The sequence below is a fragment of the Serratia quinivorans genome (assembly GCF_946227985.1).
Taxonomy (GTDB): domain Bacteria; phylum Pseudomonadota; class Gammaproteobacteria; order Enterobacterales; family Enterobacteriaceae; genus Serratia; species Serratia quinivorans_A.
The window spans coordinates 57,672-115,342 of the sequence record NZ_CAMKGL010000014.1 but is presented as its reverse complement, the minus strand read 5'-3'; the positions used below and the strand labels follow the sequence as shown (position 1 = coordinate 115,342).

At 57.0% G+C, this 57,671-nt stretch carries 49 protein-coding genes and 3 tRNA genes (1 of these 52 only partly in view); 33 read left to right on the top strand and 19 right to left on the bottom strand.

Annotation, left to right across the window (positions count from 1 at the left end):
- The 3 genes from OCH02_RS23555 to OCH02_RS23545 form a co-directional block, all read left to right on the top strand.
- Positions 1-1,142, top strand: partial view of a multidrug ABC transporter permease/ATP-binding protein gene (locus tag OCH02_RS23555; protein WP_261433221.1) — the 3' portion only. The gene continues 511 nt to the left of window position 1, outside the view; the window shows 1,142 of its 1,653 coding nt (coding positions 512-1,653); its start codon lies off the left edge, out of view; it ends in the stop codon at positions 1,140-1,142.
- A 402-nt stretch (positions 1,143-1,544) separates the two neighbouring features.
- Positions 1,545-1,658: a YmiA family putative membrane protein gene (locus tag OCH02_RS23550; protein ID WP_017893837.1), complete on the top strand. Its 114-nt coding sequence runs from the start codon at positions 1,545-1,547 to the stop codon at positions 1,656-1,658.
- Between the two features lie 11 nt (positions 1,659-1,669).
- Positions 1,670-1,843, top strand: a complete 174-nt coding sequence (locus OCH02_RS23545) for a hypothetical protein (protein WP_261433220.1) — start codon at positions 1,670-1,672, stop codon at positions 1,841-1,843.
- Here OCH02_RS23545 and OCH02_RS23540 read toward each other — a convergent pair.
- Positions 1,833-3,053 (bottom strand): CynX/NimT family MFS transporter, encoded by a 1,221-nt coding sequence (locus tag OCH02_RS23540; RefSeq protein WP_261433219.1) that lies wholly within the window; start codon positions 3,051-3,053, stop codon positions 1,833-1,835. The two genes, OCH02_RS23545 and OCH02_RS23540, sit on opposite strands and share 11 nt — an antisense overlap.
- A 514-nt stretch (positions 3,054-3,567) precedes the next feature.
- Between OCH02_RS23540 and agaR the strand changes: the two genes are divergently transcribed.
- Genes agaR through agaF form a run of 6 tightly spaced genes read left to right on the top strand, consistent with a single transcriptional unit; the run spans position 3,568 to position 8,248 of the window.
- Positions 3,568-4,341 (top strand): transcriptional repressor AgaR, encoded by a 774-nt coding sequence (gene agaR / locus OCH02_RS23535; RefSeq protein WP_261433218.1) that lies wholly within the window; start codon positions 3,568-3,570, stop codon positions 4,339-4,341.
- A gap of 23 nt (positions 4,342-4,364) precedes the next feature.
- The gene (locus OCH02_RS23530; RefSeq protein WP_261433217.1) at positions 4,365-5,648 is read left to right on the top strand and encodes a D-tagatose-bisphosphate aldolase, class II, non-catalytic subunit; all 1,284 of its coding nucleotides are present in this window, start codon (positions 4,365-4,367) and stop codon (positions 5,646-5,648) included.
- 1 nt (position 5,649) lies between these two features.
- Positions 5,650-6,126: a PTS N-acetylgalactosamine transporter subunit IIB gene (gene agaV, locus OCH02_RS23525; RefSeq protein WP_012146550.1), complete on the top strand. Its 477-nt coding sequence runs from the start codon at positions 5,650-5,652 to the stop codon at positions 6,124-6,126.
- Positions 6,127-6,140: 14 nt separating this feature from the next.
- Positions 6,141-6,920, top strand: a complete 780-nt coding sequence (agaW, locus tag OCH02_RS23520) for a PTS N-acetylgalactosamine transporter subunit IIC (protein WP_261093563.1) — start codon at positions 6,141-6,143, stop codon at positions 6,918-6,920.
- Positions 6,910-7,803 carry a PTS system mannose/fructose/sorbose family transporter subunit IID gene (locus OCH02_RS23515; protein WP_261433216.1) on the top strand — a complete coding sequence of 298 codons (894 nt, stop codon included), beginning with the start codon at positions 6,910-6,912 and terminating at the stop codon, positions 7,801-7,803. Before agaW ends, OCH02_RS23515 begins: the two co-directional genes overlap by 11 nt.
- A 10-nt stretch (positions 7,804-7,813) precedes the next feature.
- The gene (gene agaF, locus OCH02_RS23510; protein WP_261433213.1) at positions 7,814-8,248 is read left to right on the top strand and encodes a PTS galactosamine/N-acetylgalactosamine transporter subunit IIA; all 435 of its coding nucleotides are present in this window, start codon (positions 7,814-7,816) and stop codon (positions 8,246-8,248) included.
- 40 nt (positions 8,249-8,288) lie between these two features.
- Here the strand turns inward: agaF and OCH02_RS23505 are convergent, their stop codons facing one another.
- Entirely contained in the window at positions 8,289-10,025 is a 1,737-nt protein-coding gene (locus OCH02_RS23505) for an ABC transporter ATP-binding protein/permease (RefSeq protein ID WP_261433212.1), read from the bottom strand.
- A 190-nt stretch (positions 10,026-10,215) separates the two neighbouring features.
- Between OCH02_RS23505 and OCH02_RS23500 the strand changes: the two genes are divergently transcribed.
- Entirely contained in the window at positions 10,216-10,923 is a 708-nt protein-coding gene (locus OCH02_RS23500) for a tetratricopeptide repeat protein (RefSeq protein ID WP_261433211.1), read from the top strand.
- A 48-nt stretch (positions 10,924-10,971) separates the two neighbouring features.
- On the opposite strand, the gene OCH02_RS23495 is transcribed toward OCH02_RS23500, so the two are convergent.
- Together OCH02_RS23495 and OCH02_RS23490 are read right to left on the bottom strand one after the other, a co-directional pair.
- Positions 10,972-11,622: a DsbA family protein gene (locus tag OCH02_RS23495; protein ID WP_017893828.1), complete on the bottom strand. Its 651-nt coding sequence runs from the start codon at positions 11,620-11,622 to the stop codon at positions 10,972-10,974.
- Positions 11,623-11,697: 75 nt separating this feature from the next.
- Positions 11,698-12,582: an MBL fold metallo-hydrolase gene (locus OCH02_RS23490; RefSeq protein WP_261110431.1), complete on the bottom strand. Its 885-nt coding sequence runs from the start codon at positions 12,580-12,582 to the stop codon at positions 11,698-11,700.
- Between the two features lie 109 nt (positions 12,583-12,691).
- Between OCH02_RS23490 and OCH02_RS23485 the strand changes: the two genes are divergently transcribed.
- Together OCH02_RS23485 and OCH02_RS23480 are read left to right on the top strand one after the other, a co-directional pair.
- Positions 12,692-13,600, top strand: a complete 909-nt coding sequence (locus OCH02_RS23485) for a LysR family transcriptional regulator (protein WP_261433210.1) — start codon at positions 12,692-12,694, stop codon at positions 13,598-13,600.
- Between the two features lie 314 nt (positions 13,601-13,914).
- On the top strand, positions 13,915-15,069 hold the full coding sequence (locus OCH02_RS23480) for an MFS transporter (RefSeq protein WP_135317785.1): 1,155 nt from the start codon (positions 13,915-13,917) through the stop codon (positions 15,067-15,069).
- On the opposite strand, the gene OCH02_RS23475 is transcribed toward OCH02_RS23480, so the two are convergent.
- On the bottom strand, positions 15,059-15,982 hold the full coding sequence (locus OCH02_RS23475) for a LysR family transcriptional regulator (RefSeq protein ID WP_261433209.1): 924 nt from the start codon (positions 15,980-15,982) through the stop codon (positions 15,059-15,061). The two genes, OCH02_RS23480 and OCH02_RS23475, sit on opposite strands and share 11 nt — an antisense overlap.
- A 256-nt stretch (positions 15,983-16,238) precedes the next feature.
- On the opposite strand from OCH02_RS23475, the gene lysA reads away from it, so the two are divergent.
- Positions 16,239-17,501: a diaminopimelate decarboxylase gene (gene lysA / locus OCH02_RS23470; protein WP_261433208.1), complete on the top strand. Its 1,263-nt coding sequence runs from the start codon at positions 16,239-16,241 to the stop codon at positions 17,499-17,501.
- 32 nt (positions 17,502-17,533) lie between these two features.
- Here lysA and OCH02_RS23465 read toward each other — a convergent pair whose 3' ends face one another.
- The 3 genes from OCH02_RS23465 to OCH02_RS23455 form a co-directional block, all read right to left on the bottom strand.
- Positions 17,534-17,836, bottom strand: a complete 303-nt coding sequence (locus OCH02_RS23465) for a helix-turn-helix domain-containing protein (RefSeq protein ID WP_012146538.1) — start codon at positions 17,834-17,836, stop codon at positions 17,534-17,536.
- A gap of 5 nt (positions 17,837-17,841) precedes the next feature.
- Entirely contained in the window at positions 17,842-18,186 is a 345-nt protein-coding gene (locus tag OCH02_RS23460) for a type II toxin-antitoxin system RelE/ParE family toxin (RefSeq protein WP_115183925.1), read from the bottom strand.
- A 139-nt stretch (positions 18,187-18,325) separates the two neighbouring features.
- Positions 18,326-19,336 carry a LacI family DNA-binding transcriptional regulator gene (locus OCH02_RS23455; RefSeq protein ID WP_261433205.1) on the bottom strand — a complete coding sequence of 337 codons (1,011 nt, stop codon included), beginning with the start codon at positions 19,334-19,336 and terminating at the stop codon, positions 18,326-18,328.
- Positions 19,337-19,490: 154 nt separating this feature from the next.
- On the opposite strand from OCH02_RS23455, the gene OCH02_RS23450 reads away from it, so the two are divergent.
- Positions 19,491-19,946 (top strand): GNAT family N-acetyltransferase, encoded by a 456-nt coding sequence (locus OCH02_RS23450; RefSeq protein WP_261433204.1) that lies wholly within the window; start codon positions 19,491-19,493, stop codon positions 19,944-19,946.
- On the opposite strand, the gene galR is transcribed toward OCH02_RS23450, so the two are convergent.
- Complete coding sequence (gene galR, locus OCH02_RS23445; RefSeq protein WP_261433203.1) at positions 19,943-20,962, bottom strand: HTH-type transcriptional regulator GalR; 1,020 nt, start codon at positions 20,960-20,962, stop codon at positions 19,943-19,945. The two genes, OCH02_RS23450 and galR, sit on opposite strands and share 4 nt — an antisense overlap.
- A gap of 219 nt (positions 20,963-21,181) precedes the next feature.
- Between galR and OCH02_RS23440 the strand changes: the two genes are divergently transcribed.
- The 3 genes from OCH02_RS23440 (at position 21,182) to lplT (ending at position 27,434) form a co-directional block, all read left to right on the top strand.
- Positions 21,182-23,440 carry a molybdopterin guanine dinucleotide-containing S/N-oxide reductase gene (locus OCH02_RS23440; protein WP_261433201.1) on the top strand — a complete coding sequence of 753 codons (2,259 nt, stop codon included), beginning with the start codon at positions 21,182-21,184 and terminating at the stop codon, positions 23,438-23,440.
- Positions 23,441-24,084: 644 nt separating this feature from the next.
- Positions 24,085-26,238, top strand: coding sequence for a bifunctional acyl-ACP--phospholipid O-acyltransferase/long-chain-fatty-acid--ACP ligase (gene aas / locus OCH02_RS23435; RefSeq protein ID WP_261433200.1), 2,154 nt, complete (start codon positions 24,085-24,087; stop codon positions 26,236-26,238).
- Entirely contained in the window at positions 26,238-27,434 is a 1,197-nt protein-coding gene (lplT, locus tag OCH02_RS23430) for a lysophospholipid transporter LplT (protein ID WP_261433197.1), read from the top strand. Before aas ends, lplT begins: the two co-directional genes overlap by 1 nt.
- A 52-nt stretch (positions 27,435-27,486) precedes the next feature.
- Here the strand turns inward: lplT and OCH02_RS23425 are convergent, their stop codons facing one another.
- The 4 genes from OCH02_RS23425 to mutH all read right to left on the bottom strand — a co-directional run bounded on the left by OCH02_RS23425 (position 27,487) and on the right by mutH (position 30,611).
- Positions 27,487-28,527: an NADP(H)-dependent aldo-keto reductase gene (locus OCH02_RS23425; protein WP_261433195.1), complete on the bottom strand. Its 1,041-nt coding sequence runs from the start codon at positions 28,525-28,527 to the stop codon at positions 27,487-27,489.
- A 198-nt stretch (positions 28,528-28,725) separates the two neighbouring features.
- On the bottom strand, positions 28,726-28,944 hold the full coding sequence (locus OCH02_RS23420; protein WP_135317776.1) for a YgdI/YgdR family lipoprotein: 219 nt from the start codon (positions 28,942-28,944) through the stop codon (positions 28,726-28,728).
- Between the two features lie 168 nt (positions 28,945-29,112).
- On the bottom strand, positions 29,113-29,829 hold the full coding sequence (locus OCH02_RS23415) for a TerC family protein (protein WP_261433194.1): 717 nt from the start codon (positions 29,827-29,829) through the stop codon (positions 29,113-29,115).
- A 95-nt stretch (positions 29,830-29,924) separates the two neighbouring features.
- On the bottom strand, positions 29,925-30,611 hold the full coding sequence (gene mutH / locus OCH02_RS23410; protein ID WP_261433193.1) for a DNA mismatch repair endonuclease MutH: 687 nt from the start codon (positions 30,609-30,611) through the stop codon (positions 29,925-29,927).
- A 696-nt stretch (positions 30,612-31,307) separates the two neighbouring features.
- Between mutH and rppH the strand changes: the two genes are divergently transcribed.
- The 12 genes from rppH (at position 31,308) to recD (ending at position 49,963) form a co-directional block, all read left to right on the top strand.
- A complete protein-coding gene (gene rppH, locus OCH02_RS23405) occupies positions 31,308-31,835 on the top strand; it encodes an RNA pyrophosphohydrolase (RefSeq protein WP_012146527.1) in 528 nt (175 codons plus the stop codon).
- A 12-nt stretch (positions 31,836-31,847) separates the two neighbouring features.
- Positions 31,848-34,094 carry a phosphoenolpyruvate--protein phosphotransferase gene (ptsP, locus tag OCH02_RS23400; protein ID WP_153859254.1) on the top strand — a complete coding sequence of 749 codons (2,247 nt, stop codon included), beginning with the start codon at positions 31,848-31,850 and terminating at the stop codon, positions 34,092-34,094.
- 193 nt (positions 34,095-34,287) lie between these two features.
- On the top strand, positions 34,288-35,160 hold the full coding sequence (gene lgt / locus OCH02_RS23395) for a prolipoprotein diacylglyceryl transferase (protein WP_261100333.1): 873 nt from the start codon (positions 34,288-34,290) through the stop codon (positions 35,158-35,160).
- 7 nt (positions 35,161-35,167) lie between these two features.
- Entirely contained in the window at positions 35,168-35,962 is a 795-nt protein-coding gene (thyA, locus tag OCH02_RS23390; protein WP_261433192.1) for a thymidylate synthase, read from the top strand.
- A gap of 198 nt (positions 35,963-36,160) precedes the next feature.
- The gene (locus OCH02_RS23385; RefSeq protein WP_261433191.1) at positions 36,161-36,667 is read left to right on the top strand and encodes a prepilin peptidase-dependent protein; all 507 of its coding nucleotides are present in this window, start codon (positions 36,161-36,163) and stop codon (positions 36,665-36,667) included.
- A complete protein-coding gene (locus tag OCH02_RS23380) occupies positions 36,655-37,233 on the top strand; it encodes a prepilin peptidase-dependent protein (protein WP_261433187.1) in 579 nt (192 codons plus the stop codon). The genes OCH02_RS23385 and OCH02_RS23380 overlap by 13 nt, the downstream gene beginning before the upstream one ends.
- Positions 37,230-37,676: a YgdB family protein gene (locus OCH02_RS23375; protein WP_261433186.1), complete on the top strand. Its 447-nt coding sequence runs from the start codon at positions 37,230-37,232 to the stop codon at positions 37,674-37,676. Before OCH02_RS23380 ends, OCH02_RS23375 begins: the two co-directional genes overlap by 4 nt.
- Complete coding sequence (locus tag OCH02_RS23370; protein WP_261433184.1) at positions 37,666-38,031, top strand: prepilin-type N-terminal cleavage/methylation domain-containing protein; 366 nt, start codon at positions 37,666-37,668, stop codon at positions 38,029-38,031. Before OCH02_RS23375 ends, OCH02_RS23370 begins: the two co-directional genes overlap by 11 nt.
- A 33-nt stretch (positions 38,032-38,064) precedes the next feature.
- Positions 38,065-41,436, top strand: a complete 3,372-nt coding sequence (gene recC, locus OCH02_RS23365; protein ID WP_261433182.1) for an exodeoxyribonuclease V subunit gamma — start codon at positions 38,065-38,067, stop codon at positions 41,434-41,436.
- 228 nt (positions 41,437-41,664) lie between these two features.
- Positions 41,665-44,553: a pitrilysin gene (ptrA, locus tag OCH02_RS23360; protein WP_261433235.1), complete on the top strand. Its 2,889-nt coding sequence runs from the start codon at positions 41,665-41,667 to the stop codon at positions 44,551-44,553.
- Positions 44,550-48,101 carry an exodeoxyribonuclease V subunit beta gene (gene recB, locus OCH02_RS23355; RefSeq protein ID WP_261433181.1) on the top strand — a complete coding sequence of 1,184 codons (3,552 nt, stop codon included), beginning with the start codon at positions 44,550-44,552 and terminating at the stop codon, positions 48,099-48,101. Before ptrA ends, recB begins: the two co-directional genes overlap by 4 nt.
- Entirely contained in the window at positions 48,098-49,963 is a 1,866-nt protein-coding gene (gene recD / locus OCH02_RS23350) for an exodeoxyribonuclease V subunit alpha (RefSeq protein WP_261433180.1), read from the top strand. The genes recB and recD overlap by 4 nt, the downstream gene beginning before the upstream one ends.
- A 36-nt stretch (positions 49,964-49,999) precedes the next feature.
- Here recD and argA read toward each other — a convergent pair whose 3' ends face one another.
- Positions 50,000-51,325, bottom strand: coding sequence for an amino-acid N-acetyltransferase (argA, locus tag OCH02_RS23345; protein WP_135317763.1), 1,326 nt, complete (start codon positions 51,323-51,325; stop codon positions 50,000-50,002).
- Between the two features lie 239 nt (positions 51,326-51,564).
- Here argA and amiC point away from each other — a divergent pair, with 239 nt between their 5' ends.
- Positions 51,565-52,818: an N-acetylmuramoyl-L-alanine amidase AmiC gene (amiC, locus tag OCH02_RS23340; RefSeq protein ID WP_261433179.1), complete on the top strand. Its 1,254-nt coding sequence runs from the start codon at positions 51,565-51,567 to the stop codon at positions 52,816-52,818.
- A 100-nt stretch (positions 52,819-52,918) separates the two neighbouring features.
- Here the strand turns inward: amiC and OCH02_RS23335 are convergent.
- The 3 genes from OCH02_RS23335 to OCH02_RS23325 form a co-directional block, all read right to left on the bottom strand.
- A tRNA-Met gene (locus OCH02_RS23335) sits at positions 52,919-52,995 on the bottom strand.
- 64 nt (positions 52,996-53,059) lie between these two features.
- Positions 53,060-53,136 (bottom strand) — tRNA-Met (locus tag OCH02_RS23330).
- 68 nt (positions 53,137-53,204) lie between these two features.
- A tRNA-Met gene (locus OCH02_RS23325) sits at positions 53,205-53,281 on the bottom strand.
- Positions 53,282-53,494: 213 nt separating this feature from the next.
- Here OCH02_RS23325 and mltA point away from each other — a divergent pair.
- Together mltA and tcdA are read left to right on the top strand one after the other, a co-directional pair.
- On the top strand, positions 53,495-54,637 hold the full coding sequence (gene mltA / locus OCH02_RS23320; RefSeq protein WP_261433178.1) for a murein transglycosylase A: 1,143 nt from the start codon (positions 53,495-53,497) through the stop codon (positions 54,635-54,637).
- Positions 54,638-54,724: 87 nt separating this feature from the next.
- The gene (gene tcdA, locus OCH02_RS23315; protein ID WP_012146512.1) at positions 54,725-55,531 is read left to right on the top strand and encodes a tRNA cyclic N6-threonylcarbamoyladenosine(37) synthase TcdA; all 807 of its coding nucleotides are present in this window, start codon (positions 54,725-54,727) and stop codon (positions 55,529-55,531) included.
- Here the strand turns inward: tcdA and csdE are convergent.
- Both csdE and csdA read right to left on the bottom strand, forming a co-directional pair.
- Entirely contained in the window at positions 55,522-55,956 is a 435-nt protein-coding gene (csdE, locus tag OCH02_RS23310) for a cysteine desulfurase sulfur acceptor subunit CsdE (RefSeq protein ID WP_261433177.1), read from the bottom strand. The genes tcdA and csdE overlap by 10 nt on opposite strands.
- Before the next feature lie 18 nt (positions 55,957-55,974).
- On the bottom strand, positions 55,975-57,180 hold the full coding sequence (csdA, locus tag OCH02_RS23305; protein ID WP_261433234.1) for a cysteine desulfurase CsdA: 1,206 nt from the start codon (positions 57,178-57,180) through the stop codon (positions 55,975-55,977).
- A gap of 194 nt (positions 57,181-57,374) precedes the next feature.
- Between csdA and OCH02_RS23300 the strand changes: the two genes are divergently transcribed.
- The gene (locus OCH02_RS23300) at positions 57,375-57,599 is read left to right on the top strand and encodes a YgdI/YgdR family lipoprotein (RefSeq protein WP_261433176.1); all 225 of its coding nucleotides are present in this window, start codon (positions 57,375-57,377) and stop codon (positions 57,597-57,599) included.
- Positions 57,600-57,671: the final 72 nt, after the last annotated feature.

Here is a 57,671-nt window from a genome sequence, read left to right as displayed (position 1 = left end):
TATATCGTCATTTAACCAGCGTGCGTGAGGCCGAAGAGCGCCTCTATGAACACTATCAGTCTGCGATTGACGGCCGTAAAGAGTTGGCATTGAACCGCGATCGTGCAAAAGCGCTGTACCGGCAGGCCTATCAGCCGGATGCAGAAGATTATCGACGGCAGATTATCCGCGCCGATACCTACCATCTCAGTGCGGTGAACTGGTCGAATATCATGATGCTGGGTGCGATTGGTTTGGTGTTTTATATGGCCAACAGCCTGGGCTGGGCCGATACCACCGTCGCGGCAACCTACTCGCTGACGTTGCTGTTCCTGCGTACCCCGTTACTGCAGGCGGTGGGGGCATTCCCGACGCTGATCGGTGCCGAAGTTGCCTTCGGCAAGGTCAAAGCACTGCGGCTTGCCGATTATCAACCCGAGTTTCCTGCGGCAGCGGCCAAAGCCTGGCAAACCCTGGAGCTGCGCGATGTGATGTTCCACTATGGCGCGACGGAGCAAAAAACGGGGTTTGCCGTTGGGCCGATCGACCTGAGGTTGCAACGTGGTGAACTGGTCTTCCTGATTGGTGGTAACGGCAGTGGGAAGTCGACGCTGGCGATGCTGCTGACCGGGTTATATCAGCCGGTCAGTGGACAAATCTTGCTGGATGGCATTGTACAAACTGCGGCTGATATGCCCGACTATCGCCGCTTGTTTTCCGCCATTTTTACCGACTTTCACCCGTTCCACCATTTGCAGGGGCCTGAAGGTGAACAGCCGGATGCCGAACTGGTGGAAAGCTGGCTTAACCGATTGAACATGAAAAGCAAATTACAATTCGACGGCCTGCGGGTAACTAATCCGCAGCTGTCGCAGGGGCAGCGCAAGCGTCTGGCACTGTTGCTGGCGGTGGCAGAGCAGCGGGATATTTTGCTATTGGACGAATGGGCGGCGGATCAGGATCCGCAATTTCGCCGAATATTCTATCGTGAACTGCTACCGCAGTTACGCGCTTTGGGCAAAACGGTATTCGCTATCAGCCATGACGACCATTACTTCGAACATGCCGATCGGCTGCTGCAAATGCGTGACGGGCGACTCAGCGAGTTGACCGGCAGTGAGCGTGAACGTGCCAGCAAGGACTCGGTTTCGCAGATTGACTGATATTAATATCACCCGGCCTGCACTATTGGGCTGGGTGATCCATTCTTCCCACATGGCGCTATCCGCTAAAATCAGCATATCCCCGCACTTCAGGATCGCCCCCCAGCCTAAACCGTTGCCAATTTAACTTAAGTAATGTTGATTAATTGTGTTTTGATTTATTGAGTAGTGGTTTAATTTTGATCTATCCGCTTATGCCACACTGCTGCTTGTCGATTAATCCACCCCAAATCTGGCGCCAATGACCTGACTAATCCTGCTGTTTTTCTACCCTGCACCTGGCTTTAGGTACATGACTAGCAGATATTTTTTAAATATCCATAGGAATAAACCTCTTTATTGATCGTTTAAATAGATCAATAATTGAATTTTGATTAGTTTAATCTATTAGATGAGGCGGCTGTGATAAGCAAGGATGACGCGGATATCAAACGTAAAGCTTGGCTGTGCGTATTTATCGGCTGCGGGGTGTTTTGGCTGGCCGTCGCCGCCGTGATTTATTGGCTGCTTATTTAGGAAACAAATCGATGGACAAAAAACGCGTAAAGAAGAAAGGGGGCGCCCGGGATGACAGCCCGGTCAAGATCCCCCCTTCATGGCAGTTAACCCGACAACAACGGGATTTTATCAACGATCTCTGGCAGAACGATGCCACGGAACCCGTACCGAAACCGGCCACCCGGCCCGGCGTTAACGAATAACCCGATTGCGCCCGGCCAATATGCCGAACAGCATCTGCAGCAGCGTAAGGCCCAACAGAATGGTCAGCGGCAACTGCCAGCCCTGAGTCAGGTCATGTAACAGGCCGAACAGCGTTGGCCCCAGCGCGGCCAGCAAATAGCCTACCGATTGCGCCATGCCTGACAGTTGGGTGGCCTGGTGATGATGGCTGCTGCGCAGGCCAAAGAACGACAGCGCCAGTACCAACGAACTTCCCGCCCCCAGACCGGCAAAAATCAACCATATCAGAGAATAGGCCGGCAGCAGCAGCAGCCCGGCGACGCCGGTAAAAATCAGCAGTGAACTGCACAGCGCGATAGCTCGCTGATCGCGTGCGCGCGGCAGAATAAACACCATCACAAAGTTGGCGGCGATGGCCACTACCTGATAGATAAACAGCTCAAAACCCGCCTGCTGTGGCGAGGTGCCATGGCTGGCGGCGAAGGCGCTAAACCAGCCGATAATGGTATAGAAGGTAATGGACTGTAAGCCCATAAACAGCGCCACCTGCCAACCGAGCGCACTGCCCCAGGGGGAACGGGACGGCGCAGACTGAACTCCGGGGGCATCAGCGCTCGCTGAAGTGGCTGGGCGGCGCAACTGGGGCAGCCAGACCATCAGCGCCAGTAACGCAGGCAGGCTCCAGCACAGCAGGGAAAAACGCCAGCCGAGGCCATTTAGCGCTGCCAGCGGCACCGCCAGACCCGAGGCGGTAGCGGCCACCAGTGACATCACCGCCGCGTAACCGGCAATCATCGCGGCGGCCCGACCTGGAAAGTCGCGTTTCACCAGCGTCGGTAAGACCACGTTGGCAAAGGCGATGGCCGCGCCGATCAGGACAGTGCCCAGCCAAAGCATGCCGGGTTGCGGCAGGGAACGCAGCGCGATGCCAATCACCAGCAGCAGCAGCGCCATACCCAGCGTGCGTTCAATCCCCATGCGTTTGGCCAGGCCGGGCGTCATCGGCGACAGCACGGCAAACAGAATCAACGGCAGCGAGTTAAGCAGACCGGCCGAGGTGGCGGACAGCAACAACTGCTGCTGGATCTGTTCCAGTAACGGCCCGACGCTGGTTAGCGCGGCGCGCAGGTTGGCCGCGACCAGCATAATGCCGGTGACCAGTAATAATGGATGGCGTAAACGGCTGCGTTTTAGGGGAGCAGGCGTTGGGGGTAAGGCAGATTGGGGCATTGGTTCCTCGCACCAGGGCAGGCAGTCAATCAATACTGCATGGCATGATGCGTTGATTGACGTTAACGCTTACGTACCGGCAGGGGGCCGATATCTGCGCGCAAGTGTAGGGAAGAACCCCTGGCCTGACAAGGGGCAGGTTTTGCGACAAATGCGCCATTTCGGCGTCTGCGACACAATGCCGGGAGGGGATAATTGCTGTTATGTGATCCCGATCACCTGATGAACTAAAAGTCGGCCAGCCGGCCCGCAAAGTCACCGCTTTCGTTTGCTGCTGCGCTTTGGGAGCTGCATCCCGGCAACCGCGCCCGCCCTGAGATTTCACTTTGCCTTTCACTGCCGCTTAATATTTTCACTTCATTTCGATGCGAAAGGTTTTTAGCCCCTTTTTCTGCTAAAACAGCGCTGTAACCCTGATCACAATTTCATTGCTTTCGCTTTGCTGTAATGCCAGCGCAGTAGAGCGAAAGCCATCTTCTCCCCGGCCCGGCCGGAAACCTGAGGACCGCAGCTCATGCCAGTGAATACCGCAAAGCGACGTGAACACATTATCGACTTGTTATGCGAGCACGGTAGCGTGCGCGTGGAGCAGCTCAGCAAACAGTTTGCAGTATCCACGGTGACGATCCGCAACGATCTGCGCTTTCTGGAACGAAAAGGGTGTGCGCTGCGAGCTTATGGCGGCGCGATGCTCAATCAGCAATTTGCCTTTGATCGCCCGTTGCATGACAAAGGGCGGTTAAACCGCGACGTGAAGTCGCAGATCGCAAGCGTAGCGGCAAGCTATGTGCGTGATGGCGATGCGCTGATCCTCGATTCCGGTTCCACCACTACCCAGATAGTGCCGTTCCTCAAGGGACGACGCGATCTGGTGGTGATGACCAATGCGCTGAACATTGCCTATGAGCTTTCAGGTAACGATGGGGTGGAGGTGATGGTGTTGGGCGGCAGCGTGCGCCGTAACTCCTACTCGCTCTACGGTCCGGCTGCCGAGCAGCAATTGCGCCAGTACCGCTTCGACAAACTGTTTTTGGGCGTCGACGGTTTCGATCTGGTTGCCGGTATCACCACGCCTCACCCCGGTGAGGCCCACCTCAATCGCGTGATGTGTGAGGTGGCGCGCGAGATCATCGCCGTGGCGGATGCCAGCAAGTTTGGTCGCAAGAGCTTTTGCATGATTCGCGAAGCCGGACAAATTCATCGGCTGATTACCGACAGCCTTCTTCCGGACGATTACGAGTGGGCGTTAACCGAGTTGGGCGTGGAGGTTGTCATCGCCGATCGGTAGTACGGCGCCTGCGTGGGGGTTTCATGCAGCAGTTGTTACAGCTTGTTGAGCAGCACAAGGCCGGAAAACCGGTTGGGGTATTTTCCGTTTGTTCCGCTCACCCCTGGGTGCTGAAAGCGGCCCTGCGGCAGGCCAGAGCGCGTGGCACGCCGGTGCTGGTTGAGGCCACCTCGAATCAGGTCAATCAGTTTGGTGGTTACACCGGCCAGACGGCGCAGCAGTTCCGCGATGCGTTGTGGCAGCTGGCGGATGAAGTCGGGCTATCGCGTGACCGCCTGTGGCTGGGGGGCGATCATCTCGGCCCCAATGCCTGGCAGGATAGACCGGCAGAAGAAGCGATGCAGCTGGCCGAAACGCTGATCGACGATTATGTCCGCGCCGGCTTTCGCAAAATCCACCTCGATTGTTCCATGTCCTGCGTTGGCGATCCTTTCCCGCTGAATGATGAAACCGTGGCCGTGCGTGCGGCCCGGTTGTGCAGCGTCGCGGAGCGCGCCTGGCAGGAGAGCGGCGGCGAGCCACCGGTGTATGTCATAGGTACCGAAGTGCCGGTGCCGGGCGGCGCGCAGGAGGCGCTGGAAGGCATGCAGGTCACCACGCCGCAGGCGGTGCAGCAAACGCTTGAGGTACATCGCCTGGCCTGGCAGCGGGCGGAGCTGGTCGACGCCTGGAGGCGAACCATTGCGCTGGTGGTCCAGCCGGGCGTGGAGTTTGATCATCACAGCGTAGAACACTACCAACCTCAGCGGGCCCATGAACTTAGCCGCTTTATCGAACGGCAGCCGGGCATGGTCTACGAGGCACATTCAACGGACTACCAACCTCCGCAGGCCTACCGGCAACTGGTGGGCGACCATTTCGCCATCCTGAAAGTCGGCCCGGCGCTGACTTTTGCCCTGCGCGAAGCGCTGTTCGCCCTGGATCATATTGAACGTGAATGGCTGGGCGAGCATCAGTCGGCGCAGCTGTGCGCCACGCTGGAACAGGTGATGCGCGAACAGCCGCAGCAGTGGAGTCGCTACTACCACGGCAATCCGCATCAACAGTATCTCGACCGCCATTACAGCCTGAGCGACCGGGTGCGTTACTACTGGCCGCAGCCACAGGTTCAGCAGGCGGTAGAGGGGCTGATCGATAATCTGCGCCGTAATCCGGTACCGCTGGCGCTGCTAAGTCAGTATTTGCCCGATCAGGCCCGTGCGATGAATGCCGGCGAACTGAGCGACGATCCGCAGGACTGGGTGATGCACAAGGTGACGCAGGTGCTCGATGATTATCATGCCGCCTGCTACCCGGAGGTGCACTGAAATGCCAAATATCCTGATGACCCGCATTGATAACCGACTGGTACATGGCCAGGTTGGCGTTACCTGGACCAACACCCTGGGGGCCAATCTGGTGGTGGTGGCCAACGATGAAGCGGCAGCCGATCCGGTGCAGCAGAACCTGATGGACATGGTGGTGGCGGAGGGGGTGCAGACGCGTTACTTCACGCTGCAGAAAACCATCGACGTGATCCACAAGGCGGCAGATCGCCAGAAGATCTTTTTAGTGTGCAAAACGCCGCAGGATGTTTTGCGGCTGGTGCAGGGCGGGGTACCGATCCGTTTCGTCAACGTCGGCAACATGCATTTCGCCGAGGGCAAGCGGCAGGTGCATAAAACGGTCTCGCTGGATGAGGGTGACGTGGCCGCCTTTCGCGAACTGGCGGCGCTGGGCGTCGAGTGTGAGGTGCGCCGGGTGCCGGATGAAGCGGGTGAGCCCGTCGGCAAACTGCTGTTTTGAGTGTGGGGGAAATCATGTTGACTGATGCGTTATTGATTGCACTGCTGGCCGGATTGGCGGGGGTCGATCTGTTCGACGGCCTGACCCACTTCCACCGTCCAGTGGTTCTGGGGCCGCTGGTCGGCCTGATCCTGGGGGATGTCTATACTGGCCTGCTGGTCGGCGGCACGCTGGAGCTGGTGTGGATGGGCATGGTGCCGCTGGCGGGGGCTCAGCCGCCGAACGTGGTGATCGGCGGGGTGATTGGCACGGCATTCGCCATTCTTACCAAAGCCGATCCCAAGGTGGCGATTGGCGTTGCGGTACCGTTTTCAATTGCGGTACAGGGTTGCATCACACTGCTGTTCACCCTGTTTTCACCGATGATGCATCGCTGCGATCGCATGGTGAAAGAACTGAACTGGCGCGGCATTGAACGGGTGAACTACCTCGGTATCAGCATCCTGTTCGCGTTCTATTTTGTGGTGGCGTTCCTGCCGATTTATTTTGGTGCCGACGCGGCCAGTGCCATGGTGCAAAAGGCCCCGGTCTGGCTGTTGGACGGCCTGGCGGTGGCGGGTGGCATGATGCCGGCGATTGGTTTCTCATTGCTGATGAAAGTGATGATGAAAAAAACCTATGTGGCCTATTTTATCCTCGGTTTTATTTCCGTCACCTTCCTGAAATTGCCGATCCTGGCCGTGGCGCTGGGCGCGCTGGCGATCGCCCTGATCGACTTCTTTAACAGTCAACGGGCCGCTGCCGACCCGCTCAAACAACCTGTACCCCAGGAGGATGCTGAAGATGGCATTTAATGATTCTGACGATCTGCTGGCGCAAAAAGCGGAAAAACGCATGGCGCAGGCGCTGGCCACCAGCCAGGTGGAGCAGGACGACTACGTCGATAGCCAGCCCGCCGAGGCTCTGACCCGCGGTGATATCAATCGCATGGCCTGGCGCTCGTTGCTGTTGCAGGCGTCGTTCAACTATGAGCGCATGCAGGCCGGTGGCTGGCTGTATCAGTTGATCCCGGCGTTGCGCAAGATCCACAGCAATCCGCAGGATCTGTCTAACTCGATGAAAATGCACATGGAGTTTATCAATGTGCATCCGTTTGACGTCACCTTCCTTTCTGGGTTGGTGCTGGCGATGGAGCAAAACAAAGAGAAGATCTCCACCATTCGCGCGGTAAAAGTGGCGCTGATGGGGCCGCTGGGCGGGATTGGCGATGCGCTGTTTTGGCTGACGCTGCTGCCGATCTGCGCCGGGATTGGTGCCTCGCTGGCGCTGGAAGGTAGCCTGTTTGGGCCGATCGTCTTCCTGCTGCTGTTTAACGTGTTTCACTTCGGGCTGCGGTTCGGGCTGGCTCACTACGGTTATCAGGCCGGTACCAGCGCACTGGCGCTACTGAAAACCCATACCCGGCGAATATCCCACGCCGCCTCGATTGTCGGCATGACGGTGATCGGTGCGCTGGTGGCTTCGTATGTTCATCTTTCAACCCCGCTGGTGATGCATGCCGGCAAAGCCAGCGTGGCGCTACAGACCGATGTGCTGGACAAGCTGATGCCCAACCTGCTGCCACTGTGCTTTACGCTGCTGATTTTCTTCCTGATGAAGCGCGGCTTCTCACCGGTGAAGCTGATTGGCGTGACGGTGGTGATTGGCGTGGTGGGCAAGTTTATCGGTTTATTGTGAGGAGCGGTTTATGCCAGGCATTGTGATTACCGGCCACGGCGGCTTCGCCAGTGGGCTGTTGCAGGCGGTTGAACAGGTGGTGGGACCGCAGCCGTACTGCGTTGCGGTCAATTTTCCCGAGCAAATGAGTACCGCCGAGTTAAAAGCGGCGTTGATCTCGGCGTTGGCCGAAGTGGCCCAGCCGGACGGCGTGGTGTTTCTCACCGATATGCTCGGCGGTTCGCCATTTCGCTGTGCCAGCGAGCTGGCGGATACGCACGGGGATTGTGAGGTGCTGACCGGGGTGAATATGCAGTTAGCGGCGGAAATGATGCTGGAAAGGGACGGGCTGAGCCTGGACGAATTCCGCGAAGTGGCATTGGAGTGCGGTAAGCGTGGGTTGACCAGCCTGTGGCACGAAAGACGCCGGGTAAAATGTGAGGACGTACAGACCGACGGCATTTGAGGCAAGCCGGGTGACGCTGCGATGAGCACCACCCGGTTGATTAACCGGCGATAGGTAGGGGGCTTGGTGCTATTCGGGCCGGTTGGTTCTCTTCTGCACGGCTAAAGCGCCAGCAGCTCTGGTGGTATTTCGCCACGCTGTTGCGGTGCGCCACGCTGACCAATGTCACCTGCGGCAGCTCATCGACCAACAGGCAATACATCAACTGCTCGGTTTCATCGTCCAGCGCGCTGGTGGCCTCGTCGAGGAACAAAATGTCCGGGCGGGTCAGAATAGCGCGGGCGAACGCCAGCCGCTGTTGCTCGCCCGGCGACAGACGGTGGCTCCAGTTGGCACTGGTGTCCAGCCAGCGTTGCAGATGCTTCAGACGGCAATTTTCCAGCACTCTCAGCAGTTGCTCATCACTGTATTCGGCTGAGAGATGCGGATAACTGAGCGCCTCGCGCAGCGTGCCGATGGGAATATAGCTGCGTTGTGGCAGGAATAAGGCGCTGCTGGCCGCGTCGCGGCCAATGGTGCCGGAGCCGTAGGGCCAGATCCCGGCGATAGCACGCAGCAGCGTTGATTTACCGCAGCCCGAAGGGCCGACGACCAGCACTTTATCACCGCGTTTCAGCGTCATCGACGTTGAGCTCAGCAAGCTTTGACCGTCCGGCAGTTGCAGGCTGAGACGGTCGAGGATCAGCGGTTGGTGGTTCTCCGGTTGCTGTTGAATGCCGCGTTGCTGATGGTGTACCTGCTCCACGGCGGCGTTAAAACCGGCCAAACGGTTAACGCAGGCTTTCCAGGTTGCCAGATCGCTAAAGGCATCGATAAACCATGACAGTGCGCCCTGGACCTGGCCAAAGGCGGAGGCGATCTGCATCATGCCGCCCATCTGGATAGCGCCGGAGAAGTAACGCGGTGCCGCCACCAACAGCGGGAAAACAATGGCAAACTGGCTGTAAAAGTTAGAGGCGATGTTAAGCCGACGGGTGATGCGCATGATGGACCACCAGTTGGTGCGGATGCTGTCAAAGCGGTCACCCAACTGTTGCGCTTCGCGCGGTTCGCCGTGATAAAGCGCGATGGCATCGTTGTTTTCCCGGATACGGATCAGCCCAAAACGGAAGTTTGCCTCATAGCGCTCCTGATTAAAGCCGAGCTGGACCAGTGGTTTGCCGACCCACCAAATCAGCAGTGACCCCAGCACCGCGTACAGCAGGGCGAACCACACCATGTAGCCGGGCAGGGTGACGGCATGCTGATGGATAACAAAAGTCATTGGCCCGCTGACGTGCCAGAGAATGGTGATAAAGGAAAACAGCGTCACCAGACTGGAAAGCAGCCCAAGCGACAGCGACAGCGTGTACTGGGTCAGAACATTGAGATCTTCGGCAATACGCTGGTCCGGGTTATCGACGATCTGTTGCTGTTCGGTATGGTAATAGGCCTGATGCGCCAGCCATTTGCCCATAAATTTTTCGGTCATCCAGCGCCGCCAGCGCATCTGCAGGCCCTGCGTCAGGTAAATTTTGTATACCGCCAGCACGATGAAGATCAGCGCCAGATAGGTAAAGCGCCACAGCTGTGCCTTGAATACCGGATAGTTTTTGTTTTGCAGCGCGTCGTAAAACACCTGGTTCCACTGATTGATCAGCACGCTGATGTACACCAGCCCGAGCGACAAAGCGACAATGGCGATCAGCATCGACCAGGCTCGCAGTTTCTCTTCCGAGACCCAAAAGGGCTTAATCAATTGCCAGACGGCGTGTTTGGGGAGTGGGGTCGTGTTCATGAGTTCTCGTCGATTCTGTATTTTCTTCAGCATGGGCCGCGGACAAGTAACAAACAAACCTGGACTGTAAGCAGTTCTAACGCAGCTAACCGTTTGAAATATTAAGGCTGGATCGTCAGAGGTGTCGCCGGGAGCAATGGCGGTTATACTGGCGCCGAATTTGGGGTATTTACTGCGGAAAGGAAAAGTAATGAAGGCGTTGGTTCCCTTGCTGTTGACCTGTGGTGCGTTTGCCAGCGCTCAGGCCAGGGCACATATTGATGAGCCGGATATTGATGCCGATTGCCATAAGGTGGCGAGCTATGCCGAGCTGGGGAAAAGTGCTTACCAGCGCGGTGATTACCCACGCGCAGCCGACGTTTTCCGCGATCAGGCCGCCTGGAGCGAGTTCTGTGGTCTGGACAGTCAGGCGACCGCCACCGCTTACAACAACGTGGCGCTGGCGCTGATGCATGCCGGTGAACTGCTCAAGGCACGCGCCTATCTGGAATTGGCACCGCAGGACAGTAAATCCCAACATAATTTAAAACTGCTGCAGCAACGCCTGGCGAAGCAACCGCCGTCGAACGGGCCGGGCGGCGTCTACTGGCAGTATGCCGGGCGCGGCGTATGGAGCGAAGTGGAGGTCAAGCCGCAGGACGGTCGCTGGCTGATCGACTATTCCGGTTATTACATGCCGCAAATGGGGTTGTATTACGGCCCGAATATGGGCGAATTCGCCGAGGTGTTGCCGATTGAACAGGGCAAGGCGCTGTATCGTCAGCGGGAGCCGGAGGACGCGATAGCCTGTGATGTGGCGATGCACTTCACTGCGGATGCGCTGCAAATGCATACCCAAGGCGACTGCGGTTTTGGTTTTAACGTACGGGCAGAAGGGCGCTTTGTGCGGGTCGAATAAATAGCCCAGGCACCCAACTGAGTGGATGTCTGGGCAGGGTAACCCGGTTTATGCCCAGGTAGCGGCACCGCTCAGCAATTCTTTCCAGGCTTCAACATTCCCCAGATAGTTGCCCGCCGGGATCTGGCGCAGCTGGCCTTCACTGTCTTCGAGCGCAAAGGTCGGGAACCCTTGTCCCTGAACTTTGGCCAGCAGTGCCCGACTTTGCGCTATGTGTTGCGCGGTCGGGGCACCGGCGTTAAAGCGCATCTCGGCGATGAACGGGGCAGAAGCCAGGCCCAGCTCTTTTGCCAGGGCTTCCAGCACCGGCGTATCGGCGATGCGTCGACCTTCCTGATAATGCGCTTCCTGAATGCGATGCAGCATATCCAGCCCGCGTCCCGCCAGCGCTTGCGCCGCCAGTATCGCGGTAATCGGCGGCTCTGAGTCCATCACTGCGCTGGTATCACGCAGCAAGCCATTGAAATAGGCTTCGCCAAAGGTTTGTCCGGTTAACTCCGCAATACGCTTGTCGTGCGGGATAACATAATTACGCCATTCGTCCGTGATTTGGCGGCGATTGTTGCCGGTCATCATGCCTCCGGCATGCAGGGCGATGTTCAGCCCTGGAATGGTTTTGGCCGCCTTCACCAGCGGGGCTGCGCCATAACACCAGCCACACAGCGGATCGAAAATGTAATGCAGAGTCGTGCCGGTCATATTTATTCCTCGTTATCCCCGCCCCCTTTCAAGGGCGGGTTGCAGTAACGCCGTAGCCTGTTTATTAAGGCGGGCTTATTGCGGCCACTTCATTTCGCCTTTCAGCACCTTGGCGCTCAGTTCCAGGCTGGATTCATCTTTCAGGTTCGGGTAATGCTTTTTCATTGCCGCCACCAGTGCAGCAGAATCTTTGGCTTTTGGCAGTTCAGCTTCCAGCGTGGTCAGGTAGTTCTGGGTAAAGGTAACGGATTTCAGCGTCTGGTCGGCACCCGGCAGGAAATGGCCAGGAACAACGACTTTCGGTTTCAATGCCTTGATGCCTTCCAGCGTCTGCTGCCAGTGTGCGCGGGATTCAACGGTCTGGTTATCGGCGATCCACGGATGGATGTTGTCGCCCGCGACCGGAACACCGCCCACTACCGCTTTCAGCGCCGGGATCCACACGTAGGTGCGCTCCGGCGTTGGGCCGGTCAGGCCTTTCACTTCAACTTTCTGGCCGTCAACGGTGAAGCTGTCACCCTGCAACGCCTGTGGAACCACCACCGCTTTCGGCGCGTTGTCTTTCAGGATCGGGCCCCAATAGGCCACTTTGCCGTCTTTGGTGGCGTTGATTTCTTCAATGGTGCCCGGTGAGGCGATGATTTTTGCCTGTGGGAACGCGGCTTTAATCACGTCCAGACCAAAGTAGAAATCCGGATCTGAATGGCTGATGTACACGGTGGTCAGCTTCTTGCCGGTTGCCTTGATCTTTTTCACCAGTTCTTCTGCGTCATTGCGCTGGAACTGGGCGTCGATCAGCGCCACTTCGTGTTTGCCGCTGATGATCTCAGAGGACACCGGGAATACGCTTTTCTCACCCGGGTTGTACACTTCCATGGTCAGAGTGTCGGCGGCGGTGGCATAGGCGCTAAAGGTGGTGATGCCGGCGAAGGCCAGGGTCAGTAATGATTTGTTAAACATGGTCAGAGGTCCTTGGGTAACGATTAAATGTTGTATAGATGTTAGGTTGCATAAAGCGATAGAAAAACCGGATAATGAGCAATTATTCATTGCGTAAATCGGACGAATCATGGATCGCATTACCGCCGCTGAGGTTTTTATCACCATCGTTGACCGTGGCAGCATGATTGCAGCGGCGGAAACGCTGGAAATGTCGCGAGCCATGGTGACGCGTTATCTGGCCCAGATGGAGCAATGGGCCGGGGCACGTTTGCTGCACCGTACTACCCGTAAGCTTAGTCTGACTGATGCCGGAGAGCGTACATTAGAGCGTTGCCGACAGATGCTGGCGCTGGCGGGGGAAATAGACCTGGTCGAAGGGGAACAGAACGATGAACTACGCGGCCTGCTGCGGATCACCTGCTCGCAGTCGCTGGGGCAGACGGCGTTGGTGGGCGCGGTAGCGCAATACCTGAAGCGTCATCCGCAGGTGGCGGTGGATCTGCAAATGAATAATCGCACGGTGAATCTGGTCGAAGAGCGTATCGATTTGGCGCTGCGAATTACCAATGAGCTGGATCCCAATCTGATCGCCCGACCGCTGTCTTCCTGCGCCTCGGTGGTTTGCGCTGCTCCGGCCTACCTGGCGGCGCATGGCACGCCGCGTCATCCGCAGGATCTGGCGCTGCACAACTGCCTGACTTACTCCTACTTCGGTAAAAGCCTGTGGCATTTTGACCACCAGGGAGTGAAGTCGGCAGTCGCGGTCAGCGGTAATCTGAGCGCCAACGAGTCGGTGGTATTGATGGCGGGAACGGTGCAGGGGGCGGGGATTTCCATGCAGCCGTACTATTCGGCGGCACCGCTGCTGGCCAGCGGCGAACTGGTTGAGCTGATGCCGGATTATCGGCCCCAGTCGATGGGCATTTATGGCATTTATACTTCCCGTCGACAGATGCCGGCGACGCTGAGGACCATGCTGGACTTTTTAGTGGAGTGGTTTGCCACCGATGTCGGCTGGCGAGCGACGCTGCGCTGATATCGTTAACGCCGCGGTAACATTTTCACACATTTTTCATCATCAGCGCATTCAAGCGGTTAGCGTGTTTATCGGGGCATTTTGTGCGCTGTCGCGGCTGGGTCACTGGTTAACTGGTGGGGCGACGTGTAGTTTTTGTCGCGTGAGAAGAGTGAATAAGACTTAATAATTATAGGGTTAAATAGATATCCCGGCTCTTTGAACATCCTCTCTGACCTTTCCACGGACAGCCTGTCGGGCTGGCCGATAATTTTGTGTTTTTTACCAGCCTCGCGCGCCTGACGCCGGGGCTTTGTTGATTGGGAGCGTTACGCATGCCTGTTTCTCTGCTCGCACTGGCATTAAGTGCATTTGCTATCGGCACCACCGAGTTCGTTATTATGGGGTTGCTGCCGGAGGTCGCGAGGGATCTGCAGGTCTCTATTCCTTCCGCCGGCTGGTTGATCAGCGGCTATGCCCTTGGCGTGGCTATCGGCGCCCCGATCATGGCGCTGCTAACGGCGAAGCTGCCGCGCAAAAAGACGCTGCTACTGCTGATGGTGATTTTCATCTTCGGCAATATTATGTGCGCGCTGAGTTACAGCTACGATTTCCTGATGCTGGCGCGCATTATCACCGCCTTGTGCCATGGGGCATTCTTCGGCATTGGCGCTGTAGTGGCGGCTAACCTGGTGGCACCCAACCGTCGGGCTTCCGCCGTAGCGTTGATGTTCACCGGTCTGACATTGGCCAACGTGTTGGGGGTGCCGCTCGGCACTGCGCTGGGGCAGGCATTGGGCTGGCGCTCAACCTTCTGGGCGGTGACGGTGATCGGCGTATTATCCCTGTTGGCGCTGTATAGCAAGCTGCCGACGGTCAAGGATGAACAACCGACCGACCTGAAAAAAGAGCTGACGGCACTGCGTGGCGGCGGCATCTGGCTTTCGCTGCTGATGACCGTGGCCTTTGCCGCATCCATGTTCGCGCTGTTTACCTATATTGCCCCGTTGCTGACCGAAGTGACCGGGGTTTCCTCACATGGCGTGAGTTGGACGCTGCTGTTGATGGGGGTTGGCCTGACGCTGGGCAATATCCTTGGCGGCCGTCTGGCCGACTGGCGTTTGCCGCTGACCCTGACCTGTACTTTCCTGGTTATCGCCTGTTTCGCGGCGCTGTTCAGTTGGACCAGCCATTCGATGGTCCCGGCAGAGATCACCCTGTTCCTGTGGGCCGCCGCCGCGTTTGCCGCCGTACCGGCGCTGCAGATCAACGTGGTCACCTACGGTAAAAAAGCCCCCAACCTGGTCTCTACGCTGAATATTGCCGCGTTCAACGTCGGTAATGCCATCGGTGCCTGGGTCGGCGGCGTGGTGATTGCGCAGGGGCTGGGCCTGACCAGCGTACCGCTGGCGGCCGCGGGGATTGCGCTGCTGGGACTGGTACTTTGTCTGGTGACCTTCAGCCGCGCCAAGCGCCCGGCTAGCGTGTAATTACCGCTGCCAGACGGGCGGGGAGTGTCTCCGCCTGCTGTTGCAAATGCTGAGTAAAGGCCGTGACCAGCGCCGACGATGGGCGGTGCAGCGGCCGGATCAGACTGACGGTAAAGGGAACCTCAACGCTGAATGGCCGCACGTGGACGCCGCTGCCGGCGTAATCGAGCGCCGTCAGCGGGTTAACGATCGACACTCCCACTCCCGCTTTAACCATGGCGCAGACCGATGCGGCGCTATGGGTTTCCATCACCAGACGGCGGTTGACCCCTTCCTCACTGAACAACGAATCCAGTAGCTGGCGATAGCTGTCGGTGTTCGACAGGCTGATAAAGTTGTGTCCGGCAAAATCCTGCGGCGTCAACACCGTTTTCGCCAGCAGGGGATGCCCGGCCGGTAGCACGCACACCTCGTTCAGAGTCATCAGCGTCATGCGCTCGGTCCCCGCCGGGGTCAGGGTATTTTCCGTGAGTCCCAAATCGTGGCGCTGTGCCGACAGCCACTCTTCCAGCAGCGGTGACTCCTGCGGTATTACGCTGAAACTGACATCCGGATAGCGATCGATAAAAGGTTTGCACACCGCGGGCAGCAGTGATTGCGAGAACACCGGCAGGCAGGCAATCGACAGCTGTGCCTGCCGGAACTGGCGGATACCGGCGGCGGCGGCGGTGATACGATCCAGACCATAGTAGGAGCGCTGCACCTCCTCTAATAGCCGCAGGCCTTGCACCGTTGGGGATAAGCGGCCGCGTACCCGTTCGAACAATTGCAGCTGGATGAGCTTCTCAAAGCGTGCCAGCTCACGGCTGACGGTGGGCTGCGAGGTTTGCAGCAGCGCAGCGGCTTCGGTCAGGTTGCCGGTGGTCATCACCGCATAGAAGATTTCAATCTGGCGTAGCGTTATTGCGTGCATCGGCAGCTCCCGTAATCAGCAAAGCCATATCATAATTGAATAGACTCTGGCTAAATAGATATTTTCCACCCAAGAACGAGTGCGGCAATATTGGGGTATTCAACCATACCCTATGGATTTCAAGTTGCAGCTAGGCGACCAGCTCGCTCATCCCCAGGCGCTTACTTTAGTAAGTATCTGGGGTGAGCGAGTGCACTTAACAACGCTGCGACTTGAAATACGACGGGTAAGCAAATTTTGATTCGGGAACACTACTATGCCACGTACTTTACAGGATACGACGACTGCCCTTAATGCTGCTAACCTGTTGGCCCTGCCTGAGCGTTTTGGTTGCCCGGTATGGGCCTATGACGCCGCTATCATTAGCGAGCGCATCAGCCAGCTGCGTCATTTTGATGTGATTCGTTTTGCCCAAAAGGCCTGCTCGAATATCCATATTCTGCGCCTGATGCGTGAGCAGGGCGTCAAGGTGGACTCGGTGTCGTTGGGGGAGATTGAGCGCGCGCTGCAGGCTGGTTTTCAGCCGGGTGGTGAGCCAAGTGAGATCGTGTTTACCGCCGATGTACTGGATCACGCGACCCTGGCACGCGTCAGCGAATTGAAAATTCCGGTTAATGTCGGTTCGATCGACATGCTGGAGCAACTGGGCCAGGTTTCTGCTGAGCACCCGGTATGGCTGCGTATCAACCCAGGCTTTGGCCACGGGCACAGTCAAAAAACCAATACCGGCGGCGAGAACAGCAAGCACGGTATTTGGTATGCCGATTTACCGCAGGCGGTGGCGAAAATTCAGCAGTACGGCCTGAAACTGATTGGCGTCCATATGCATATCGGCTCGGGCGTGGATTACCAGCATCTGGAGCGGGTATGTGATGCCATGGTGCAGCAGGTGATCGATCTCGGCCAGGATATTAGCGCCATCTCCGCCGGTGGCGGCCTGTCGATCCCTTATCAGTACGGTGAAGAGGCGATTGATACCGAACACTATTTTGGCCTGTGGAACCGTGCCCGTGAGCGCATTGCTGCGCATCTGGGGCATCCGGTAAGCCTGGAGATTGAACCTGGGCGTTTCCTGATGGCGGAAGCCGGGGTGCTGGTGGCCGAGGTGCGCGCGGTGAAAGACATGGGCAGCCGCCACTTTGTGCTGGTGGACGCCGGTTTTAACGATTTGATGCGTCCGGCGATGTACGGCAGTTACCACCATATTTCTCTGCTGCCGGCCGATGGCCGCGATACTGCCAACCAGCCGCTGCGCGATACCGTGATTGCCGGGCCGTTGTGCGAATCCGGTGATGTCTTTACCCAGCAGGCCGGTGGCGGCATTGAAACCCGCGAACTGCCGCCGGTGCAGGTCGGTGATTATTTGGTGTTCCATGACACCGGTGCCTATGGCGCGTCCATGTCATCGAACTACAACAGCCGCCCGCTGCTGCCGGAAGTGCTGTTTGAGAATGGCGAAGCGCGATTGATTCGCCGCCGCCAGACCATTGAAGAGCTGATTGCACTGGAACTGATCTGATGATTTGGGCGCAGTTCAGTTCTGCGCCCGTTTTACAGAGACATGCGCCGGTGCTGGCCGTTGGGGAGTTGGACTTCCAGTGACAGCGTACCGCCCATGGCTTCAATATAGCGTTTCAACGAAGAGAGTTTGATTTCGCTACCGCGTTTTTCCAAATTGGCCACAGAAGGTTGGCTGATGCCAAGCCGTTTAGCCAGTTCAACCTGGGACACCGCCAGTTCTTCCCGCAGCATAGCCAGCCGCAGTTCAAAAATTTCTTTGTCCGCTTTTTGCCGAGCCGCGTCAACCACGGCGGGATCGAGCTTATCGATCAGATTTGATAATGGTTTGGCCATTTGCGTTACCTCTGGGTTGCCAAATAATGTGAAAACTCTCTGACGGCAATCGGTAGCATTTGTTGATAGAAACGTTTATTGCCGGTTTTGTCGCCGCCGCACAGTAGAACCGCTTGCCGTTGTGGGTCGAAGGCGAAGAAAACCCGATACGGACGACCACGATGCTGAATGCGTAATTCTTTCAGATGCTGTATTTGACCGTTGTGATGCAGCGTGTCGGCATGGGGACGCGCCAGCAAGGGGCCAAATTCCTGCAGTTTAAAGATGCCCACCAACAGGCTTTTTTGTTCATCGCTGTGTAATGATAAAAACCAGCTGTCGAATCGTTCGACGGTCACGACCTGCCACATGTCACGCTCCGAATATAGCCTTTGTGCTATATAGTGTAAAGGTTATTGTCATGACAATATGCGGGCTGGTGGCAGGGAAAGGAAATGGCGGTGGAGGAAATGCGGCGCGGCGCGCAATCGGCGGCAGCGCCCAGATAAGTCAGTTGGCGTAAGGCCCTGGAACCACGGATTCCCGCAGCCGAAGTTCACCGGTGAAAGGAGTGAGTGGCTGTATATCCTCCCCTTTAATCAGGCGGAAAGCCTGGCTGATGGCGGCTTCGATCATCACGTCGATCGGCAGATAAACGGTAGAGAGCGCCGGTTGCAAATAGGCGGCACTGGGTTCGTCATCAAAGCCGAACAGTGAGACATCCTGCGGCAGGCGTTTGCCCGCATCGTGCAATGCCTTCATTGCGCCGACCGCCATGTCGTCGTTACAGGCGAACAGGGCGCTAAAGCCGCTCCCCCTGCTCAGTAAACTACGCACAGCCTGATGGCCGCTCTGTACGCTGCTGTCACCATAGGCTACGCGGGCATCGTCGAAGGCAATGGTGTGATGCTCAAGTGCCTGCCGATAGCCGGCCAATCGAGCCTGTGCGGTAGGCGTGGCAATCGGCCCGGTAATGCAGGCTATCTCGCGGTGCCCTTGCTGAATCAAATAATCCACCGCATGGAAAGCGGCTTCCTGCTGTTCGAAGGACACACAGCGTGCACGGGCTTGTGGCAGATCGCGGTTGATCACCATGATCGGCACCGGCAGGCTGTCCAGCAGCTTCATCAGCGTGGCCTCGGACATAAAACGGGTATACAGGATGATGGCGTCACAGCGGCGATCGGCCAGCAGTTGCACCGCCTGTAGCTCGTCTTCCGGCGTGTCGTGGCCGTCGGTGACAATCAGATGCTTGCCGCTGGCCTCGATCAGCTTGGCGGCTTTGCGCAGCAGGCGGCCGAAGTAGGGGCCATCGAAGTTGGAAACCACCAGCCCGATGCTGTTGGAGCTTTTGTTCGCCAGCGACTGGGCCAGGAAATTCGGGCGGTAGCCCAGGTCGTCCATGGCCTTGAACACCGCGTCGCGGGTGCTCTTTTTCACCTGGCCGGTGCCATTCAACACGCGTGAAACCGTGGCTTTAGATACCCCCGCGCGAATGGAAACATCCAACATGGTGATCATCAATGGCTTACCCCTTTCAACATCCGCTGTGGCAAATAATGCTCAGTCTAGCATAGGGTTAACCCTTGGCTGCGCGGCTTTTTATCGCGGTGATTGCGTTGTGGTGAAACGCCCGTAGACTGCTTTCAGGTAACGAGAATAAGGGGAGGGCTGGATGACTAATATTGCGCTTCTGGCGGATTATCCACAGCACAGGCAACAGGTGGTTGACTGGTTATGGCGGGCGTTCGGCAGTGAAAACAGCAGGGCATTTTTCGCCAGCGTTGTGGACAGTGGCCTGCGTGGGGCAGATTTGCCCATCACTTTTATTGCCTTGCAGGGAGACGAACTGGTCGGCACCGTCGGTCTGTGGCGCTGTGATTTAATCAGCCGCCAGGATCTGACGCCCTGGCTGGCGGCGCTGTATGTCGATGAAAGCCAGCGCGGTAGCGGTCTGGGTTTGCGGCTGCAGCAGCATGTGCAGGACTACAGCCGCCAGGCCGGTTTCAACGAGCTGTATCTCTACAGTGACTTCAGCGGCTATTACGACCGTCACGGCTGGCACTATATCGGCGACGCGCTGGATTACCCTGACCGCCCGGTGCGGCTCTATCACCGCGAGCTGTGCTAGTTCTGCTCGTAAACGTTATTGATGCTGGCTACCGAATGGCGGCGCACCAGCGTCGGGCTGAACATATTGGTGATCTCCGGCAGCGGCTGGTTATTGGCCAGCGCCAGTGCCAGTTCGGCCGCCTGGGTCGCCATGGCCACCACCGGATAGCGGATGGTGGTCAGGCGGGGGCGCAGGTAGCGTGAAATCAGCACGTCATCAAAGCCAATCAACGACATTTGGCTCGGCACGTCCACGCTGTTGTCGCTCAGCACCGAGAGCGCGCCTGCGGCCATCGAATCGTTATAACAGGTCACTGCGGTGAAGTTTTTACCGCGCCCGAGCAACTCGGTCATCGCTTGTTCACCACCGATTTCGTCCGGCTCTCCGTAGGCAATCAGTCTTTCATCTACCGCAATGCCATGCTCCTGCAATGCATCGAGATAACCCTGCAGACGGTCTGCGGCGTCGGAAATTTGGTGGGTGGAGCAGACGATGGCAATACGCTGATGCCCCTGTTGAATCAAATGGCGAGTCGCCAGCCAGGCACCATAGCGGTCGTCCAGCGCCACACAGCGGGATTCAAAGCCTGGCAGCGTGCGGTTAATCAGCACCATCCCCGGGATTTGCTGCATCCAGCCGCTTAATTCAGGATCGGTCAGCTTCTTGGCATGAACCACCAGTGCGGCACAGCGGTGACGTACCAGTTGTTCAATCGCCTGACGCTCTTTTTCCGCTTCATGGTAACCGTTGCCAATCAGCAAGAAGTTGTGGGTAGCGTAGGCCACCTGCTCGACCGCTTTGACCATAGCGCCAAAAAAGGGATCGGACACGTCGGAGACGATCAGCCCTAGCGTTTCGGTCGATTGCTGCGCCAGCGCGCGGGCGTTAGCGTTTGGGTGGTACTGCAGTTGTTCCATCGCGGCCAGCACGGCGGTGCGTGAACTTTCGCTGGCCTTCGGGGAATGGTTTATTACGCGGGATACCGTGGCCACGGAAACACCCGCCAGCCTGGCAACATCCTTTATGGTAGCCATATCTGTCATACATCCTGGGTAATCGCTTACATTCCTCAGTCTTGCGGAAAAAACCCGGGGCTGCAAGCGCTGGCGATCGCAACTTGTGGTGGCTGTTGCAGATATGGGCGATTTATTCTGTGCTTAGACCTGAGTAGCTCAGTAATAGAGCCATTTGTGCTTTGGTGGCGCAGGGGAGCTAATGTTACTTTTGTGCATCCCATTTTGTTTGAGAACCGCATGTCGATTAAACGTTATCCGCAACTCGCTCACTGGGGGGCGTATACCGCCGTGGTTGAAGACGGCAGGCTTATCCACTGTGAGCCGTTCGCAGGCGATCCGGATCCTTCCCCGATGCTCGACTCCATCGCGCCGATGGCCTATTCCGACAAACGGATCCGCAAGCCGGCGGTTCGCCGTTCCTGGCTGCAAAAGCGTGAAGGCAGCGATCGCACGCTGCGTGGCCGCGAAGATTTTGTCGAAGTTGACTGGGATCTGGCACTCGATCTGGTGGCGGAAGAAAACCGCCGCGTGCGCGATCGCTACGGCCCCTCGGGCCTGTTTACCGGCTCCTATGGTTGGTCATCCGCCGGGCGTTTGCATCATGCGCGTTCGCTGGTGCGGCGCTTTTATTTCGGCGGTGGCGGTGGCGTTGATCAGCTAGGCAACTACAGCTGGGGCGCAGCGCAGTTTTTCCTGCCATATGTAATTGGTACCTTTACCCCATTGACCGGGCGCGTCACCAGTTGGCCGAGTGTGGTTGAGCACTGTGAGCTGTTTGTGGCCTTCGGTGGGTTGGCGCTGAAAAATGCCCAGGTATCGTCCGGTGGCGCGGCGGAGCACTCGCTCAAGCCATGGTTGCAAAAGCTGGTGCAGAAAGGCACCCCGGTTATCAACATCAGCCCGATGCGTGATGACTGTCCGGCATTTGTGAATGCCGAATGGATCCCGATCCGCCCGAATACCGACGTGGCGTTAATGCTGGCGCTGGCGTATGAAATTCAGCGGCGGGGCGCGCAGGACGAAGCATTTCTTTATAGCCACTGTGCCGGTTATGACCAACTGGCGAGTTATCTGCGCGGCACCGATGACGGCGTGGCGAAAACCCCTGAATGGGCCAGTGCGATCACCGGTATCCCGGCGGCGCGCATTGGCCTGCTGGCGCAGCAACTGATAGGCGTGCGCAGCTTTCTTACCTGCTCCTATTCCGTTCAGCGCGCTCATCGTGGCGAACAGCCCTATTGGATGATGATTGCCCTGTCAGCGATGCTCGGCCAGGTCGGGCTACCGGGCGGCGGCTTCTCGTTTGGCCACGGTTCAATGAACGGCGTTGGCAACCCGCGCGTGGATACGCCAGGGCCAATGATGCCGGTGGGGCCTAACCCTTGCGGGTTGGCGATCCCGGTGGCACGCATTTGCGACATGTTGCTGCAACCTGGCGAACCTTACCCGTTCCGTGGCGAGACGCTGCACTATCCGGATATCCATCTGGTGCACTGGGCCGGGGGTAACCCGTTCCATCATCACCAACAGTTAAACCGGCTGGTGGAAGGTTGGCAGAAGCCGGATACGGTGATTGTGCAGGATATCTGGTGGACACCGGCCGCCAAAATGGCGGATATCGTGCTGCCGGTAACCACCTCGCTGGAACGTAACGATATCGGCGGTTCATCGCGCGATCGCTACGTGTTGGCGATGCATCAGGCCATTGCGCCGCAGCATCAGGCGCGTAACGACTTTGATATTTTTGCCGATCTGGCGGAGCGACTCGGTTACCGCGAACAGTTCACCGAAAACCGCGATGAACGAGCCTGGATCGCATCTATCTATCAGCAGTGCGGGCAGGCGCAGGCCGGTACCGGTGTGGAATGGCCCGAGTTCGAGGATTTTTGGCGTAAAGGCTATGTCGAGCTACCGGCACCGGCGAAAGAATTTGTGTTCTTTGACGACTTCCGCGCTGACCCACAGGCCAACCCGTTGCAAACCCCGAGCGGCAAGATTGAGCTGTTCAGTGAGAAAATTGCCGGTTACCGCTACGCCGATTTTGCACCGCACCCGCAGTGGCAGCCGCCGGTCGAATGGCTGGGGGCGCCGCAGGCCAAAGAGTGGCCGCTGCACCTGATTTCCATCCAACCGAGCGATCGTTTACACAGTCAGATGGACCCGGCCCCCTTGGCGCAGGGCAATAAAACCGCCGGTCGTGAAACGCTGTATATGCACCCGCAGGATGCGGCAAAACGCGTTATTACCGATGGGGCTGAGGTGTTGGTCAGCAATGCGCGTGGCAGTTGTCTGGCGGGCGTCGCTATTACCGATGGCGTAACTCCGGGCGTGGTACTGATGGCCACCGGTGCCTGGTTTGATCCGGGCTTCGGCAGCCAGTGGCTGCAGGTGGAACAGTCCGGCAATCCGAACGTATTAACGCTGGATATCGGCACCTCGCCGCTCACCCAGGGGCCGAACGCCATGAGCTGCCTGGTCGAGGTGAGCGTTCGATAATTGACTATACCCTATGAATTTCGAGTTGCGGCTAGGCGTCCAGCTCACTCATCCCCAGGCGCTTACTTGAGTAAGTAACTGGGGATGAGTGAGTGCAGATAACAACGCTGCGGCTTGATAGGCGACGGGTATAAACAGCTGGTTACACTTTGCACCTTAATGTTGCGATTGCCTGCTGGCTGGCTTTTGCCGGCACGGGGTAAATTGAACGTCCCAGAGGTATTGATTGGTGAATCTCAGCAACTTGTTGTTGAACCCATATTAATTTGCACCAACCTACGCAGATGCGTAGGTTTTTTTTTGCCAAATGCCTTGCCATCCCGCCTGCACAAAATTCGATTTTGTATTTTTCTGTTCCAGGACTGTTTAAGTTTCATTGAGTTATTTCCGAAAATTGCGGGAAATTTACAGCTGGTTGCATTTAGAGCAAAACTCTTGCGATTGGTCGGTAGTTTCTTAATCGTCATCTCTCTAGAGTAGGTGATCCCAGAGGTATTGATTGGTGAGAAATCAGCATGCTCTGTATGTTGAAGCCATTTTCAATTGCACCAACCTACGCGGATGCGTAGGTTTTTTTTTGCCTGCCATATAGTATTCTTTTCCCTACAACCATTTACGCTCATCTTGGCCAAGGGGAGAAGGGCATGATCTTTTCTATACTGCGGGTGCTGTTCCGCCTGCTGTACCGGGTACGTGTCGAGGGCGACGTCCGGCATTTCGATCAGCAAAAGCTGCTGATTACACCCAATCATATCTCCTTCCTCGACGGCGTTTTGCTGGCGTTGTTTTTGCCGATCAAACCGGTGTTTGCCGTCTATGCCAGCATTGGCGATCGCTGGTTTATGCGCTGGCTACGGCCCTATATCGACTTTGTCTCACTCGACCCTACCAAACCCATGGCCATTAAGCAGCTGGTGCGCACGGTAGAACAGGGCAGGCCGGTAGTGGTGTTTCCCGAAGGACGCATTACCGTTACCGGTTCGCTGATGAAGGTTTATGACGGTGCCGCGTTTATCGCCGCCAAATCGGGGGCGACCCTGGTGCCGATACGGCTCGATGGCGCCGAGTTCAGCCCCTTTGGCCGCATGGCCGGGGTGTTCAAGATCCGCTGGTTCCCGCAGATCAGCATCCGTATTTTACCGCCGACCTCGCTGCCGATGCCGGTAGCGCCGCGCGCCCGCGATCGCCGTGCGTTGGCCGGGGATCGGCTGCACCAGATCATGATGCAGGCGCGGATGGATACCCGCGAGCCGCAGACCCTGTTTCAGGCTCTGTTGGCGGCGCAGCACCGTTATGGCCGCAGCAAGCCGTGCATCGAGGATATTAACTTCAAGGAGGACAGCTACCGGACGCTGACCAAGAAAGCGCTGGGCGTCAGCCGTATCCTGCAACGCTTTACCGCCGAGGGCGAACATGTCGGCATGTTATTGCCGAACGCGACCATCACCGTAGCGGCAATATTTGGCGCCTCACTGCGCAACCGCATTCCGGCGATGCTCAACTACACCGCCGGTTCCAAGGGCCTGAAAAGCGCCATGACTGCCGCCAGCCTCAAAACTATCGTCACGTCGCGCCAGTTTCTGGAAAAGGGCAAGCTGACCCATTTGCCTGAGCAGGTGCCGGAGGCCAACTGGGTGTATCTGGAAGACCTGAAAGATACGGTGACCCTGGCGGACAAGCTGTGGATCCTGCGCCATCTGTTGCAACCGGCGCGGGCTATGCTGCCACAACAGCCTGACGATGCGGCGCTGATCCTGTTCACCTCGGGTTCGGAGGGCAATCCGAAAGGCGTGGTGCATTCTCATGCCAGCCTGTTGGCTAACGTTGAACAGATCCGTACCATCGCCGATTTCACCCCGCGTGACCGCTTTATGTCATCGCTGCCGTTGTTTCATTCGTTCGGCCTGACGGTCGGTCTGCTGACGCCGCTGATGACCGGCAGCCGTATTTTCCTTTACCCCAGCCCGCTGCATTACCGTGTGGTGCCGGAGCTGGTGTATGACCGTAACTGCACCGTGTTGTTCGGCACAGCGACCTTCCTCAATAACTATGCGCGTTTCGCTCACCCGTATGATTTTGCTCGTTTGCGCTATGTGGTTGCCGGTGCGGAAAAGCTGGCGGATAGCACCAAACAGATTTATCAGGACAAATACGGCATCCGTATTCTGGAAGGCTATGGCGTGACTGAATGCGCGCCGGTGGTGTCGATCAACGTACCGCTGGCGGCCAAAGTGGGTACCGTCGGCCGCATTATGCCTAACATGGAGGCACGGCTGATGAAGGTGCCGGGTATCGATAACGGCGGGCGTCTGCAGTTGAAGGGGCCAAATATCATGAAAGGCTATCTGCGGGTGGAACGCCCGGGCGAACTGGAGCCACCGGCGGCAGAAGATGAGCAGGGTAATCTGCAGCCGGGTTGGTACGATACCGGCGATATTGTCACATTGGACGAGCAGGGGTACTGCGTGATCCGCGGCCGGGTGAAGCGCTTTGCCAAACTGGCAGGGGAAATGGTCTCGCTGGAAAGCGTTGAGCTGCTGGCGCAGCGTGTCGCGCCGGAAGCGCAGCATGCCGCCACGGTAAAAAGCGACAGCAGCAAGGGCGAGGCGCTGGTGCTGTTTACCACCGACGCCGGCATCACCCGTGAAGCCTTATTGAAGGTGGCACGTGAATTGGGCAGCCCTGAACTGATGGTGCCGCGTGATATCCGTATTTTGAAAACCTTACCGGTGCTGGGCAGCGGTAAGCCGGACTTTGTGACTCTGCGTAACATGGCTGAACAGCCGGAGATGACCTGATGAACCCGACGTTGCCTACTGATTCACCTTTGCTCTCACGCAGTATGATCGCCGTCATTTGCGCCCAGTTTCTGTCCGCATTCGGTGACAATGCATTGCTGTTCGCCACCCTGGCATTGATCAAGCAACAGCTCTACCCCGACTGGAGCCAACCGATTTTGCAGATGGCGTTTGTCGCCACCTATATCATCCTCGCGCCCTTTGTCGGTCAGGTTGCCGACAGCTTCGCCAAGGGCCGGGTGATGATGGTGGCCAACGGCCTGAAACTGGCCGGTGCGTTGGTGATCTGTTTCGGGCTTAATCCGTTCCTCGGCTATACCCTGGTGGGCGTTGGGGCAGCAGCCTATTCACCAGCCAAATACGGTATTCTGGGCGAGATCACCAGCGGCGAAAAGCTGGTCAAGGCCAACGGCCTGATGGAGGCTTCCACCATCGCCGCGATCCTGATCGGATCGGTGGCCGGCGGCATATTGGCCGACTGGCATATCGTGGCGGCGCTGGCGGTGTGTGCGGTGGTCTACGCGGCGGCGGTGATCGCCAATCTGTACATTCCACGCTTGCCGGCGGCACATCCTGCCGTTTCCTGGACGCCGCGTGCCATGACGCAGGCTTTCTTCAACGCCTGTGTGGTGCTGTGGCGCGACGGTCAGACGCGTTTCTCCTTGATCGGTACCAGCCTGTTCTGGGGGGCCGGGGTTACGCTGCGCTTCCTGTTGGTGCTGTGGGTGCCGGTGGCACTCGGTATTGCCGACAACGCTACGCCGACGTTGCTTAATGCCATGGTGGCGGTCGGGATAGTGATAGGCGCCGGGGCAGCTGCGCGTTTCGTCACGCTGGAGACGGTAAAGCGTTGTATGCCCGCCGGGATCCTGATCGGCGTGGCGGTGGCGATATTTGCCCTGCAAACCACCCTGTTTAACGCTTATGCGCTGCTGTTGATTATCGGCGTATTGGGCGGCTTTTTTGTGGTGCCACTGAATGCGCTGTTGCAGGAACGGGGCAAAAATTCGGTGGGGGCGGGCAATGCGATCGCGGTACAGAACCTGGGGGAGAACACCGCCATGCTGCTGATGCTCGGATTGTATTCGCTGGCCGTTAAAGTCAGCGTGCCGGTGGTCGGCGTGGGAATTGGCTTTGGCGTGGTGTTTGCGTTGGCGATTAGCGCGCTGTGGCTGTCGCAGCGGCGGGCAAAATAACGGATGGGGCGCTGATGAGGCGCCCCATCCTATTTATGGCGCAGGACGTGTTTTATGGCGCAGGAATAGTAAAGCGGGTGTGGATCTCTTCCAGCCCCTGCAGCACGTCTTCATTCAATACCACATCGAAACTGTCGATGTTGGTTTTCAGCTGTTCCAGCGTGGTTGCACCCAGCAGAGTGCTGGCAACGAACGGTTGCTGGCGTACAAACGCCAGTGCCATCTGCGACGGATCCAACCCGTGCTTTTTGGCTAACGCGACATACTCGGCAATCGCCAACTGCGTTTGCGGCGCAGAGTAGCGGTTAAAGCGCGTGAATAACGTGTTGCGCGCGCCGGCCGGTTTGGCACCGTTCAGATACTTGCCGCTCAGGGTGCCGAACGCCAGGCTGGAATAGGCCAACAGTTCGACCCCTTCGTGCTGGCTGATCTCCGCCAGGGCAATCTCAAAACTGCGGTTCAGCAGGCTATAGGGATTTTGAATCGAAACGATGCGCGGCAGCTCATGTTTTTCAGCCAGTTGCAGGTAACGCATTACGCCCCACGGCGTTTCGTTAGAGACCCCGATATAGCGGATTTTACCGGCACGCACCTGTTCGGTCAGCGCTTCCAGCGTTTCCAGCAGCGTGACGGTAGCCTTATCGTCGGTGTATTGATAACTGAGCTTGCCGAAGTAGTTGGTTGGGCGCTGCGGCCAGTGTAACTGGTAGAGATCGAGATAATCGGTGTTGAGTCGTTTCAGGCTGGCATCCAGCGCGACGCGAATATTTTTGCGGTCCAGCGCCTGCTGTGGGCGGATGCTGCTGTCGGTGCCGCGCACCGGCCCGGCAATCTTGCTGGCCAGCACTATCTTCTCACGGTTGCCGCGTGCCTTGATCCAACTGCCGATGTATTGCTCGGTCAGCCCCTGGGTTTCAGGGCGGGGCGGTACTGGGTACATCTCTGCGGTGTCGATCAGGTTGACGCCAGCGGCTAATGCATAGTCGAGTTGCGCATGGGCATCGGCTTCACTGTTCTGTTCGCCAAAGGTCATGGTGCCCAGTCCCAGCACGCTCACTTCTAAAGAACTGTGGGGAATACGGTGGTATTGCATTAACGGCCTTCCTTTCATGTTAGCGCTTACGGGCTGAACCGCCCGGTGAAACAGGAGCCAAATGGCAGGCTGTGGCAAACAACCCGCAAGGTGGTGATATTGCCTTTGCCGACTATAACCAAGCCGGGAAGATGGGGGAAGTGGATTCAGTGCGGGGAAGGCTATCACGCAACACGAGAGCGATAGCCGACGGGGAGTTTAACGTTCGATAACCTGTGAAACCTGATCGCCGTTGATTTGGCGGCTGTTGCCTTTTTCATCTTTATAGCTGATCAGGCCGGTATCTTTATCAATTTCCGGCTTGCCCTGAGTCAGGATCATATTGCCGTCTTTGGTTGCCATCACGTAATCGCTGGAACATCCCGCCAAACCGGCGGCGATGACCAACGCAGACACTGCCATTACCCACTTTTTCATCCTGCGGATCCTCAGTTATATATGCAAAAAAGAAGCTTCTTTTAAGATTAGCAAAATATGTATGCGCCGTGTTTCGGATAAGTCTTTATCTTGATAAGGGAAAGTGATGCTGAAACAGGGCTGCAGAAAATAATAACGGGAGTGGCTGGCGCGCACTCCCGTGGGGAATTACTCAGAGACGGTATTTTTCTTGCTGCGCATCAGGTTGAGCGCTTCGACCGACATTGAGAAGAACATCGCAAAGTAGATATAGCCTTTCGGCACATGGACCTGGAAGCTTTCCAGCATCAGGGTGAAACCCACCAGGATCAGGAACGCCAGCGCCAGCATTTTCACCGAAGGGTGGCGGTTAACGAACTCGCCAATAGGTCGGGCGGCAAACATCATGACGCCAACGGCAATCACTACTGCCGCCATCATAATAAACAGATGGTCGGACAGGCCAACCGCGGTAATCACCGAGTCCAGGCTGAAAATAATATCCAGCAGCATAATCTGCACGATGGCGCCAAAGAAGCCGTGCACTTTCGTGTTGTGATCTTCCTCTGAACCTTCGATGGTTTCATGGATCTCTTTACTGGCTTTCCAAATCAGGAACAGCCCGCCCAGCAGCAGGATCAGATCGCGTGCCGAGATACTGTGGTCCATGACGCTAAACAGCGGGTGGGTCAGACGGATCACCCAGGCGATAGAGGCCAGCAGCCCCAGACGCATTAACATTGCGCCGGCGAGCCCGATGCGGCGAGCCTTGTTCTGCTGCGCTTTCGGCAGCTTCGACACCACCAGGGAAAGGAAAATGATGTTATCGATACCCAGAATGATCTCAAGAATGGTCAGCGTACCTAACGCTAACCAGGCATTGGGATCCATAATCCACTCAAACATTGTCGAGCCACACCTTAATAAAAAACAAAGGCTGAATTATACGCGTTTATTGATACAGCGACACTGTTAGGTAAACGCGACCTAAACACCAGGGATCAGATTAAGAAATGTCTTGCCAATAATGCGCCGGTGAAGCTTTTTTTCAGGTAAAACCCGCGCGGCAATGTGAGGATTGGCTGGCCCTGTTCGCCGATAGCTTCGGTCAGGGCCTTACTGTTGGCTGCTTTGGGGCGCAGTTGCAGCACCTCACCGTGGCGAGCTGTGATCCGTTCTACGTGGCCGAGCACGATCAAATCCATCAGTTCCTCCCAGTCGCGGCGCAGCATCTCTTCTTCTTCGGCGTTTGGGCTCCACAACAGCGGTGAACCGATACGTCGCTGCGCCAACGGGATTTGTCGCTCACCTTCTACCGGGATCCACAGCACCCGTGTCAGCTTATGGCGTACATGGCTGCTGGCCCAGGTTACGCCGCTGTTGCCGGTTAAGGGGGCTACGCAGACGAAGGTGGTTTCCAACGGTTTGCCGGCGGCGTCTATCGGGATGGTTTTCAGCTCGATGCCCAGTTCGGGGAAATCCTGCTCCGGCTTGCTGCCTGCCATGGCACCAAGATATTGCTCCAGCAGCATGCCAACCCAGCCTTTATCACGCTTCAGATCCCTGGGGATAGCCAACCGCGCACCTTCGGCCAGTTCGCCCAGGGAACAGCCGGCAAGCTGCTGCGCCCTTTCAAACAGCTGTTGTTCGTTTTCAGGAGGAGGGGGCAAAGGAGATAAAAACGCCATAATACAAGCCTGTTAGATTTGGTTGAAAAACGTACTGTATTTGTCCACAGAGAACTTTGGCCGGAAAGGACTGGGGAAAAGAATAATAGTAGCATGATTTTACATGACTTTTTCTCTCTCGCCCGACAGAGGAAAAATTCCGGCTGACGCTTGTGCACCTGTAGCCACCGACAATAAACAGGATCTTACACCTATTTATCCACAGATTTATGGGATAACCCAAATTTTTACCGATCACTGGTTCGATTTACAGCCTTGACGCAGGCAGTTTTTTGCGAAATTGTCCGATTTGTGCGTAACTCATACGGATAATCTGTGGATAAAAACGACGTTGGTGGATCTTTCGCCAGGGTAAGATCCTAAACGGACATAGATCACATTTTTGCTCTGTATAGGGCTGTTGATAATTACATATCTATATGTTTTTAAATGATTAATGTTGTTTTTGTATTTCCGGGGTTTTTAGGCTCACCAGAGTTTTACCGGCTTATCCCTTGAGTTCTTCACATACCTATCCACAGAAAAAGTGAATAAAACCCGGTGTAAATCGTTCCGCATGTTTATAACTTTGCCATTATCTGTGAGTTATCCCAATGTTATCCGGTTTGCAGCGCCGCAAAGCAGTGGTTTACCGCCTGTAGCTTGTGTGAAACAATCAGGGTATCTATGCGAATTTAAGCTTATCGAGGTAGTCCGGTGATCGATGATGATGGCTACCGCCCGAATGTTGGTATCGTAATCTGTAATCGTCAGGGGCAAGTCCTGTGGGCTCGCCGTTACGGTCAACACTCCTGGCAGTTTCCCCAAGGTGGGATTAACCCTGGTGAAACCGCAGAACAGGCCATGTACCGTGAGCTGTTCGAAGAAGTGGGGCTGAGTAAAAAGGATGTCCGTATCCTGGCCTCAACCCGCAACTGGTTGCGCTATAAATTGCCAAAACGTTTGGTGCGTTGGGACACAAAGCCGGTTTGTATCGGCCAAAAGCAGAAATGGTTTCTGTTGCAGTTAATGTGCAATGACGCTGATATCAATATGCAACGCAGCAGCACGCCGGAGTTTGACGGCTGGCGCTGGGTGAGTTTTTGGTATCCGGTGCGCCAGGTGGTGTCGTTCAAACGCGACGTCTACCGCCGGGTGATGAAAGAATTCGCCGTCACCGTGATGCCGATGCAGGAGCAGGCAGCACAGCGGCAGACCCCCGCTTATCGCCGGAAGAGAGGTTAAGTTAAGCCGACTATGCTCACGCGCTTGCGAGAAATTGTTGAGAAGGTGGCCGCGGCGGCCAGTCTGACAGATGCGCTGGATCTTTTGGTCAATGAAACCTGTCTGGCAATGGATACAGAAGTCTGTTCCATCTATCTGGCGGACAACGACCGCCGCTGCTATTACCTGATGGCGACACGCGGGTTAAAAAAACCGCGTGGGCGCGCTATCGCACTGGCATTTGATGAAGGTATTGTCGGGTTGGTCGGACGCCGTGCAGAGCCGATTAACCTGGCTGACGCGCAGAGCCACCCCAGCTTCAAATACATTCCCCAGGTGAAAGAGGATCGTTTCCGATCCTTCCTCGGCGTGCCGATCATTCATCGCCGCCAGTTGCTGGGTGTATTGGTGGTGCAGCAGCGTGAGCTGCGCCAGTTTGACGAAAGCGAAGAATCCTTCATGGTGACCCTGGCCACGCAAATGGCCGGGATCCTCTCGCAGTCACAGCTTAACGCCATTTTTGGTCAATATCGTCAGACGCGCATTCGAGCACTGGCGGCATCGCCGGGCGTCGCAGTCGCTGAAGGCTGGCAGGACAGCAGCCAGCCGTCTCTCGACCAGGTTTACAAAGCCTCGACGCTCGATACCGCCAGCGAGCGCGAACGCCTGACTCAGGCACTGGAAGAGGCCGGTGCGGAATTCCGCCGTTTCAGCAAGCGCTTTGCCGCCAGCTCGCAAAAAGAGAGCGCGGCGATTTTCGATCTTTATTCCCACCTGCTCAACGACGCTCGCCTCAAGCGCGAACTCTTTGCCGAGATTGATGCCGGTTCCGTGGCGGAATGGGCCGTTAAACAGGTGATTGAAGTCTTTGCCGCCCAGTTTGCCAGCCTGCAAGACACCTATATGCGTGAGCGCGCCAGCGATCTGCGCGCGCTCGGCCAGCGTCTGCTATTCCATCTCGATGACACCACCCAGGGCGCTACCCAGTGGCCGGCGCGTTTTGTGCTGGTAGCCGATGAGCTGACCGCGACGCTGCTGGCTGAAATGCCGCAGGACAGGCTGGTCGGCGTGGTGGTGCGCGACGGTGCCGCCAACTCCCATGCTGCCATATTGGTGCGGGCGATGGGCGTACCGACGGTGATGGGCGCGGATATTCAGCCTGCGCTGCTCAGCCAGCGGCTGCTGATAGTCGACGGTTATCGCGGCGAACTTTTGGTCGACCCCGAACCGGTGCTGGTGCAGGAATACCAACGGCTGATCAGCGAAGAGCTGGAATTAAGCCGATTGGCGGAAGATGACGTTGAGCAACCGGCCCAGCTCAAAAGCGGCGAACGAGTTCAGGTGATGCTTAATGCCGGCCTCAGCCCGGAACATGAAAAGCTGCTGGGCGGGCGGGTTGATGGCGTTGGCCTGTACCGTACCGAAATTCCTTTTATGCTACAAAGCGGCTTCCCTTCCGAAGAGGAGCAGGTCGCCCAGTATCAGGGCATGTTGCAGATGTACCCGAATAAGCCGGTGACGCTACGCACGCTGGATATCGGTGCCGATAAACAACTGCCTTATATGCCGATCAGCGAAGAAAACCCGTGCCTGGGCTGGCGTGGTATCCGAATAACCCTGGATCAGCCGGAGATCTTCCTGATCCAGGTGCGAGCCATGCTGCGAGCCAATGCCGGTACCGGCAATCTGGGCATACTGCTGCCGATGATCACCAGCCTGGAAGAGATCGACGAGGCACGCAGGTTGATTGACCGCGCAGGGCGGGAAGTAGAAGAGGTGCTGGGGTATGAAATCCCCAAACCCAAATTGGGCATCATGCTGGAAGTCCCTTCGATGATCTTCATGATCCCGCATCTGGCCGGGCGCGTTGAGTTTATTTCGGTGGGAACCAACGACCTGACCCAGTACCTGCTGGCGGTGGATCGCAACAACACCCGGGTGGCCTCACTGTACGACAGTCTGCATCCTTCCATGTTGCAGGTGCTGAAGCTGATAGCCGTTCAGGCCAGGGCCGTCGGGCTGCAGGTCAGCCTGTGTGGTGAACTGGCCGGCGACCCCATGGGGGCGTTGCTGCTGGTAGGGATGGGCTACCGCAACCTGAGCATGAACGGCCGCAGCGTGGCGCGGATAAAATATCTGCTGCGACACATTGAGCTGTCCGACGCCGAAGTGCTGACCCAGCGGGTGCTTAATGCCCAAATGACCACCGAAGTGCGCCACCAGGTGGCGGCATTTATGGAACGTCGTGGTATGGGCGGTTTGATCCGCGGTGGCAAGTAAGGCCTCGGGCTGACTGATTTTTTTACAGAACTTTTCCCGGCGGGCCAGTCCGGAGGCGGTTAAGCTTATGCTATTATCCGCTTCCTCAACTGCGTTGAAAGCCACGGAAAAATAGTGTTCCCGCTGAGTTTCACCGCGTTTGGCACCTGCCGCCCCCGGATGGGGAAGAATAATAGACATGTTGTGGTGATAGATGACCAATAGCTATCTGGCGTTTCCTAAATTTGATCCGGTGATTTTCTCTATCGGCCCGGTTTCTCTGCATTGGTACGGTCTGATGTACCTGGTTGGCTTCGTTTTTGCCATGTGGCTGGCGGTACGCCGGGCTAACAAACCCGGCAGCGGCTGGACCAAGGATGAAGTAGAGAACCTGCTGTATGCCGGTTTCCTCGGTGTGTTCGTCGGTGGCCGCGTGGGCTATGTGCTGTTCTACAACCTGCCGCTGTTCATGGATAACCCGCTCTATCTGTTCAAAGTCTGGGATGGCGGCATGTCATTCCACGGCGGTTTGATGGGGGTGATTCTGGTGATGTTCTGGTTCGCTCGCCGCACCAAACGCACCTTCTTCCAGGTTTCTGATTTTATTGCCCCGCTGATCCCATTCGGCCTGGGTGCCGGCCGTTTGGGCAACTTTATTAACGGCGAACTCTGGGGCCGTGTAACTACCGATACCCCATGGGCGATGCTGTTCCCAAGCTCGCGTGCAGAAGACGTGGCGCTTGCCGCCGCCGATCCGAAACTGTTGCCTATCCTGAACCAATACGGCGTGTTGCCGCGTCACCCGTCCCAACTGTATGAGCTGCTGTTGGAAGGCGTGGTGCTGTTTATCATTCTGAACCTGTTTATCCGCAAACCGCGGCCGATGGGCGCCGTTTCCGGCCTGTTCCTGATTGGCTATGGTGCATTCCGTATTATTGTCGAAGCTTTCCGCCAGCCGGATGCCCAGCTCGGCCTGTTCGACGGCGTAATCAGCATGGGGCAGATCCTGTCCGTCCCTATGGTGGTGGCCGGTATTATTATGATGATTTGGGCGTATCGTCGCCGCCCGCAGCAACAACTGTCGTGAGGAACAAATGAAACAGTATCTGGATTTGATGAACAAAGTGCTCGCCGAGGGCACCCCTAAAGCCGACCGTACCGGCACTGGCACCTTGTCGATATTCGGCCACCAGATGCGTTTCAATTTGCAGGAAGGGTTTCCGCTGGTCACCACCAAAAAATGTCACCTGCGTTCGATCATCCATGAACTGTTGTGGTTCCTGAATGGCGATACCAACGTGGCTTATCTGCGGGAAAACAACGTCAGCATTTGGGACGAGTGGGCCGACGAGAACGGCAGCCTTGGCCCGGTATATGGCAAACAGTGGCGTGCCTGGGGGGCGGCGGACGGTCGTCAGATCGATCAATTAACCACCGTGCTGAACCAGTTGAAACAGGACCCGGATTCACGCCGTATTATTGTTTCAGCCTGGAACGTGGGGGAGTTGGATCAGATGGCGTTGGCACCCTGCCACGCGTTCTTCCAGTTCTACGTGGCGGATGGCAAATTGTCTTGCCAACTGTACCAGCGTTCCTGCGATGTGTTCCTCGGCCTGCCGTTCAACATTGCCAGCTATGCGCTGTTGGTACATATGATGGCGCAGCAATGTGATCTGGAAGTGGGTGACTTCGTCTGGACCGGCGGCGACACGCATCTGTACAGCAACCATATGGAACAAACCCGGCTGCAACTTACCCGTGAACCGCGTGCCTTGCCGAAGTTGGTGATTAAGCGCAAGCCGGCATCGCTGTTCGATTACCGTTTCGAAGACTTTGAAATCGAAGGTTACGATCCGCATCCAGCCATCAAGGCACCGGTTGCCATCTGATTTTTACCCGATGATTGATCCCCAAGGGCGCACAGGTTGCGCCCTTGTTTATTTCTGCCGATCTGCCGTGGCTGTTTCTGCGTTCCGCTTCGCATTTTGTTGGTTTCTCCCGTCAGTTTCATGGAAAGGTTGCGCGGCGTGCTTCAGGCCGGATAACGCCGTCTTTATCCTGCTGCGCCCCTGGTTACACTGGCCGCCATGAACGACAAGATGATTTTCAATATTGACGGCCAGCGCGGGATGACGCTGATTGAGTTGCTGGTGGTGATAACCCTGGCAGGCCTGCTGACCGGCTGGGGGGTTAGCCACTGGCGTCATTATCAACAGGCCCTGCGGCTGGAACATACCGCGCAGCAACTGCTGGCATTTCTCACCCGGTTACAGGCAGACGCCAACTGGCGCAACCGCACGGCACTGCTGGGGTTTAAAACCGGCGATCCCTGGTGCATCGGTAGCGGCCAGGCGCCGGTGGATTGCGCAGCGCTCGGCGATGATGTGTTCAGCCCCGGCTATCGGGACGTGCAACTGGCGGGTTTTACTCAAAAGGATATGGGGTTTTATGGCCTGCGTAACAATGCGCAGGCCGGGCACATCTTGCTCAGCAATGGCGCTGGTAGCCTGCGGTTGGTGTTGTCGGCCAAGGGACGGCTACGCCTATGCAGTGAAGGCGTGAGCATCAGAGGGATTACGACATGCCAGCCCTAGAACGTGGTTTTACCTTGCCGGAGGTGATGCTGGCGCTGACGTTTGGCAGCCTGATTGCGCTGGCGGCCGCTAAAACTTATCCGGTACTGCGTCAGCACAGTGTCGATGTTGGTCGGCATTATCGGCTGGAATCGGTGCTGCGACAGTTAGCTTTTGGCATTGAGAAGGATCTGCGCCGCGCCGGCTTCTGTGCAGGCCAGTGCCAGGGGCAACCCTTGTTGATTAGCCGGGCGGGTGGGGAGGCGGTGGGCAGTTGCGTGATAGTCGCCTATGACATTACCCGCAGTGGGCGCTGGGAAACTCTTGGCGCCGACGCCGGATACTTCGGTTACCGCTTACGGCAAGGCACGCTGGAAGGACAACGTGGGGTGAGACACTGCCAAGGTTCTGGCTGGGAGCGTCTGCTCGATAACGACGAAGTGCGCATTGAAGCCTTCAGCGTCAAGGTGAATGCGGGCGAAGGCGGTAAACGCTGGGTGACCTTGACCTTGAGTGGCCGTTCAAAAGCGGATGGCGGCATACGACGCAGTCTGCAGTGGGCGGTTAATATGGCCTCGCTGCCATGAACGCTGGCGGGCAGCGGGGAGGCAGCACCCTGGCGGCGGTGATGATGCTGCTGGTGATGGGGCTGATGCTGTTGAATGCGCAGCATCGCCAGCTGGACAGCGCTTTGCTGCTGGCTGCCGACCAGAAGCATTATTTACAGGCTTATAATCAGGCCGCTTCGGCGCTCAGTTGGGGGGTTGCGCAGTCCTGGCCACGCGGCAGGCTTGCCACCAACGGCTGGTGGTGCCAGCAAACCGGCGAACTGCGGGCCTGTGCAAAGTTATCCTCTCAGGCAGGCATGGTGCTGGTACGTGGTGATGCGCAGGTGAGCCGTGGGGAACCGCTGCGATTATATCAACGCACCAGGCCTGATGGCTCAGCGGGCGACATCGGGCTGAGAGCGGACATCGGCGGCTGGCTGGATTTTTGTCCTGAAAAAAAGCAGGCTGACTGTGCGGAGTAACCGGCTGGGTGCAGCGTTATGGCGTCAGCGAGGCTTCAGCCTGCCGGAGGTGCTGATTGCCGCGTTGCTGTTCGCGGTGTCGCTGCTGGGGTTGTTACAGTATCATCAGGTGCTGTTGCAGTCGTTCCAGCGTCAGTGGCAGTATCGACAGGCCTGGTCGTTGGCGCATCAGCAATTGGACGTTTTTGCCGCTACCGGGCAGGTGGACGTCGCGCTACCGCTACCGGCCCCCGGATGGCAGCGTCAGACCGGGTTAACCACCCCGCAAGCCGCCTGCCAACGGCTGACGGTAAGAATACAAACGCCCCAACGGCAGTGGGCGGAACTCAGTCGTTGGTACTGCAAGCGTCAGTGAACCGGCAGATATTTTGTTTTAAGGGAGCTCCCAATGTTTAGGGTTTATCATTCCAATCAGTTGGATTTGCTGAAAACGTTAACCAGCGCGTTGATAGCCAGAGAGCCATTGGCCGATCCTTTTCAACAGGAAGTGGTGCTGGTGCAGAGCCCCGGTATGGCGCAGTGGCTACAGATGCAGCTGGCGGAACAGTTTGGCATTGCTGCCAACATCGCTTTCCCGCTGCCGGCCACCTTCATCTGGGACATGTTTACCCGGGTGTTACCGGGGATCCCGAAAGAGAGCGCCTTTAGCAAAGATGCCATGACCTGGAAACTGATGTGGCTGCTGCCCGATCTGCTCACTCAGCCTGAATTCGCCCCGCTACAGCATTACCTCACCGACGACGGCGACAAGCGGAAGATCCACCAGCTTGCCGGCCGGGTAGCTGACCTGTTTGACCAATATCTGGTGTATCGCCCGCAATGGCTGGAAAGCTGGCAGAAAGGCGAGCGCATTGACGGACTGGCGGAAGCACAGCAGTGGCAGGCACCCCTGTGGGCGCGACTGGTCGAATACACCCGGGAACTGGGGCAACCTGAATGGCATCGTGCCAATCTGTATCGCCGTTTTATCAGCGCGTTAGATAAAGCTGAAACCCCACCTGCGGGGTTGCCGCCACGGGTATTTATCTGCGGTATCTCGGCCTTGCCACCGGTGTATCTGGAAGCGCTGCAGGCGCTGGGCAAGCATATCGATATTCATCTGATGTTCACCAACCCCTGCCGCTACTATTGGGGGGACATTCAGAGCCAGTCCTTCCTGGCGAAATTACAGAGCCGCAAAAGACAGCATTATCGCGATAAAACGGAATACTCGTTATTCAGGGATCCGGAAAACGCCTCTGCATTGTTTAATGACGCCGGCGAGCAAGACCTGCCGAACCCGCTGTTGGCCTCATGGGGCAAGCTGGGGCGCGACCACCACTTTTTACTTTCGCAGATCGAGTCCTCACAAGAGGTTTTTGCCTTTGTGGATATCCCTGCGGACAATCTGTTGCATGGCATTCAGCACGATATGCTGGAGCTGAAGAACAGTGCGGTGATAGGCACCACCCCGGAAACGCTGGAGAGCAGCGCCACCAAACGTCGACTGGATCCGGCCGACAGGTCTATCAGCCTGCACGCCTGCCACAGCCCGCAGCGTGAGGTAGAGGTGCTGCATGACCAACTGTTGAACATGCTGGCAAATGATCCTGAGCTGACGCCGCGTGACATCATCGTGATGGTGGCGGATATCGACAGTTACACCCCTTATATTCAGGCGGTATTCGGTAACGCCTCGCCCGAACGTTATCTGCCGTTTGCCATTTCTGACCGAAAAGCCAGCCAGGCGCACCCGGCGCTACAGGCGTTTATCTCGTTATTGGATCTGCCGCAGAGCCGCTTTACCTCAGAACAGGTACTGGCTTTGCTGGAGGTGCCAGCACTGGCGGCGCGTTTCTCCATTCGGGAGGAAGGCTTGCGCCTGCTGCGCCATTGGGTGGGTGAGTCTGGTGTGCGCTGGGGGTTGGATGACGACAACGTGCGTGAATTGGATCTGCCCGCTACCGGCCAGCATACCTGGCAATTTGGCATTACGCGCATGCTGCTGGGCTACGCGATGGACAGCAATGCCGGTGATTGGCAGGGCGTTTTACCCTATGACGAGTCGAGCGGGCTGGTAGCCGAACTGGCCGGGCAACTGGCGGAGCTGCTGGCGGCGCTGAGTCGTTGGCGGCAACGGCTGGGGCAGGCGCGTTCTTTGCCAGAGTGGCAGCCACTGTGTCGCCAACTGCTTGAGACCTTCTTTGAGCAGGACGGCGAAACGGAAGTGGTGTTGGCACTGATAGAGCGGGAGTGGAACAAGCTGTTTGAGTTCGGGCTGGCGGCGCGCTATCCCGATGAGGTCCCGCTGTCTATCCTGCGGGACGAGTTGGCTGCACGCCTCGATCAGGAGCGCATCAGCCAGCGTTTCCTCGCCGGGCAAATCAACTTCTGCACGCTGATGCCCATGCGTTCTATCCCATTCAACGTGGTTTGCCTGCTGGGGATGAACGACGGGGTTTATCCGCGCACTCTGCCGCCGCTAGGCTTTGATCTGATGGCGCAGCAGGTCAAACGCGGTGACCGCAGCCGCCGGGATGATGACCGTTACCTGTTCCTGGAGGCGATTTTGTCGGCGCAGCAACGCCTGTACATCAGCTTTATTGGCCGCTCTATTCAGGATAACAGCGAGCGTTTTCCTTCGGTGTTGGTGACCGAACTGCTGGAGTACCTGGAGCAAAGTTATTGTCTACCGGGCAATGAACATCTGGACGCTGATGGCAGTGCACGTCTGGTGGGTAAGCACTTGCTTAACTGGCATTCACGCATGCCGTTTGCCGCCGAGAACTTCCTGCCCGATACCGAAGCGCAGAGCTATGCGGCAGAGTGGTTACCAGCTGCCGATCGGCGCGGTGCGGCGCATCCGCCGTTTAATCAGCCCCTGTTGCCGGATGAGAAAACTCAGATCTCGCTGGACGATTTATTGCGCTTCTACCGCCACCCGATCCGCGCCTTCTTCCAACTGCGGCTGGGGGTCAGTTTCATCCTGGAAGAAACCGAACTGCCGGATGAAGAACCCTTCACCCTGGATAACCTCAGCCGCTATCAGTTCAACAGCCAACTGCTGAACACCCTGATTGACGGCGAGGATGCCAGCCGCCTGTTTCAGCGGGTGCGTGCCGCCGGCGGGTTGCCTTTTGGCCCCTTCGGCGAAATTTACTGGCAGAAACAACAAGAAGAGATGACCGAACTGGCCGAACAGGTACGCACCGAACGAAGTGAAGGGCACAGCCTGGAACTGGATATCGACATTGCCGGTGTACGCATCAGCGGCTGGTTACATCAGGTACAAGGCGATGGACTGCTGCGCTGGCGGCCATCAACCTTATCGGCAGTCGACGGTATATTGCTGTGGCTGGAACATTTGGTGTACTGCTGCGTCGGGGGGAGTGGCGAAAGTCGCATTTACGGGCGCAAAGGGGCTGTCTGGCGCTTTGCCGCATTAAGCCTGGAAGAGGCCCGCGAGCAACTGGCCGAACTGGTGGCGGGTTATCAGCGCGGACTGTGTCAGCCGTTACTGTTGCTGAACAAAAGCGGCTGGGCGTGGCTGAGTCAGTGCTACCAACCACAAACGCAGCAGATTGACTGGGATGAAGAGGTGCAAATCAAGGCCCGGGGCAAGCTACTGCAAACCTGGCAGGGCGATCAACGTATTCCGGGCGAAGGGGAAGACCCTTATGTGCAGCGGGTATTCCGCCAGTTGGACAATATTTATTTAGCGCAAATTCTGGACGAAACAGAGCGTTATCTGTTGCCGGTGGCACGGCATAATCTTGGGTAACAATCCCCCGGTGGTACTGATTGCCCTGAGGTGGTAAAAATAATCAAGGTTATATTCAACTATCGGGGTTAGTCCCGGTCTTACATAACGTACAGGCATATAGACCCGTCGCCTTTCAAGCTGCAGCTTGAAATTCATAGGGTATAGATTTTGATGTGTTGTTTTGATGTACGCCGTCAACGTCAGGGATGTGGCGCGACGGCGTCTGAATAGGGGTTCATTTTGGATATGCGCAGACAGTTGGCCCGCATCACCGGGTTAGTATTAGTGGTTATGTTTTGGGCGCCGTTGAGCTGGGCCGCACAGGGATGGCAACCACTGGCGGAGAAGATCAATAAAAGCGATCACGATCCGCGCCAGTACCAGGCGATCAAGCTGACGAACGGCATGACCGTGCTGTTGGTTTCCGATGCTCAGGCGCCGAAATCACTGGCGGCGCTGGCACTGCCGGTTGGCTCGTTGGAAGATCCGAACACTCAGCTTGGGTTAGCGCACTACCTGGAGCACATGGTACTGATGGGTTCCAAGCGTTATCCGCAACCCGAAAACCTGTCGGAGTTCCTGAAGAAGCACGGTGGCAGCCATAACGCCAGCACCGCGTCTTACCGCACCGCGTTCTATCTGGAAGTGGAAAACGACGCGCTGGCCCCGGCGGTAGACCGCATGGCGGACGCCATCGCCGAGCCGCTGCTGGATCCGGGCAATGCCGATCGTGAACGTAATGCGGTCAACGCCGAACTGACGATGGCGCGCTCACGTGACGGTATGCGTATGGCGCAGGTCGGGGCGGAAACGCTGAATCCGGCTCACCCGAGCGCGCGTTTCTCAGGCGGCAACCTCGATACCTTAAAAGACAAGCCGGGCAGCAAGCTGCACGATGAGCTGACGGCATTCTACCAACGTTATTATTCTGCCAATCTGATGATGGGGGTGCTGTACAGCAACCAGCCATTGCCGGAACTGGCTGAACTGGCAGTCAAAACCTTTGGCAAGGTCCCAAACCGAGACGCCAGCGTACCGCCGATCACAGTCCCGGCGGTCACCCCTGAACAGCAGGGCATCATTATTCATTATGTGCCGGCCCAGCCGCGCAAACAGTTGAAAGTAGAATTCCGCATCGACAACAACAGTGCCGAATTCCGCAGCAAGACCGACACCTACATCAGTTACCTGATTGGCAACCGCAGCCAAAATACCCTGTCTGACTGGCTGCAGAAGCAGGGGTTGGCGGATGCCATCAATGCCGGCGCCGATCCTATGGTCGATCGCAACGGCGGCGTATTCTCGATCAGCGTCTCGCTGACCGATAAAGGCCTGGCCAAGCGTGACGAAGTGGTTGCGGCCATCTTCAACTACCTGAAAATGTTGCGTAGCGAGGGCATCAAGCAAAGCTATTTTGATGAGATTTCCCACGTACTGAATCTGGATTTCCGTTATCCGTCTATCACCCGTGATATGGACTACATCGAATGGCTGGTGGATACCATGCTGCGCGTACCGGTCGAACATACGCTGGATTCGCCTTATCTGGCCGACCGCTATGACGCCAAGGCCATTGCCGAACGTCTGGACGCCATGACGCCACAAAATGCGCGTATCTGGTTCGTTAGCCCGAATGAGCCGCATAACAAGATGGCCTACTTCGTCAATGCGCCGTATCAGGTCGATAAAATCACCCCGCAGCGCTTTGAGCAGTGGCAGCAACTGGGTAAAGGGATCAGCCTGTCGTTGCCCACGCTGAACCCGTATATTCCTGATGATTTCAGCCTGACCAAACCTTCGCACGAGTTTAAAAAACCTGAGGTGGTGGTCGACCAACCGGGCCTGCGCGTGTTGTATATGCCGAGCCGTTACTTTGCCGACGAGCCGAAGGCTGACGTCACAGTGGCGTTCCGCAATGCAAAAACCATGGATTCTGCACGCAACCAGGTGTTGTTCTCTTTGACTGACTATTTGGCCGGGATTTCTCTGGATCAACTGAGCTACCAGGCTTCGGTTGGCGGGCTGAGTTTCTCAACCTCGCCGAACAACGGTCTTGAGTTCAACGCCAACGGCTTTACCCAGCGTCTGCCGCAATTGCTGACCTCACTGATCGAGGGCTACTCCAGCTTTACACCGACCGAAGATCAACTGGCGCAGGCCAAATCCTGGTATCTGGAACAGCTGGATTCTGCCGAGAAGGGCAAAGCCTTTGAACTGGCTATCCAGCCGGTGCAGATGGTTTCCCGTGTGCCTTATTCCGAACGCAGCGAGCGCCGTGAGGTGCTGAAAACCCTGACGCTGAAAGACGTGCTGGCCTACCGTGACAGCCTGCTGGCCGAGGCGACGCCGGAGTTGTTGGTGGTGGGTAATATGAGCAAGCAGCAGGTGGATACTCTGGCTTCAACGCTGAAACACCGTCTGGGTTGTACCGGTATTGAATGGTGGCACGGCGAAGACGTTGAAGTGACTAAAAGCCAACTGGCCAATCTGCAGCGGGCAGGCAGCAGCACTGACTCGGCGCTGGCGGCGGTGTATGTGCCGACCGGCTACGACGAAGTGACCGGCATGGCTTACAGCTCGCTGCTTGGTCAAATTATCCAGCCATGGTTCTACAGCCAACTGCGTACTCAGGAACAGCTGGGCTACGCGGTGTTTGCTTTCCCGATGTCCGTCGGCCGTCAGTGGGGGATTGGTTTCCTGCTGCAAAGCAACAGCAAGCAACCGGCTTACCTGTATCAGCGCTATCAGGATTTCTACCCGAAAACCGAGAAACGCCTGCGCGAGATGAAAGAAGCGGACTTCGAGCAGTATAAGCAGGCGATGATCAACGAACTGAAGCAGCGCCCGCAAACCCTGAGCGAAGAAGCCGGCCGTTTCTCCAATGACTTCGACCGTGGCAACTTCGCATTTGATACTCGTCATAAGCTGATTGAGCAGATCAAGCAGTTGACGCCGACCAAACTGGCGGATTATTTCCACCAGGCGGTGATTAAGCCGCAGGGGCTGGCGGTGCTGTCGCAGGTGAGTGGCAGTGGGCAAGAGAAGGCGGATTACGCCGTGCAGCCGAACTGGGTAACTTATCCAAACGCCTCTGCGCTGCAGAAAACCCTGCCGCGTAAGGTGGCGACGCCATGACAGAGACCGCCCCGCAGCGACTTGATCCGCTAACGTTACCGCTGTTTGGCGAGCGGCTGATAGAAGCGTCGGCGGGGACCGGTAAAACCTTTACCATCGGTGCGCTGTATCTGCGCCTGCTGCTTGGCCTGGGCCAGGCAGCGGCCTTTCCCCGGCCGCTGACGGTAGAGGAGATCCTGGTGGTGACCTTTACCGAGGCCGCTACCGAGGAGCTGCGTGGGCGTATCCGCAGCAATATCCATGGGTTACGTATTGCCTGCGTGCGTGGCAGCAGTAAAGACCCATTATTTGTTTCGTTAATGGCGGAGATAGACGATCTGCCGGATGCTGCCGCGCAGCTGCTGGCCGCCGAACGGCAGATGGACGAAGCGGCAATCTACACCATCCACGGTTTTTGCCAGCGCATGCTGACCCACAACGCCTTCGAGTCCGGCATTCTGTTTGAGCAAACGCTGGTGCAGGATGAACTGCCGCTGCGCCGTCAGGCCTGTGCTGACTTTTGGCGTCGCCATTGTTATCCGTTACCGATTGGCGTTGCCCGGGCGGTGAGCCAGGAGTGGAGCGGGCCGGAAGCGCTGCTGGCCGATCTTTCCGGCTATCTGCATGGCGAAGCACCCATGCTGCGTCGGCCGCCGAAGGATGAAGAAACGGTGCTGATACGCCATGAGCAGATCGTGGCGCGTATTGACGCCATCAAAGCGCAATGGCTGGCCGCGGCGGACGAACTGGAGGCGTTGATCAGCCAGTCCGGCGTTGATAAGCGCAGTTACAGCAGCAAGCACCTGCCTAACTGGCTGCACAAAGTCGGTGAATGGGTCGTACTGGAAACCCAGGACTATCAGCTGCCGAAGGAGTTGGATAAATTCCGTCAGTCGGTACTGTTGGAGAAAACCAAAAAAGGCGAACCGCCGCACCATGCATTGTTCGCGGCAATCGACGAACTGTTCGATGAACCGCTGACACTGCGTGATTTGATCATGGCGCGGGCGCTGAGCGAGATACGATTGACCATTCAGCAGGAGAAACGCCAGCGGGCTGAACTGGGTTTTGACGACCTGTTAAGTCGGCTGGACAGTGCATTGCAGAGTGACGGTGGTGAACGTTTGGCACAGGCGATCCGCCAGCGCTACCCGGTGGCGATGATCGATGAATTCCAGGATACCGATCCACAGCAATACCGCATCTTCCAAAAACTCTATGTCGGCAGGCCGGAATGCGGCCTGCTGCTGATCGGCGATCCCAAGCAGGCAATTTACGCTTTCCGCGGTGCCGATATCTTTACCTATATGCGCGCTCGTTCAGAGGTAAGCGCCCACTACACGCTCGAAACCAACTGGCGTTCCTCTCCGGCGATGGTGGACAGCGTTAACCATCTGTTTGCGCAGGTGGAAAAACCTTTCCTGTTCGGCCATATTCCCTTTATTGAGGTGGTCGCCGCCGAGAAAAATCGGGGGCTGGCGTTTGAGCTGCAAAACCAGCCGCAACCGGCAATGCAGTTCTGGCTGCAGCAGGGGGAAGGTGTCGGCGTTAGTGAGTACCAACAATTAATGGCACGCCTGTGCGCCACGCAAATCCGCGACTGGCTCAGCGCCGGGCAAAACCGCCAGGCCTGGCTGGTCGACGGCGAGGAGCGGCGGGCGGTAGAGGCGTCAGACATTACCGTGCTGGTGCGCAGCCGCAATGAGGCGGCATTAGTGCGCGACGCCCTGAGTGCGCTGGCGATACCTTCGGTTTATCTGTCCAACCGCGACAGCGTGTTCGATACGCCAGAAGCCAAGGATTTGCTGTGGCTGCTGCAGGCCGTGTTGGCGCCGGAGCAGGAACGTACGCTGCGCAGTGCCATGGCTACCGGGCTGATGGGGCTGGATGCCCCAACGTTGGACGGATTGAATCGGGATGAGCGTGCCTGGGATGCGCTGGTCAATGAGTTCGACAAATATCGTACGCTGTGGCTGCGCCGCGGCGTGTTGCCGATGCTGCGTGAGGTGATGAATCAGCGCCATCTGGCAGAAAACCTGTTGGCCAGCCTCGGCGGTGAGCGCCGGTTGACCGACGTGATGCATTTGGGCGAGCTATTGCAGGAAGCCTCTGCACAGCTCGACAGCGAGCATGCGCTGGTGCGTTGGTTGGCGCAGCAGATTTCTCAGCCCAATCGGCAGTCCGACAACCAGCAGCTACGGCTGGAAAGCGACCGCCATTTGGTGCAGGTGATCACCATCCATAAATCCAAAGGGCTGGAGTTCGACCTGGTATGGCTGCCGTTCGTCGGTAATTTTCGCCAGCAGCAGCAGGTGCTGTATCACGATCGCCACAGTTTCCAGGCCCTGCTTGACCTCAACGCCGATGAGCAAAGTATCGAGTGGGCGGAGGAGGAGCGGCTGGCGGAAGATCTGCGCCTGTTGTATGTCGCGCTGACCCGTTCGGTATACCACTGCAGTATCGGCATTGCACCCTTGATTCAGGGGACCCGCAAGAAACAGGGTGATAGCGATTTACACCGTAGTGCGCTGGGCTATCTGGTGCAGGCCGGCCAGGTCGGCGATGCGGCTTATCTGCAGCAATGTCTGCAACGGCTGGCCGTCGATGGCGTTGCGCTATCGCTGGTTGAAAGCCTGGACGAGCAGCCCTGGCAACCGCAGACGCCAGACTTGACCGAACTGGCGGCGAAACACTTCTCGCGTCAGGTGCAGGATTTCTGGCGGGTGACCAGCTATACCGGTCTGCAGCAGCACGGCACGAGCCTGATGCAGGATTTGTTGCCGCGGTTGGATGTTGATGCCGCCGGTGAGCAAGCGCAGGACAGTGAGCCAGCGCTCACACCGCATACTTTTCCTCGTGGCGCCGGTCCGGGAACCTTCTTGCACAGCCTGTTTGAAACGATCGACTTTACCCAACCCCTCGATGAGGCGTGGTTGCTGGAGCAGTTGCAACAGCAAGGATTTGGCGAACACTGGCAACCGATACTGCTGGCGTGGATGCAGGTGCTGTTGAATACCCCGCTTAATGATACCGGCGTCGCTTTGTCGGCGCTGGCCCCGCAGCATAAGCAGGCTGAGCTGCAGTTTTATCTGCCGATCGAGCAGCTGTTGCAGGCGCGTGAGTTGGATAAGCTGGTGAAAAGCTACGATCCGCTTTCTGCCCGCTGTCCTGAGTTGGATTTCCAGCAGGTGCAGGGGATGCTGAAAGGATTTATCGACCTGGTGTTCTGCTGGCAGGGGAAATATTACCTGCTGGACTACAAATCCAACTGGTTGGGCGAAGACAGCAGTGCCTATACCCAACCGGCGATGGAGCAGGCGATGGCGGAACATCGTTACGATTTGCAGTACCAGCTATACACGCTGGCACTGCACCGTTATCTGCGCCATAGGTTGCCGGATTATGATTATCAGCGGCACTTCGGCGGGGTGATTTACCTGTTCCTGCGCGGGGTGGATGCGCAGCATCCGGGCAACGGCATTTTTGCCTGCCGTCCGCAGGAGCCATTGGTGGAAGGCATGGATTTGTTATTCAGCGGTAAAACCGCTGCGGTGGAGGGTGCATCATGATCGCTCTACTGGAACAGGCGCAGTCGCTTGGCGTGTTACGTCCGCTAGATTTGCAGTTCGCCCGCGTAGTCGCTGGAGCGGATGAGCCTGAGTTGCTGCTGGCTGCCGCCTGCCTCAGCGCGGAGGCTGGCGCGGGTCACGTTTGCCTGATGCTGGAGCAACTGTTGCCGGAAAACCTTTTTGACGGACGTCTGCCGGAGCTGGCGCAGGCCGTGTGGTTGGCGGCAGGGCAGTTGGATGTGGCCGGTTGGCAACGGCGGCTGTCGGCCAGTGCGGCGGTGAGCGACGGCAGCACCGCGACGCCGATGGTGTTACAACAGCAGCGCTTGTATCTGCAGCGCATGTGGCAGAGCGAGGGGGAGGTTGCCGCCTTTATCCGTGGTGACAGCATCAGCAGCGACAGCCTGCCTCAGGCGGTTGAAGAGGCCGACCTGCGTGCCATTCTCGACCAATTATTTGGTGAGGCGACCGATGAACCCGACTGGCAGAAAATTGCTGCCGCGGTGGCCGCTACGCGACGTATTGCGGTGATTTCGGGTGGACCGGGCACCGGTAAGACCACCACGGTCGCCAAATTGCTGGCGGCGCTGGTGCAGCTCGACGAAGGGCGGCGTTTGCGCATTCAACTGGCGGCGCCTACCGGCAAAGCGGCGGCGCGTTTAACCGAATCGTTGGGCAGCGCCGGCAAACAACTGGCGCTAACCCCGGAGCAGCGTGCGTTGTTCCCTATTGAAGCTTCCACGTTGCATCGCCTGCTGGGCGCTCAGCCCAACAGTCAGCGTATGCGATATCACAGTGGCAATCGGCTGCATCTGGACGTGCTGGTGGTCGATGAGGCCTCCATGGTCGACCTGCCTATGATGGCGCGTTTGATTGCCGCCTTGCCCACTCAGGCACGGGTGATCTTCCTGGGCGACCGCGATCAACTGGCTTCAGTGGAGGCCGGGGCGGTACTGGGCGATATTTGCCGCTTTGCCGAGCAAGGTTACAGCGTGGCGCGTGCGGAGCAACTTTCTCGGCTGACCGGCTGCCTGCTGCAGGGGCAAACTGCCCTGGCGGAAGCTGCGGTGCGCGACAGTTTGTGTCTGCTGCGCAAAAGCTACCGTTTTGATGCCAATTCGGGCATTGGTCAATTGGCCTTTGCCGTGAACGCTGGCGATGGCAAGCGGGCAATGGCGGCGCTCAGCGGCAGTTTCGCTGACGTTAGCGGTTATCCACTGGCGGAAACGCAAGACTATCAGGCGCTGTTGGATTCCTGCGTGGCGGGTTATCGTGATTATCTGCGGCTGGTGGGCGAAGGGGCGGACGCCGCGGCGGTGTTGGCGGCGTTCGGTCATTTCCAGGTGCTGTGCGCGCTGCGAGAGGGGCCTTTCGGCATCGCCGGATTAAATGAACGCATTGAGACGGGGCTGCAACGTGCCGGCCTGATCCAGCGTAAGCCGGGAGCCGCTGGGCGTTGGTATTCCGGCCGTCCGGTGATGATTGGTCGCAATGACAGCGCTCTGGGGCTGTTTAATGGCGATATTGGCATTGCCTTGCGGGATGAGAGCGGCGAACTCCGTGTTCACTTTCAACTGCCGGACGGCAGCATCAAGTCGGTGCAGCCGAGCCGTTTACCGGCGCATGAAACCGCTTATGCGATGACGGTGCACAAGTCACAGGGCTCGGAGTTTGACCATACGGTACTGGTGCTGCCCAATCATTTCCTGCCGGTGCTGACCCGTGAACTGGTGTACACCGCGATCACCCGCGCTCGCAGGCAGCTTTCTCTGTACGCCATCGATACGGTTTTGATGCGGGCGATCCGCACCCCGACCCAGCGCCGTAGCGGGTTGGCGGAGCGATTGCAGGTCAAGGCTTAAGCGTTCATGGGCGCAGCACGCTGCGCCTGCCAACAATTACAGATCCGCCAGCAAAATCTTGGAACGGCGTTGGTAGTTGTACAGCGCCTGTTTCTCAACCGGCAGCACGTCGACTTCCGCTGGCGTGAAACCACGTTCCTGGAACCAGTGGATGCTGCGCGTTGTCAGCACAAACAGTTTACTCAGGCCCATCTGGCGTGCCTGACTCTCCACCCGTTGAAGCAGCATTTCACCCCGTGACGAGCTGCGGTAATCAGGATGAACCGCAACGCAGGCCATCTCGCCAATCTTCTCTTCCGGGAACGGATACAGCGCTGCGCAAGCGATGGTCAGGTTATCGCGCTCAATAATGGTGAACTTGTCGATCTCCATCTCGAGTTGCTCACGTGAGCGACGCACCAAAATACCCTGTTGCTCAAGCGGACGGATCAGCTCGAGAATGCCACCGATATCGTTAATCGTTGCCCGGCGCACCTGTTCAGCGCTCTCCATCACGATCTGGGTGCCGATACCATCGCGTGAAAACAGTTCCTGCACCAGCGCACCGTCTTCCTGATAGCTGATCAGGTGGCTGCGGCGCACGCCGCTGCGGCAGGCCTTCACCGCGCCACGCAGGAAACGCACGGTGCCGGAATGATAGTCGCCATGCTCTTCCAGCTCTTCGATGCGTTTTTGCGCGTCGTTGGGGAACAGTTCGGAAATGATGGTGCCTTCCTGATTGGTGACCCCCTGTGACGAACAGAAGCCGATCATTTTCTCTGCCTTCAGCTTGACGGCCAACTGGGTTGCCACTTCTTCCGAAGTCAGATTGAAGCTTTCGCCGGTGACGGAAACGGCCACCGGGCCAATCAGCACGATTGCGTTGCTGTCGAGCTGACGGTGAATGGCTTCTTCATCAATACGGCGGATGCGGCCGCTGTGGCAGTAGTCCACACCGTCATCAATACCCAGCGGCTGGGCGATAATAAAGTTACCGCTGACCACGTTGATATGCGCGCCCTGCAATGGCGTGTTGTTGAGGCTCATTGACAGCCGGGCGGTGATATCCAGTTGCAGCAGCCCCGCAGCCTGTTTAACCAGCTCCAGCGTATGGGCGTCGGTGACGCGGGTGTGCTTGTGATAAATTGGTTCGAGATTATGCTGCGCCAGATTGACGTCGATCTGCGGCCGCGCGCCATAGACCACGACTAAACGAATACCCAGACTATGCAGCAGCCCGATGTCGTTAACGATGTTGGCAAAGTTCTCATGTTCTATGGCTTCGCCACCCAGCATAACGACAAACGTCTTGCCACGGTGGGCGTTGATATAGGGAACTGAGTGACGGAATCCTTGGACCAGCTCTGTACTACGTTCCTTCACGGCCAAACCTCATTTGCATATTTATACGATATTTTTGTATTTTTATTCTTTTCTTGCCCTGATGGCAAGTGAGAAATTATCTCTATTTCTTTGCCGGGGGCGCTGAATCGTTAATAAATTGAAAAACCATAAAAAGATTTTCTGATGACAGCGTCGGAATGATTGGTTAAAGTTTTCGGCATTCCTGTTAACTGGTGTTTTTTTCATCTGTTTTAATCTGTTACCACTGCTGGAGCCGCATGCCAAACTCAAATCACAATCTGGGCCGCCGTCGCTTATTACAGGGGGTTGCCGCAAGCTGGTTGCTGAGTGTGAGTCGCACAGGTTTCGCTGCTTTATCGCACGTCATTGCCGTACGCGTCTGGCCTTCTTCCACCTATACCCGGGTGACGCTCGAATCCAACGTTGAACTGAAATATAAGCAGTTTGCGCTGACCAATCCCGATCGCGTGGTGGTGGATATTGAAGGCGTGCAGCTCAACAGCGTGCTGAAGGGCATTGTGGGCCAGGTTCGTGCCGACGATCCCTACCTGAAACAGGCGCGCGTCGGTCAGTTTGATCAAAACACCGTTCGGTTGGTGCTGGAACTTAAGCGCAGCGTCAGCCCGCATATGTTTACTCTGGCGCCGGTGCCGGAATACCGCAATCGTCTGGTAATGGATTTGTACCCGAGCAAGGGCGGCAGCGGTGAAGACTATGATCCGCTGTTGGCGTTACTGGAAGATTACAACAAGGGCGATCTTGAGCGTACCTTACCGGCGGAAGCGCCACAGGCCGGTAAGGCAGGGCGTGACAGACCTATTGTCATCATGCTGGATCCCGGTCACGGCGGCGAAGATCCCGGGGCAATTGGTAAATTCAAAACGCGTGAAAAAGACATCGTATTGCAGATTGCGCGCCGGCTAAGCACGCTAATCAAGCGTGAGCCGAATATGAAGGTGTTTATGACGCGCAATGAAGACGTCTTCATTCCGCTGAAGGTGAGGGTGGCGAAGGCGCGTAAGCAGCGTGCCGACCTGTTTGTGTCCATCCACGCCGATGCCTTTACCAGCCGGGCCGCACGTGGGTCATCGGTGTTTGCGCTGTCGACCAAAGGTGCCACCAGTTCGGCAGCGAAATTCCTGGCGCAGACCCAAAATGAATCGGACCAAATCGGCGGCGTAAGCAAAAGCGGTGACCGCTATCTGGATCACACCATGTTTGATCTGATTCAAACCGCGACCATCAATGACAGCCTGAAATTCGGTAAGGAAGTGCTGAACCGGATGGGCAAAATAAACCGTTTGCATAAGAATCGTGTCGATCAGGCCGGTTTTGCGGTATTGAAAGCGCCGGACATCCCTTCGATTCTGGTAGAGACGGCGTTTATCAGCAACATCGAAGAAGAACGCAAGCTGCGTACCACGCATTTCCAGCAGCAGGTGGCGGAATCTATTCTGGCGGGTATCAAGGCGTACTTTGCCAACGGTGGTGCGGTAGCGCGCAGAGGGTAAGGCTAATGCAGAAACGACTGGGCGGCTGCCCGGTCGATTTTTGGTGGATTTCAGATACAAAAAAACACCCGTTAAGGTGCTTATTTGTAGTCATTAAGATTGGTTGCGGAGGCCGGATTTGAACCGACGACCTTCGGGTTATGAGCCCGACGAGCTACCAGGCTGCTCCACCCCGCGTCCGTCTTAATGCTTGTATTATCGAAACCAACACTTCATGTGATACCGCTGGTACAGTATCTGTTGGTTGCGGAGGCCGGATTTGAACCGACGACCTTCGGGTTATGAGCCCGACGAGCTACCAGGCTGCTCCACCCCGCGTCCGTATAATACTTTCTTTTTTCATCGAATCCAACACTTTACTTGATATTGCCTCTGGCAATATCGGTTGGTTGCGGAGGCCGGATTTGAACCGACGACCTTCGGGTTATGAGCCCGACGAGCTACCAGGCTGCTCCACCCCGCGTCCGATGGAAGCGCACTATACTCTCCGTGCATTTTGTTGCAACCCTTTTTGCATTTAATTGAACTAAAACAGTCTTTCTGCTGGATTAGTCCGCAATCTGCGTTCTTTTTCAGCGTTATTGCCCCTGGGGCTTTTTTTATTGGCGGCGATTCCTTTATCTATGGGCGTTTGTTATCGTTCGCCGGTAGATCATATATGTAGAGAGTGTGCGCGATGAAAGGACGTTGGGGCAAATACCTGCTGGGCGGGTTAATGGTAGCAGTACTGGCGGGCTGTTCTTCCAAGCCGACCGACCGGGGACAACAATATAAGGATGGTCACCTGGATCAGTCGCTGGAGTTGGTGAACCAACCCAACGCCAGGGGCGTACCGGTTAATGCCAAGGATTACTCGGATCAGCTGATGGAGATTAAATACGCCTCTCCTTCACTTTTTAATCGCAACAACACTACCTTCCAGGCGGTACAAAGCTGGATGGCATCCGGTGCCGACACTCGCACTTTGAGCCAATACGGCCTCAGCGCTTACCAAATGGAAGGCGTGGACAGCTATGGCAACGTGCAGTTTACCGGTTACTACACGCCGGTGCTGCAGGCCCGTTATACCCAACAGGGCGAGTTCCGTTACCCGCTGTACCGCATGCCGCCAAAAGGTAAAGGCCGTCTGCCCGATCGCGCGGGCATTTACTCGGGCGCGCTGGATGATCGCTATATTGTGGCGTACACCAACTCGCTGATGGACAACTTTATGATGGAAGTCCAGGGCAGTGGTTATGTGGATTATGGCAACGGCCAGCCGTTGGTGTTCTTCGGCTACGGCGGCAAGAACGGCCATGCGTATCGCAGCATTGGTAAAGTGCTGATCGATCGCGGTGAAGTGGCCAAGGCGGATATGTCGATGCAGGCGATACGCCAATGGGCGGATACTCACAGCGCCGCCGAAGTGCGCGAGTTGCTGGAGCAAAACCCTTCCTTTGTCTTCTTCCGTCCTGAAGCCTTTGCGCCGGTGCGGGGTGCCAGCGCCGTGCCGCTGGTTGCCAAGGCGTCGGTGGCTTCCGACCGTTCACTGATCCCGGCGGGTACCACGCTGCTGGCAGAGGTGCCGTTACTGGACAACAAGGGTAAATTCACGGGAAAATATGAAATGCGCCTGATGGTGGCTCTGGACGTGGGTGGGGCGATCAAAGGCCAGCACTTCGATATGTACCAGGGCATCGGGCCGGATGCCGGTCACTCGGCCGGTTTTTACAACCACTACGGCCGCGTTTGGGTGTTGAAAGGCGCCAACGTTAACACGCCGTTGTTCACCAGCCAGAACAGTTCCGCCTCCGGTGGTTCGCTGTTGGTTACCCGCTAACAGCCCTAAGCCATACAGCGATAGATTGACCCGCAAGGGCCGGATTTCCGGCCCTTATCATTTGCAATGTTAAGGTATTAAAGCGTTATGAGCACAGCCTATTCTGAAGCCTACCTGCAGCGTTTTGGCGGCACGGCACGTTTGTACGGTCAGCAGGCCCTGGCGCTGTTTGCCCAGGCGCACATTTGCGTGATTGGCATCGGTGGCGTGGGCTCCTGGGCGGCAGAGGCGTTGGCGCGCACCGGTATCGGTGCCATTACGCTGATTGATATGGATGATGTCTGCGTCACCAACACCAACCGCCAAATCCACGCGCTGCGTCAGCATGTGGGTCAGTCAAAAACGGAAGTGATGGCGGAACGTATTCTGGCGATCAACCCGGAATGCCGGGTAACCTGCATTGACGACTTTATTACTGCGGACAACGTTGCAGAGCTGCTGAATAACAATTTTAGCTATGTCATCGATGCGATTGACAGCGTGCGACCGAAGGCCGCGTTGCTGGCCTATTGTCGTCGTTACAAGATCCCGGTGGTCACTACCGGCGGTGCAGGTGGTCAGATAGATCCGACCCAGATTGCGGTGGTCGATCTGGCCAAAACCATCCAGGATCCGCTGGCGGCCAAGCTGCGTGAGCGGTTGAAAAATGATTTCAACGTGGTGAAAAACAGCAAGGGCAAACTGGGCATCGACTGCGTATTTTCCAGCGAACCGCTGGTTTACCCACAGCCGGATGGCAGCGTTTGCGCATCACGCAGTACCGCGGAAGGGCCAAAACGAATGGATTGCAGTGCGGGATTTGGCGCGGCAACCATGGTGACCGCTACCTTTGGTTTTGTCGCCGTTTCCCATGCGCTGAAGAAGATGGTGGCGAAAGCCGCGCGTCAGGCATAGCGAGCGGCCATTTCCTTCACGGCAGCTGCCAGTGCTGCCAGCCCGCTGGCGCGGGTGGCGCTGAGTTGAGCACGTAACGACAGTTGTTCAAACAGCGCCAGGGGATCCATCGTCGCGATCTGCTGCGGCGTTTTTCCTTCTACCGCCGTTAGCAGTACCGCCAACAGGCCGCGCACGATGCGGCCTTCGCTGTCGCCATAAAAATGCAGCGTGCCGTCCGCCAGTAACTGATGCCCCAGCCAGACCCGATTTTCACAGCCGCTCAACTCCATTTCCGCTGCGCGTAATGCCTCTGGCAGCGGCGGCAATTGTTTCGTCAGCATGATCAGTTGGCGATAACGATCTTCCCACTGTTTCAGCGCGGTAAATTTCTCGATCAGCGCTTCGGCGGTGATTTCGCGTCCAAAGGGATGGGGGGCAAGCATAGCGTCTCCGGGGTTCATTTAATCGGCCAGCAGGTCGATGGCGTTGTGCAGTGCGGTTACCAGGGTATCGACGTCTTCCCGCGTGTTGTATGGCGCAAAGGAGGCGCGCAGCGTCCCACTGACACCCAGCGCCGCCATCAGTGGCTGAGCGCAGTGCTGACCGGCACGCAGCGCGATACCTTGTTCTGCCAGCAGGGTAACGATATCGCTGTGATGGATACCGACAATATCAAACGCCAGTAAGCTGGAGCCCGAACAACGGAAGCTGCGGAACCCCGGCAGTTGCGCCAATCGCCGCTCGGCGAGATCGGCCAGCTCGCGGCTGTATTGCTCGGCTGCCGCCAGATCCTGCGTACCAAGCCATTCCAATGCGGCGGCCAACCCCAGCACACCGGCGATATTCGGCGTACCGGCTTCAAAACAGTGTGGCGGTTTTTGCGGCGTGAAGCCGTCGAAGGACGCCTGAGTCAGCATTTTGCCACCGCCTTGCCAGGGGGCCATCTGTGCCAGCAATTCGCTTTTACCGTATAGCGCACCGATGCCGGTCGGACCATAAAGTTTATGCCCAGAGAAAGCATAGAAATCGATGTTAAGCTGCTGAACGTCAGCCGGGCAGTGGACGATGCCCTGCGCGCCGTCGATCATCACCAGAGCACCGGCACTATGGGCAAGCCGGATGGCCAGATCCAGATCAGGACAACCGCCGGTGACGTTGGACATTTGGCCCAGTGCCAGCAGGCGGGTTTTATCGTTCAGCAAGCCTGGTAACTGGGTCAGATCCGGCAGGCGGTCTGCACCCAACGGCAATTTCACCACCCGAGCGCCGGTTTGTTCCGCCACCATTAGCCAGGGGATTAGGTTGGCGTGGTGTTCGGCCTCGCTCACCAGGATTTCGTCACCGGGCTGCAGGCGGGGGCGAGCATAGCTCTGCGCTACCAAATTGATGGCTTCGGTGGTGCCGCGGGTCCAGATAATGTCCTCGGCTGAAGGAGCATTGACCAGCGTCGCGACCTGTTGGCGAGCCTGCTCGAAGCGTGCGGTCAGATCCTGCGCCGCCCGATGCTGGCTGCGGTGTACGGTAGCGGCATCGTCGCGGTAAAACTGCTGTGTGGCATTGATGACCGCCAGCGGTTTCAGCGCGGTGGCGGCGCTGTCGAGATAAATGCCCGCTTGCTGCAAGGCAGGAAACTGATTACGAAAAGCGATGGGATTAAAAGGTGTCATAACCTGATTGTCACTGGCTTGAGTCAATGGCCGATCCTGTCTTATTTTACCGCCAGAGACAAGCTATCCCGCATATTAGGATTCATCGTCTGGAAATTATAGATAAGTTTGTTATGCTGTTAGGTGCGCACTAAGTCATGGCGTTAAATAACATAAAAGGTTTTTACAGCATTTAAAACTACAAGGAGTCCACAATGAAGAAAACAGCCGCAGTTATCTCTGCCCTGATGCTAACGTTTACCCTGGCCGCCTGTTCCAGCAACTACGTGATGCAGACCAATGATGGACGCACCATTGTCGCTAAAGGAAAACCCTCGTTGGATAACGACACAGGGATGATCAGCTATAAAGACGCCAACGGCGTTGAGCAGCAGATCAACCGTTCAGACGTGAAGGAAATGGTTGAAAAAGACCAATAACGTCGGGCAAAAAAAAGCACCGCAAAGATTGCGGTGCTGCATAAAATCACTATGGACAGACAGGGTAAATGT

Bases quoted from the DNA above. Each gene is read 5' to 3' on its own strand.
- OCH02_RS23455 (WP_261433205.1), bottom strand. From the start codon at position 19,336: ATGATCACCATGTTGGATGTTTCCATTCGCGCGGGGGTATCTAAAGCC.
- aas (WP_261433200.1), top strand. From the start codon at position 24,085: ATGATCTTTTCTATACTGCGGGTGCTGTTCCGCCTGCTGTACCGGGTA.
- OCH02_RS23505 (WP_261433212.1), bottom strand. From the start codon at position 10,025: ATGAACACGACCCCACTCCCCAAACACGCCGTCTGGCAATTGATTAAG.
- agaR (WP_261433218.1), top strand. From the start codon at position 3,568: ATGCCAGTGAATACCGCAAAGCGACGTGAACACATTATCGACTTGTTA.
- csdE (WP_261433177.1), bottom strand. From the start codon at position 55,956: ATGCTTGCCCCCCATCCCTTTGGACGCGAAATCACCGCCGAAGCGCTG.
- OCH02_RS23385 (WP_261433191.1), top strand. From the start codon at position 36,161: ATGAACGACAAGATGATTTTCAATATTGACGGCCAGCGCGGGATGACG.
- OCH02_RS23540 (WP_261433219.1), bottom strand. From the start codon at position 3,053: ATGCCCCAATCTGCCTTACCCCCAACGCCTGCTCCCCTAAAACGCAGC.
- OCH02_RS23440 (WP_261433201.1), top strand. From the start codon at position 21,182: ATGTCGATTAAACGTTATCCGCAACTCGCTCACTGGGGGGCGTATACC.
- galR (WP_261433203.1), bottom strand. From the start codon at position 20,962: ATGGCTACCATAAAGGATGTTGCCAGGCTGGCGGGTGTTTCCGTGGCC.
- ptrA (WP_261433235.1), top strand. From the start codon at position 41,665: ATGCGCAGACAGTTGGCCCGCATCACCGGGTTAGTATTAGTGGTTATG.
- OCH02_RS23500 (WP_261433211.1), top strand. From the start codon at position 10,216: ATGAAGGCGTTGGTTCCCTTGCTGTTGACCTGTGGTGCGTTTGCCAGC.
- recD (WP_261433180.1), top strand. From the start codon at position 48,098: ATGATCGCTCTACTGGAACAGGCGCAGTCGCTTGGCGTGTTACGTCCG.
- OCH02_RS23415 (WP_261433194.1), bottom strand. From the start codon at position 29,829: ATGTTTGAGTGGATTATGGATCCCAATGCCTGGTTAGCGTTAGGTACG.
- OCH02_RS23380 (WP_261433187.1), top strand. From the start codon at position 36,655: ATGCCAGCCCTAGAACGTGGTTTTACCTTGCCGGAGGTGATGCTGGCG.
- ptsP (WP_153859254.1), top strand. From the start codon at position 31,848: ATGCTCACGCGCTTGCGAGAAATTGTTGAGAAGGTGGCCGCGGCGGCC.
- agaV (WP_012146550.1), top strand. From the start codon at position 5,650: ATGCCAAATATCCTGATGACCCGCATTGATAACCGACTGGTACATGGC.
- OCH02_RS23425 (WP_261433195.1), bottom strand. From the start codon at position 28,527: ATGCAATACCACCGTATTCCCCACAGTTCTTTAGAAGTGAGCGTGCTG.
- OCH02_RS23460 (WP_115183925.1), bottom strand. From the start codon at position 18,186: ATGTGGCAGGTCGTGACCGTCGAACGATTCGACAGCTGGTTTTTATCA.
- tcdA (WP_012146512.1), top strand. From the start codon at position 54,725: ATGAGCACAGCCTATTCTGAAGCCTACCTGCAGCGTTTTGGCGGCACG.
- csdA (WP_261433234.1), bottom strand. From the start codon at position 57,180: ATGACACCTTTTAATCCCATCGCTTTTCGTAATCAGTTTCCTGCCTTG.
- OCH02_RS23480 (WP_135317785.1), top strand. From the start codon at position 13,915: ATGCCTGTTTCTCTGCTCGCACTGGCATTAAGTGCATTTGCTATCGGC.
- recC (WP_261433182.1), top strand. From the start codon at position 38,065: ATGTTTAGGGTTTATCATTCCAATCAGTTGGATTTGCTGAAAACGTTA.
- OCH02_RS23485 (WP_261433210.1), top strand. From the start codon at position 12,692: ATGGATCGCATTACCGCCGCTGAGGTTTTTATCACCATCGTTGACCGT.
- lgt (WP_261100333.1), top strand. From the start codon at position 34,288: ATGACCAATAGCTATCTGGCGTTTCCTAAATTTGATCCGGTGATTTTC.
- amiC (WP_261433179.1), top strand. From the start codon at position 51,565: ATGCCAAACTCAAATCACAATCTGGGCCGCCGTCGCTTATTACAGGGG.
- OCH02_RS23420 (WP_135317776.1), bottom strand. From the start codon at position 28,944: ATGAAAAAGTGGGTAATGGCAGTGTCTGCGTTGGTCATCGCCGCCGGT.
- OCH02_RS23475 (WP_261433209.1), bottom strand. From the start codon at position 15,982: ATGCACGCAATAACGCTACGCCAGATTGAAATCTTCTATGCGGTGATG.
- OCH02_RS23490 (WP_261110431.1), bottom strand. From the start codon at position 12,582: ATGTTTAACAAATCATTACTGACCCTGGCCTTCGCCGGCATCACCACC.
- agaF (WP_261433213.1), top strand. From the start codon at position 7,814: ATGCCAGGCATTGTGATTACCGGCCACGGCGGCTTCGCCAGTGGGCTG.
- OCH02_RS23495 (WP_017893828.1), bottom strand. From the start codon at position 11,622: ATGACCGGCACGACTCTGCATTACATTTTCGATCCGCTGTGTGGCTGG.
- lysA (WP_261433208.1), top strand. From the start codon at position 16,239: ATGCCACGTACTTTACAGGATACGACGACTGCCCTTAATGCTGCTAAC.
- mltA (WP_261433178.1), top strand. From the start codon at position 53,495: ATGAAAGGACGTTGGGGCAAATACCTGCTGGGCGGGTTAATGGTAGCA.
- OCH02_RS23300 (WP_261433176.1), top strand. From the start codon at position 57,375: ATGAAGAAAACAGCCGCAGTTATCTCTGCCCTGATGCTAACGTTTACC.
- thyA (WP_261433192.1), top strand. From the start codon at position 35,168: ATGAAACAGTATCTGGATTTGATGAACAAAGTGCTCGCCGAGGGCACC.
- OCH02_RS23450 (WP_261433204.1), top strand. From the start codon at position 19,491: ATGACTAATATTGCGCTTCTGGCGGATTATCCACAGCACAGGCAACAG.
- OCH02_RS23375 (WP_261433186.1), top strand. From the start codon at position 37,230: ATGAACGCTGGCGGGCAGCGGGGAGGCAGCACCCTGGCGGCGGTGATG.
- OCH02_RS23465 (WP_012146538.1), bottom strand. From the start codon at position 17,836: ATGGCCAAACCATTATCAAATCTGATCGATAAGCTCGATCCCGCCGTG.
- lplT (WP_261433197.1), top strand. From the start codon at position 26,238: ATGAACCCGACGTTGCCTACTGATTCACCTTTGCTCTCACGCAGTATG.
- OCH02_RS23530 (WP_261433217.1), top strand. From the start codon at position 4,365: ATGCAGCAGTTGTTACAGCTTGTTGAGCAGCACAAGGCCGGAAAACCG.
- mutH (WP_261433193.1), bottom strand. From the start codon at position 30,611: ATGGCGTTTTTATCTCCTTTGCCCCCTCCTCCTGAAAACGAACAACAG.
- recB (WP_261433181.1), top strand. From the start codon at position 44,550: ATGACAGAGACCGCCCCGCAGCGACTTGATCCGCTAACGTTACCGCTG.
- agaW (WP_261093563.1), top strand. From the start codon at position 6,141: ATGTTGACTGATGCGTTATTGATTGCACTGCTGGCCGGATTGGCGGGG.
- OCH02_RS23545 (WP_261433220.1), top strand. From the start codon at position 1,670: ATGGACAAAAAACGCGTAAAGAAGAAAGGGGGCGCCCGGGATGACAGC.
- OCH02_RS23515 (WP_261433216.1), top strand. From the start codon at position 6,910: ATGGCATTTAATGATTCTGACGATCTGCTGGCGCAAAAAGCGGAAAAA.